The sequence below is a fragment of the Desulfobulbus sp. genome (genome assembly GCF_030824455.1).
In the GTDB taxonomy this organism is placed as follows: domain Bacteria; phylum Desulfobacterota; class Desulfobulbia; order Desulfobulbales; family Desulfobulbaceae; genus Desulfobulbus.
The window spans coordinates 1-57,671 of record NZ_JAVBXR010000117.1 but is presented as its reverse complement, the minus strand read 5'-3'; the positions used below and the strand labels follow the sequence as shown (position 1 = coordinate 57,671).

Here is a 57,671-nt window from a genome sequence, read left to right as displayed (position 1 = left end):
GCGAACTGCTCCGATGCCCGCAAAGCCTCTTCCGCTCTTTTCCGGTCGGAGATGTCGGTGACCGTCAGCAGCAGTTCCTCAAGGTGCGGCGACTGACCTTCCTCGGGGCGGTGACCAGGGGTGGCCCTCAGGCTGACATAACGAGTCGAAGTTGTCGCGTTGCCGATCCGGAGCTCAAGATACTTGTCGACTGGATTCTTGAAAAAAGCTTTGGCGCGAGCCAGGAAAATTGACCGATCCTCGCTGAGGAGAAACTCGTGAAATGGCTTGCCTAACATTTGCGGACGATCACGGTTGACCATCATCGCAAAGGTTGCATTGACCTGGATGATGATTCCGGAATAATCAAGCACGACATACCCCACGGGCGCGTGGTGATAGAGTTGCATATACTTGGCGCGGCTTTCTTCCAAGGCGCTCTGGGTGCTGCGTAATTCCTCGTTCTGCAGTTCCAGCTCAATTTGTTGCACCTGCAGTTCATGGACGATTTGATTGACATCATCCGTCGGCGCCATGCCGGAAGAATTCGGCGTCAACGACAGCAGAGCGTCGGCCCGCCTGCGCAGATCATCGAGGTGTTTTTTCTTATTCTTAGTCATGCGGTCAATTAATAGCCTGAAAAGACTAGTTTTATTTCTGGGTCGTGCAAATGAATGCCCCCCGAGCGGGGGGGCTCCGGGGCCACCTGGCCGTTATATCAGCGGCTGAAAAAACAACCGCCGGCCAATCGTCACTTTTGCTGTCGCGTCCGGCAACGGACCTCTTCTAAATGCAACCAGGGCCGGCAGGGGCGCTGAATAAACGGCAACGCTCGGTGATATCCTCAAACGTGGTGTAAACCTGATAGGGATCGGCCTCTCCCGGGTGAAACTGGGGCGTGGCGTTAACCAGTATCCAGCGGGGAGTTTCAAATTTCGGACTATGCACCCCCATGATAAACCCGAAAACCGGTTCGCCGGTTTGTAGAGCCACCATTGCGGGATGCTGTTCACCGGGCAGCAATTCCCCCTTTTCGTCAACCGCCCGCCAGCGGGGATCCATTGAGGTTACATTCTTTAGCTGATCGCCGGTCAACCCTAAAATGCGCTCAGCAGCAGGATTCGCGGAAATAATCCGGCCTGCACGATCCTGATAGATCACCCCTTGTGCCATGGTCTCGAAAAGATTGCGGTATTCGCGATCCCTGTTCTCGCGCTCCTGGCGCATCCTTTCGCGTTCGGTGATGTTTTCGTGGACTACCACCGCATGGATATTGCCATATCCCTTTAAACGTAACACCCGGCCGATAAACCATCGTTGTTCTTCATCGGAGTGGCAAGGATACTCCAGGCTGAACTGATCAATCCGGCCTTGCAAAACGTCGCGAATACCGGCGGCAAACGCTTGTGCCGTTTCGGCATCCGCACCCTCTGCCTGGTCGCAAATCGTCAAATAATTAGCGCCTTCATTACTATTGCCGCGAATGGGCGGATGAGCCGCAGCGAACATGCGCCAAGCTTCATTGACGGAGATAATCGTGCCCTCTTCATTGATTACGCAGACGTGGGAAGCCAGCGAGTTCATCACTGCCAGGGTGAATTGCTGTGATTCCAACAGGGCTTTCTGTGCCTTGACCCGTTCGGTGACATCTTCGAAACTCACGGCCAGGCGCTTGTCGGCAAGCAGAAAAGCACGGATCCTGAAAACCCCCGAGAAATGCTCGGACTGGTAATGGAACGCCTCCAGGTAGCAGGTTTTTCCTGTTTTCATAACTTCTGAAAACTGGCTTGAAAGGCCAAGTCGTCCAGCTTCGGGCCAAATCTCATCAAAAGCTTTTCCCGCCCATTCCGCTGCACGAATACCCGTTATCCTTTCCGCTTCAGGATTGGTGCTCTCAAGCACCAATTCGCCCCTGCTGTTTTCAGCGTAGATGAAGAGTCCTGACGGTATGAATTGACTGATATCCAGGGTGGTCTGCTGGCTGTCGGCCAGATGACGTTGGGTGGTTCTGGTTTCCGTGATGTCGACCAGGGTCAGCACCACACCCGAGTAGATCTTGGGGGCAATGGCATAGGGCAGAATACGAATCAGGTACCACTGGTTGTTAGCGGCGCCGACCTCTTGCTCAACCGGCCGATTGGTCGCCTGCACGGTCCGCACGGCCGCAAACGGATCAAAGTCGACCAACCGGTGGGCAATATGGGTGAGGGGACGGCCGATATCCTTTTCCATGATATGAAATACATTGGCGATTTCAGCTGAGAATTTCCTGATTTCCAGATCCTCGTCGAGCATCAGTGTGCCGATTTGGGAACTGGTAAGGAGGTTGTCCACATCGTTGTTCAACTCGGTCAGTTCGATGATTTTGTTCTGGTGCTCCGCATTGACCGTGTAGAGTTCCTCGTTGGTGCTCTGCAATTCTTCATTGGTGCTTTGCAGTTCCTCGTTGCTGGCGAGCAGCTCCTCGTTGGTCGCCTGGAGTTCTTCGTTGGAGGTTTCCAGCTCTTCTATGGTCGCCTGGAGGTTTTCCCGGGCGAATTGCAGTTCCTGCTCGAGATCTTTGATCCGCTGCTGGGCCTCCTCGCCGAGGTCATAGGCTGCCGTCGGCGCCTGATCGCTCGTCGACCGTTTAATCTCTTCCAAAAAGATAGTTGCCAAAGGATCCTGCCCTCTGATTTCAGGAAAGGGCAGGATGCGGATGCGGATGGTGACCTCTTCGTTTTTGCGCTGCAGCCGGGCGTTGGTGTAAACGATTTCCTCCCCAGTGCGAAACACCTTCTGGATGCCGGTGGCCAGGGGGATGGCCAGGTCCTTGGGCGCCAGCTTGGTGATCGTGAAATCCGTCGGTCCAGAAGGCAAGGAAAAATAGCCCTCGGTGTTGCCGATAAAATGGATGACCTCCATCCGTTCGTTGACGATAACCGAAAGCGGCAGATAATGGCGCGAGGCAACTTCCAGGTAATTTTTTATAATTCTGTTGCCTTCCGTATCGCCCCGTCGACGATCCCGTCCCCCGTAGGTGTAGGGCGCCGGGTAACTTCCGTCCCTTGCCGTCATCGCCACGTCCCGATGGAGCTGCTGCGATTTCCCTTTGGATTGGTAGATCTTGTGTTTCTGATGGAGCGGTTCGAAGCAATCGGTCATGTCGCCGATGGTTTCACTGGTCCCGAGGAAGAGCACACCCTGGGAATTCAGGGAAAAATTAAACATTTCAAAGGCTTTGCGTTGTAGCACCGGCTGTAGGTAAATTAATAGATTGCGGCAGGTCACTAGGTCGATATTGGTGAACGGTGGGTCCTTGATCAGGTTGTGCTGGGCAAAAACCACCATTTCCCGGAGATGCCGGGTCACTTGCAACTTGTCCGCCTTGTGGTAAAAATATTTTGCGGCCACTTTAGGGGATAAATCGCCGATGATGCTCTCCGGATACATGCCGGCGCCGGCGGTGATAATCGCGTCCCGATCAATATCGGTGGCAAATATCTTCACATCGCGACTGATCCCCAATTTTTCCATGACCTCTTTGGCGAGGATCGCAATGGTATAGGCCTCTTCTCCGGTGGAACAGCCCGCCACCCAAAAGCGTATCTCCCGGTTTTTCACCCGCAGGAACAGCTCAGGCAGCCATCGTTCCTCCAGTTCGGCCATTGCCTCGGGATCACGGAAGAAATTGGTGACCCCGATTAGCAGATCCCGATAGAGGGACATCACTTCGCCCGGATAATTTTTTAGGTAGCGAACATACTCCTCAAAATCCCCGATCTGGTTGACCGACATGCGCCGTTCAATCCTTCGGGTGATGGTGCTGGGTTTGTAATAGGTGAAATCCACCTTGGTTTTATCGCGCAATTCGGCAAAAAGGCGGGTCAGGCCGTCTGCATCCTTGAGCAGCGGGTCTGCATGCTTTTCGCCGGAAACGTACGGGTGCGCGACATAGGCCAGCAACTGAGCCGGCATTTCCTCGGGTGGAAGAATGAAATCGGCCACGCCGGTGGAGATCGCGGAGCGCGGCATGCCGTCGAATTTGGCGCTCTCCTCGGTCTGCACCATCACCATACCGCCAAATTCCTTGATGGCGCGAACCCCCCGGGTACCATCGCTGCCGGTGCCGGAAAGAATGATGGCGATGGTCCGTTCCGCCTGATCCTCGGCAAGCGAGCGCAGGAAAATGTCAATCGGCAGACTGATGCCCTGGTTGATTTCTTTGTCGTTAAGCAGCAGTTTGCCGTTGAAGATGGTCAGGTTCTTTTTCGGCGGAATGAGATAGACATTGCCGGCCAGCACCTCCATGCCTTCCTCGGCGCGATGCACCGGCATTTCGGTTTTTTTGGTGAGCAACTCGACCATCAGACTTTTGTAATCGGGGGAAAGATGCTGCACCACCACAAAGGCCAGGTTGTTCTTGGACGGCATGTTTTTGAAAAAGGTCTCGATTGCCTCCAGCCCTCCGGCAGAAGCGCCAATGCCGACAAAATGGGTGGGTGGGGCCGCAGATGTTTTCCTTCGTTTAGCAGGCATATCGACAACGCTCTTTCATAATGAGGAGGTGAGGCAACGGCCTCGTTCAGTCCGGCCTCACCCCAGGCCGAGGGCCGTTCGGGGCGTGGCGCCTTCGGATTGTTTGCAGTTTTTCCTTGAAGCAGGAGCCGGGCAAAATCGTAGGGAAAAAAGCCCGATCCGGCAAGTAAAATGTCGGCGGCCGTCCTCAGGGCGTTTTGAGCACCGTGCGAATCAGTACCGCCAGGTCGTTCTTGGTGATCGGTTTGAGGGCAAAGCCACGGATGCCGTGGGCCTTAGCCTTCTCCTCCGAGATGAGGGTGCTGTAACCGGTGCAGAGAATGATCGGGATATCGGGTCGTATCTGGATCATCCGGCGGGCCAGGTCCATTCCGGTCATGCCCGGCATGGTCTGGTCGGTGATCACCAGGTCGAATTGCTCGGGTTGATTGTGAAAGGTGGTCAGGGCCTCGAGGCTGCTGGTGCGCACCGTCACCCGGTAGCCGAGCCGTTCGAGGATGGTTTGGGTCATGGTGGTCAGGATTTCCTCGTCGTCGACGAACAGGATATGTTCGCTGCCGACCGGCGTCGGTTCGCTCTGGGCGCCTTCCACCACCGGCGCCGGGGGCGCCACGGGCAGGTGGACGCGGAACACCGATCCCTGGCCCGGCGCGCTGTCCAAGGTAATGAAGCCGCCATTGCCGGCGACGATGCCGTGGAGGATGGAAAGACCCATGCCGGTGCCCCTGCCGGTTTCCTTGGTGGTGAAGAAGGGATCGAAGATCCGTTCCCGGACGTCCGGGGCGATGCCGCAGCCGGTGTCGGCGACCGTGAGCTGGACATAGGCGCCTGCCTGCGCCTGCGGCTGGAGGCTGGCCTCCTCGGCATCGAGTTGGCGGGTGGCGAGGCCAAGAGTCAGTTGGCCGCCGGTCTCCTCCATGGCGTGATAGGCATTGGTGCACAAGTTCATCAGAATCTGGTGCAACTGGGTGGGGTCGATGTGCACCGGCCCGGCTTTGCTGTCGATCTGCTGCTCGATGGCAATGGTGGACGGCAGCGAGGGGCGAAGCATCTTGATTACCTCGCCGACGATGAGCGCCGGATAGAGAGTGACCGGCTCGGTCGCTGCCTGACGGCTGAAGGCAAGTATATGCTGCACCAGGTCTTTGGCCCGATGGCCTGCCTTGAGGATCTGTTCCAGGTCCTTGGCCACGCGGCTTTCAGGGGGAACGCTCTCCTTGGCCATGTCGGCATAGCCGATGACCGCGGCGAGGATGTTGTTGAAATCATGGGCGATGCCGCCGGCCAGGGTGCCGATGGCCTCCAGTTTCTGGGCCTGAATGAGCTGGGCCTGTAACTGCCGCGTCTCCGCCTCGGCGCGTTTACGGTCGGTGATGTCGTTGCCCACGCAGAGGATTTCGCTGACTTCGCCCTGGGCATTGTACAGTGGTCTGTTGGTCCACGAGACCCAGACGCGGCTGCCGTCCCGACGCATGTTTTCGTTTTCATTGGTCGCATAACGGGCGGGCCGGTGGCCAAGGTCAGCGATCATGCCCCGCAGATCCCTGCCGGTGAACTCGGTCTCGGGCACGATGGAGCCGATCACGCTTTTGCCGATCACCTCGTCGGCCTGGTAGCCAAAAAAGCGTTGGGCGTATTCGTTGAAAAAGAGCAACCTGCCCTCATTGTCCATGCGCAGGATGATGCTGTTGGCGTTTTCCACCAGTTCACGATAGCGGGCCTCGCTTTCCCGCAGCAACGCCTCGGCCCTCTTGCGCTCGGTGATGAATCGTGCCTGTTGCACATTTTGGTAGGCCGAGGCCGACAGATGATTGGCAAGCGTGAAAAGGGCCTGGCCGACCTTCTCGAACTGGTCGCGCGACATGGTCGGGACCTCGCGAAAAGCCTCGATGAACTGCTCCTCGTCGGAGCCGATCTCCCGGGCATAAACCCGCATCCGCTCCTCGGTCTGGGTTTGGTCGCGGACCTGGCCAATCAGCCAGCTGGCAATGTGTCGGCCGCCGACGGTAATGCCGGCGCCCGCGTCCCACAGGCCGCAACTCAGGCAGGGCTGCACGGTTGGGCCGTTGATGCAGGCCTGCCCGATCAGGCTATCGGAGCGGCGGCAGTTGCGCAGGCCAATGTCTGTCTTGCGGATAATGTCGGAGCAGAGGCGGCTGAAATTGCTGGGCCTGGTGATGGGCCGGCCGTCGGTGTGGGTGATGATCGAAGCCACGCCGGCGGCAGAGGCAAATGCATCCTGGATGCGCTGGAGTTGTTCCAGATTGAACAAGTCGTCAAAGGCTAGATCATCGGTGCTGTCCAGTGGCTGAACCAGGGCGATCATCCGTTTCTCCAGGGCGTCCTCGGCCCGTTTGCGCTCGCTGATGTCAGAGTGGTGCCAGAGACGGCCATGTTCCGCCTGCCCGATGGTGATGGGAATAAAGTCGCGCAGATAGGTTCGCGCCCCCTTGATGGCGATGGGTTCATTTTGTACCGGCTGCTGTTGGGCGACGAGCTCTCGGATGCGGTTTGCCATATTGTCGGGATCGGCAAACATCCCCTCCGTTTTGTGGATCAACTCCGAGGCGGACAGGCCGATGAGATCTTCCGGCCTTTGGTCAAGATCAAACAGGGTGCAGAAGGATGGGTTGACGAATTCAACCCGGTTCTCGCTGTTGATCAGCAGAATACCGGTGTGCAGACTGGAAAGAATGATCTGCACCCGCTCCAGGGTGGTGCGCAGTTGCTGCTCGGCCTGTTTGCGTTTAGTGATGTCGATCATCACGGTGAGGAAAGAGAACCGGCCATGGCTGCGGATCTGTTCCCCAGAAAAGAGACCGTGGCGCAGGGCGCCGTCCTTGCAGCGGATCTGCATCTCGATGTTGGTGATTCGCCCGTGTCGCCGCAACTGCTCCGCCGCCTGTTCTTGCTGTTCCGGGCAGGGAAAGAGATTGAGTTCACTCGCTGTCCGGCCAATGACCTCTGCCAGGGAATAGCCGGTGGTCTCCAGCCAAGCTTCGTTGACGTCGACAAAGCGCTGGTCGTCCGCCGTGCTGAGGGCCATGAGGGCGGGATTATGGCGGAACAACCGTTCAAAGCGCTGTTCCAATTCCTGCTCGTCGCTCAAATTCCGGCAGGTGGCATAGAGGCAGTCCGCTCCATCCCAGGAGCCGAACCAGGCCCGTGAAACCACAGGCACCAGGTCGCCGTTCTTGGCGCGGAGGGGCAGGCGGCAGTCACGGGAGTCCCCGCGCAACAGGGAGGAGAGGCACATCACCACCTCCCGGCGTTGCTCGGCGGGGTGGAGGTCGGCAATTGGCAACCCCTTGAGTTCATCGACGCTGTAGCTCAGGGTGTGGCAACACATCTCGTTGGCGGTCACAATTTTGCCGTCCAGGTCGGCGACCAGGACCATGTCGGTCATCGATGCAAAAAAATTGCGGAAATTGGTTTCGCTTTCCCGCAGGGCCGCCTCCGCCCGCAAGCGTTCAGTGATGTCGTGGCAGAATCCAACCACCCGTTGCGGGCCCACCTTGCACGCGGTGAGCGACATCCAACGGCGTTCCCCGTCTTTGGTGCGAAACGGCAGCTCGCCCTGAAACTGGCCCTGCTTGAGCACCGTCTGGAAGTGGCGTTCGGTTTCGGCCCGATCCTCCGCACAGTAGAGGTCGTGGATGGTCATGGTTAGCAACTCCTGCTCCGCGTAGCCGGTGATCCGGCAGGCGGACGGGTTGACCTGCACAAACCGTTTCTCGAGGTCGATGGCAAACACCCCGTAGGGGGTGGTGGTCAGATAGGTGCGATGGCGCTGCTCGCTCTCCTCCAGGCCCTGTTCCGCCAATTTCCGTTCGCTGATGTCCAGGGCAAAGCCGTCGATGACCAGATCGCCGTGGTGGGGACTGGCCTCATCTTCCGGGGCCAAACGGGCGTTGAGGGAAATCCACACCGGTTCGCCATTTATTTTCCGGGCCTGACAATCGAAGTGCCGGACGTTTCCCCGGGCCAGCAGGGCCTCGGTGAACTGCGTGCGGCGATGAGGATCGACATAGAATTGGCGGGCCAGATCGGTGAAGTGCGCCACTCCCTCCTCCGAGGAGGCGCAGCCGAGCATGCGCGCCATCTCCGGATTCATCGACAGGACCTTGCCGTCCAGGGTGGAGCGGAAGATGCCCAGGGGCGAATGCTCAAACAGGTTGCGATAGCGGGCCTCGCTCTGCGCCAGGGCTTCGCGGCTCTCTTTGAGCTGCCGGTCCAGGGCGTGCCGATGCAGGGCCATGGTCAGGGTCGCAGCCAGTTCGCGCTCCGGGACCGGTTTGATCAGATACCCGTAGGGCGCGGCAATCTTGGCCTGTTCCAACAGGCGATCCTGGGAAAAGCCGGTCAGGAAGACAATCGGAATATCCCGCGAGCGGGTGATGATTTCAGCGGTCTGGATGCCGTTGAGCGCGCCGGCCAGTTCGATGTCCATGAGCACCAGATCGGCCTGATGGGCGTCCAGGGCGGCGATCGCTTCCTCGCCGGTGGCCACCGGGCCAAGGACCGCGTATCCCAGACGGAGAACGGTGTTCTCAAGGTTGGCGGCGAGAATGCCGTCGTCTTCGACGATCAGCAGCGTGGCGTGGTTCATGGGCGCTTCCTTGTTTCAGGGGTGAAGTGCAGGGTCAGGGCCGTGCCGTCCCGCCCATCCAGGGTATAGCGGCCGCCGAGTTGATTCTGGCCCGGCATGCGGACCAGGGTAATGCCCTGGGTTCGGGTTTGGGTCCAATTCAGCTCCGGCGGCCGGCCGATCCCGTTTTCGGCGACCATCAGGGGGTAGCTGCCGTCGTCATGGCGGAGCAGCACCCGGATGAGGCAGACGGTGTTGCCAGGTCGAGGTTCGTCCTTGGGTCTCCACCTCCCAGATGGTCCCGCCCGTCAGCTACGGTGAACGGTAGCAGAAAGCTGTAAATGTCTCGGCCGGGAAGCTGCTCGACGGGGGTGCGCACCCGTCTGGCCAGGGCCTCGTTGGCCAGGATGACGGCGCCGTCGGGTCGCATCAGGAAGATCGCCTCGGGCGAGGCGTTGATGATGGCCAGCAGATCCTGCCGCGTCTGTCTGAGCTGGGCCAGCTGGTCGAGATTAGGCCGCATCGTCGCTGGTGTCCAACACTGTCCTGAGCAGGGCGGCCACCTCTTTTATGGAGAATGGTTTCATGACAAATCCTCTGATGCCGCAACTCCGGACCTGATCCTCGTCGACAAGCCTGCTATATCCGGTGCAGAGGATGATCGGCAGGTCGGGACGGAGGTGCAGTATCCGCCGGGCAAGTGCAAGGCCGGTCATGCCCGGCATGGTCTGATCGGTGATCAGCGCATCGAACCGGTTCGGATACCTCTGGAAATCGGCCAAGGCGTCGGCGCTGCTGGCGTGGACGGTCACCTCGTAGCCGAGCCGTTCGAGCATGGACTGGCCCATTTCGGCAAGGAGCTGTTCGTCGTCCACCAAGAGGATGTGCTCCCTGCCGGACGGGACCGGCTCGGCTGGCTGGTGTTCAAGGCTGGCCAGGTCGTTGATGGTCGGGATAAAGACTCGGAAGATCGAGCCCTTGCCCGCATCGCTCTCGCAGGTAATGAAGCCTCCGTATTCCGTGACGATGCCGTGGACAATGGAAAGGCCCAACCCGGTGCCCTGGCCGACTCCCTTGGTGGTGAAGTAAGGCTCAAAAATCCGGTCGCGGATTTCCGGCGCAATGCCCGGACCGGTGTCGGACACCGAGAGCATCACAAAATCTCCGGGCGCGATGCTTGGCTGCCGGCTGAGATCGGCTGCCGACAGGGTCACCTGCTCGATGGCGATTTCCAAGGCGCCGCCAGTCTGCTCCATGGCGTGGAAGGCGTTGGTGCAGAGATTCATGAGAATCTGGTGCATCTGGGTTGGATCGGCGAGAATGGCTCGGGTGGCGGCGGTTTTTTGTTGAATGGTGATGGTGGAAGGCAGGCTGGGGCGCAGCAGTGTGGACACTTCCTTGAGTATGCTGCCGGGATCGACCGGGATGCGTTCGCTTTTCCCCTCGCGGCTGAAGGCAAGGATCTGTTTGACCAGGGCCGCAGCCCGGCCGCCTGCTTCCAGAACTCGTTCCATGCCCTTGGCGGCCATTGAATTGCGCGGGCTGTCGTCTCTGGCCATCTCGGCATAGCCGAGAACCGCGCTGAGAATGTTGTTGAAATCATGGGCGATGCCGCCTGCCAAGGCGCCAATGGCCTCCATCTTCTGGGCATGGTTGAGCTGCGTCTGCAGCCGCCTCTGTTCTTCCTCCACCCGTTTACGCTCGGCAATATTCCACACGGTTTCCATCAGCAGGGAAGTCTGCAGCACATCGGTTTGATCGTACTCGGTCTCCTTGTTTGCCAGGCCGATGACACAGACAATCCGTTCTTCGCTGAATATCGGCGCCGTCATATATCTGCGCAGGGGAACGTGACCTTCCGGGTACCCCCGTTTTAATGGGTCGGCGGCCTGAAAATCGTTGACCACAATCGGACGGCGCTGTCGCACCGCTTCGCCCCAAATGCCTGTGCGCGCCAGGGCGTAGCAGGTTTTCGGATTGACGACGGCGCAGGCGGGCATGACCTCTTTGGACCATGAGTTGAGGCTGAATTGTTCCCGCTGCTCATCGTAATAGTAAATATAGCCGATGGTGCTGCCGGTCAGTTGAATGGCCTGTTCAAGGGCGTAATCCAGGAACTCCTGGGAGGTGTCGGTCGGGTGCTGCAGAATTTCCACCAGTTTCCGCAACCGTTCCTCATTGCGCCGGACCAGTTGTTCCGCCTGTTTGCGTTCGCTGATGTCGCGGAGGATACCGATTGGATGCCAGCCGTCCGTTTGGTGGTGGGCGGAAAGCGACAGCTCGATGGGAATTTCATGGCCCTGTTTATGACAGGCGGCAAGCTCAATGATGGCGTCGATTGCCTTGCCTTGCCCTGTCCGCTGAAATGCGGAGAATGCCTGTTGATAGATATGCAGGAAGCGTGGCGGCGCAAGGAGCCGGTGGAGATCCGCTCCCATGGCCTCCTCCTCTGTGTACCCGAACAGGGCTTCGGCGGCAGGGTTCCAGAAAGAGATGCGACCGGCGGGGTCCATCATCACGATGGCGTCCTTGGCCGAATTGGTGACGCCACGCAAACGGGCCTCGTTTTCTTGGAGGGAGGCTTCGGCCAGCCTGAGGTCGCTGATGTCCTCGAACAGGGTGGCGAACTGGCCGGGTGTCGGACTGAAGGCGTTGATCAAGAAATGTTTGCCCACCTCGGGCGAGTAGCTTTCAAAACGAACCGGCTGACCGGTCAGGGCCACCTGGCCATAGGTGCGTATCCAGTGCTCGTCGAGATCGGGAATAACGCTCCGGACCGTGCGTCCCACCACTTGGTCGGCCTTGAGGCCGGTCATGCGCGCAAAGGCGGGGTTGACCTCGAGAAAACGGTAGTCGACCGGTTGCCCCTGGTCATTGCAGAGTATCTCGTGTAAGGCAAAGGCGTTGAGCATTTCATGAAACAGCACGGCATATTGCCGCTCGGAGTGTCGCAGTGCCGTGATGTCGTCCAGGGTGAGCAGGGCGGCAGGCTTGTCGGAGATGCTCAGGGGGGTGATCTTGTAACGGATCCAGAACGGGGAGCCGTCTGGTTCGCGTGCAAACTGCGCCTCTCCTTCCAGGCTTTCTGTTGCCGTGGCGGCAAGGGTTGTTCGCAGATCCTTAAGGAGAGGACAAACGGGGCAGAGGGGAGAATGGCCGCGGCCTAGGGCCTCCTTGAGACGGTTGGCGCACCGGAAACAATCGCCGCACTTCCGTGGTCGCCCGGTGTTGGCGGCAAGGTCGAACAGCCGATGTGCGGGCGCATTGGTCAGGATGATCTCTTCCCGGTGGTTGAACACCAGCATGGCCACCGGCGAGGCGTCCAAAACGAACTGGAGGTTCAGTTCCGGGTTGGTCGGTGAGGGGCTGGTGTCTTGCATGGTGATGCTCCGGGAAAGGAAAAGCATTCAACTGGGGTTTCGCCTCAATTGTTGGTTCTTTGTACCACAGAGGGCAGGTCAGAAACAAGCGCAACCTGAGGCAAATTGCTTGTGTGACAGGCCTTTCAGGGAAACGGTGTCTGGCGTTTGTCTCGGCGAATAATGGCTCCGGCGCTGCCAAGTGAATGCAAAAAATAATGCGGCTTTGAGTGGTTTTTGAGGTGCAGGACGCGCGCCCATGCGCCTGAGCAAATGTAAGGGCCTGGAACAGGCGTTCCAGCAGTCTGCGGCGGCTTTGCGGTTAAGGTGTTTTCTGCTTTTTGGTCCTCAACGCGACAAGCGTGGCCACGCGGGAGAGCGTCCGGTCAAGCCTCTCCGGGAAGGCGTCGGCCACTGCAGGGCAGCCAGATAACTGCAAAGGAAGAGCGGCGGCAGGGAAAAAGGGCGGGAGGGCGGAATCCGGCGTCGGACTCCGCCCGGAGCGGGAAAACGGTCAGACCTTGAAGCGTTTGATGAGATCGTGCAGTTGCACGGCCAGTTGCGACAACCCCTGGGCGCTGGCCTGCACCTGGTCGCTGCCCTGTTCCACCTGGGTCGATTGCTCGTTGATGCCGGCGATGTCGCGGCTGATGTCGGCAATCACCACCGTGGTTTGGGCCACGTTCTCGTTGACCTCGGCGATGCCCTGCGATGCCTGGGAGATGTTGCTGGCAATCTCGCTGGAGGCGGCGGACTGCTCTTCCACGGCGGTGGCGATGCCGTTGATGACGTTGTTGATTTCGGCGATAACCGTTGAAATGCGTTCAATGTCCTCCACCGTGGTGGCGGTGGTGCTCTGCATTTCACCGATCTGATTTTTAATGTCCACCGTGGCCTCGGCGGTTTGCCGCGCCAGTTCTTTGATCTCGTTGGCGACAACCGCAAAGCCCTTGCCCGCGTCTCCGGCCCGCGCCGCCTCGATGGTGGCGTTGAGGGCCAACAGGTTGGTCTGGTCGGAAATTTCGGTGATGGTCTCGGTCACCCGGCCAATCTTGCGCGCCGACTCGCCCAGTATGGCCATTTTTTGCGTGGCCTGCTGCGATTGCTTGACCGCGCCTTCGGAAATGGAGCGCGCCTTTTCTGCATTCTGGGCAATCTCGTTGACTGTGGCGGTCATCTCCTCGGTCGACGAGGCCACCATGTTGACGTTGGCCGAGGATTGCTCCATGGCCGCCGACACCGATTGGACGTTAGTGCTCATTTCCTCGGTGGCCACCGAAACCGTGCCGGCCCGTGCCGAGGTGTCTTTGGCTGCGGACGACAACTGTTTGGAAACCGCCGCCAGATCGGTGGAGGAAGAGGTGAGCGTGTCGACCCCGCCAACGATCTCCCGGATCATGCCGCCCAGTTGCTCGACCATGCTGTTGAGCGACTTGGCCATCATGCCGATTTCATCCTTCTGCTGGATGTCGAGCTTGGTGGTGAAATTGCCTTTGGCCATCAGTTCGGCCAGGGCTGAGGCCTTGGCCACCGGCCCGGTGATCGAGCGGCTGATCAGGACGACAACGGTGAACAGTACAATCGCTGCGACCACAATGACGATGATGCCGTTGCGTCGCGCCGAACTGTACAGATCTGCGGCAGTTTTGTCGCCGGCGCTGGCCAATTTCATGTTGTAGGCCATGTGTTCTTCCAGCGACTTGCTCAATTTTTCCTGCGCCGGGAGGCCTTTTTCCCGCAGCACGAATCGGGCCTCTTCGGTCTTGTTGGCGCGGGACAGGGGAAGCATTTCCTGCTCGGCGCGGACAAAGTCGCTGAACAAGCCGCGCTCGGTGGCCAGCATCTGCCGGTCGGTGTCGTCAGAAATCAGTTTTTCATAATCAGCCAGCGCCTTTTCGGTATTTGCCTGCGCCTTGTTGATCAGGTCTTCCATCCTGGCCATGCCCGCCGCGTCGGTGTTCAGGATGTGGCGCAGAGTGGAGATGTAGAAATCCTTGCTGCCTTCAACGATGCGAAACATCACCTCCAAACTGGGGACGGTGTTGATGTTGCCGTAATTGGCCGCGTCGTACACCGTGCGCATCTGACTGATGAAAAAGCCGCCCAGTCCGCCCAGGGTCAGCGAAGCCAGCACTGCAACCATCAACAACTTTTGCCCGATTTTCAAATTAACGAACCAGTTCATACACGCTCCCCCTTGTGTTGTGTGTTGGCGCAAATCACGCCATGCTAAACCTTAAACCGCTTAACCAGTCCTTCCAGTTGCGTCGCCAGGGCCGACAACCCCTGGGCGCTGGCTTGGACTTGGCCGCTGCCGTTGTCCACCTGGGTCGATTGTTGGTTGATCAGGGCGATGTCGCGGGCGATGTCGCCGATAACCACCGTTGACTGGGCCACATTCTCGTTGACCTCGGCAATGCCCTGCGAGGCCTGGGAGATGTTGCCCGCGATCTCACTGGAGGCGGCGGATTGTTCTTCCACGGCGGTGGCGATGCCGTTGATGACGTTGTTGATTTCAACGATCACCTCGGAGATGCGCTCAATGTCCTCGACCGTGACGGCGGTGGTGCGCTGCATCTCGCTGATCTGGTTTTTAATGTCCACCGTGGCTTCGGCGGTCTGCCGCGCCAGTTCCTTGATCTCGTTGGCGACCACCGCAAAGCCTTTGCCGGCATCGCCTGCCCTGGCCGCCTCGATGGTGGCGTTGAGGGCCAGGAGGTTGGTTTGCTCGGAAATTTCAGTGATGGTCTCGGTTACCCGGCCGATCTTGCGGGCCGATTCGCCCAGTTCCGCCATTTTTTCACTGGTCTGGCGCGACTGCTTGACCGCGCCCTCGGAAATGGACCGCGCTTTTTCTGCGTTCTGGGCAATTTCGTTGACCGTGGCGGTCATCTCCTCGGTCGACGAGGCCACCATGTTGACGTTGGCCGTGGATTGCTCCATGGCTGCTGAAACCGACTGGAAATTGACGTTCATCTCCTCGGTGGCGGCGGCCACGGTTTCGGACCTGCTGGAGGTGTCGCGGGCGGCGGACGTGAGTTGTTGGGAGACGGCGGCCATGTCGGCGGAAGAGGCGGTCAGTTGGTTGACCCCGCCGACGATTTCCCGGATCATCGAGGCCAACTGCTCGATCATGGAATTGAGCGACTTGGCCATCAGGCCGATTTCATCCTGCTGATTGATGTCAAGTTTGGTGGTGAAATCGCCTTTGGCCATCAGTTCGGCCAGGGCCGAGGCCTTGCCCACTGGGGCGGTGATCGAGCGGATAATGACAATGGCCAGGACAATGCTCAGCACCAGGGCTGTTCCCAGCAGCACCGAGATGATGGTGGTTGCGGCAGAGGCTGCCTCGCCGGCCGCTGCGCCCAGTTTCTTGGCGAGGTTGGTTTGGAGGATGATCAACTCTTCCAGCGTATCCAAATAGGGCTTTTGCGTTTGGCGAATTTCGGAGAGCAGCATCTTCTTTGCCTGTTCGCTCTGCCCGGCCTTGACCAATTCCATGTAGGCCTCGGTGGATCGAACGTATTCCCCCCGCGCCTCTTTTATTTTATTGAAAAGCACAATGGCTTTTTCGTTGGTGATGGTCTTCTCCAACTCCGCCATGAGTTCTCCCACTTTTTTGCGGGCTTCGGCAATCCTTCGCATTTCATCGGCTTGATGGTCTTTGTTGTCGTCGATAATGATGTTTCGCAGGGAGCGGGCCAGGAGGTTGATGTTGTCGATAATGATGTTGAGCTGCTCAACCTTGACCATTCGGTTGTTGACCAGCTCGTCGATATCTTTGTCCAGGGATTTGATGTCCTTGATCGCGTAGCCGCCGACAATCATCATCAGCGCCAGAATAAGCCCAAAGGCCAAGCCCAATCGTGAACCGATTTTGAAATTTTTTAACATTGTGCATTGTCTCCTTGCTGCGAGTTGTAAGCCAGATAGGATCTGGCGTTTGGGGGTTGGTGAGAACGTATCTTGTTCTTGGTTCATTGACGCACAACGCGAAAACATTGTCAAATTGTTGTTAATTTTTGCAAGGGATTGTTTGTCCTGCGGTTCGGCAACGGGGTTGAATGGAACGAAGTTCGGCGTTTGGACGAAGCGTGTGGGTGCCGGGTAAAGAAGAGGGGAGCCGCTTGGGAGAAGGGGAGGCGGATTGTCGTTGTGTGTTGCCCGAAGGTTGAAAAAAACAAGCGCCCAGGTACAGTGGAGCCGGCTGAAGACCCTCCGCGCACCGGCTGGTGGGAGTGTTTAAAGCTGCGGACGAGGGGCGTTGCGAGAACGTTTTCGCCCGGTTGAACCGCTGGGCTTGTTGGCCGAGCACTGAATCATTGCAATCTGCATTCAGGTTGAGTTTGTTTCTGGTTGTCGTTTGGCCTGTGCCGGAGAAATCGCAAGGCGTCGCGCCGGCGTCAGAAGACGGGCCTCAGATCGCGGGCGTCACAAAAAGACGCCAGATTTTGCGGACCCGCGAAGCCAGCGCCTCAAAACCGCCAACTGCATGCAACGGCTCACAACTGCGTATAATTTCCCGTTAAGGAGTTTGCTGATGTTTATTGTTTCGTTGACCTACCTCAAGCCATTGCCCGAGGTCGACCGACTGCTGCCGGCCCATGTGGCGTATCTGGGCGAGCAGTTCGCGCGCGGGATCTTTGTTGCCTCTGGCCGTAAAATTCCGCGAACCGGAGGCGTCATTCTCGCCAGGGCGGAAAGCCGGGAGGCCTTGCTTGCCGTCCTCAAGCAGGATCCCTTTCATCGCCATGGCGTTGCCGAATACGAGATCACAGAGTTTGTCCCCAGTATGACGCTGCCCGAATATGCCGGGCTGAACGAAGCCTGAACGAATTGAGGAGACCTTGCCATGGAAAATTTTGTTGCCACCCTGGCCTATCTGCTCATTGGCATGGGGCTGCGCCGGGCGCCGGGCTTTCATCGGGACACCGGCCTGGTTCTCAACGCCTTTGTCATCCATATTTCCTTGCCGGCCATGATTCTGCTCAGGGTCCCGAAGTTGGCCTTCTCAAGCGATCTGCTGATCCTGGCCCTGATGCCCTGGGGGATGCTGGCGGTCTCCTGGGCGCTGGTTGTTGCCGCCTCACGTCTGTTTGCCTGGGATCGGCCCACCACCGGTTGCTTGCTCCTGCTGGCGCCTCTGGCCAACGCCTCGTTTTTCGGCATTCCCATGGTCCGAGCGTTTTTCGGCGATCACGCCATCCCCTATGCCCTGTTTTACGATCAATTCGGCTCGTTCCTGGCCCTGGCAACCTACGGTTCCCTGATCCTGGCCCTGTACGGCACGGGCGCCGCCAAGCCGACGATCACCACCGTGGTGAAAAAGATCGTCGTATTCCCGCCCTTTCTCGCTTTGCTCTGCGCCCTGCTGCTGCACGGCGTCACTTTTCCGGCCCTGGCGCAGCCGCTGCTGGAAACCCTGGCCGCGACCCTGGTTCCGGTGGTGATGATCGCGGTTGGTTTTCAACTGACCCTGCGACTGAGCCGGGCGGTGTTGGGGCAACTATCCGTGGGATTGGCAATCAAGCTGGTTGCTGCGCCGCTGACGGCCTTCTTAGCCTGCCGATTGCTGGGGCTTGAGGGCGAGACGGTGCAGGTGGCGATCCTGGAGGCCGGCATGCCGCCGATGGTGGCGGCCGGGGGCTTGGCCATCATGGTCAACCTGTCGCCGCAACTGGCCGCCGCCATGGTCGGGGTGGGCGTGCTGCTGAGCTTTGTCACCCTGCCGCTGCTCTATCAACTGTTGCAACTGTTGTGATGTTGTGCGGGGCGGCAATCTGGGCGAACCGCGCAGCGCGTCGGCCAACCCTTGAGTGCTGACTTTGGCTGCGATTGTCTCGCCGCCTGCCGCGTTTTTTTTGCTGCTCCGGCAAAACAGTGACAGTTTTCGTGATAAAAAAGCATAACAGATTGGGCAATGATTCCATTGCTCAAGCAAACGAGGCATGCTGCGCACAGCAAAACCCCGTTGTGCTCGTCGAAAACACACACTTCCCAAACCGTAGGCTGGTCTCCCGAGCGCTCATTCACGGCTTCAGAGCACTTTCTGCATCCAGACCACGTCCAGATCGTTGCCTTGTTTGACGCCAATTCGGGCAAATCGGCCACAGAGTTGAAATCCCTGCTTGCCGTGAAAGCTAAGGCTGATGGCATTGTCGGCGGCAATGGCGGCCAGCAGGTTATCGATCTGCCGCGCCTTGGCCAAGTTTTCCATTTCCGCCAGCAACAGCGCGCCCAACCCTTTGCCCATGTGCTCGGGGGCAAGAAAGGTGCTGATCTCCGCTGTGCGTCGAAAAACGGGCAGGGTGTGGTAGGGCCGCAGCAGGGAAAAGCCGGCCAGACGGCCGTTTGCCGTGGCCGCTTGCGCCGGGTGATCGCCAACCGCGCGCAGCAGCAGATCAAAAAACGCCGCACTGACCGGTTCTTCAAAGAAGGTTCCCCCGCCTTGGGCGACATGGACGTTGAAGATGTCGACCACTGCGCGTCGGTGGGCTTCCCTCAGGGGTTCCAGAGTGTACATTGTGCGCCTCTTAGAAAAAATGCCTGATGGAGCAGCAAATAACCGGGATTCCGGTCCAGAACAGAATGACCGCCGCAATCCAGAAGGCGATTTTAAGCGTCCCTGCCAGACGATTGTCAAAACGGGCGAACTGCCGTCGTCTTCCCGGCGAGGTTGCCGCCGCGCTGGAATCTTCGGGATGGAACAGGAAACAGAGGAAAAGGACGAAGACGGATCGGTCGGGTTTCTGCATGGTCGCTGCCTTGGTTGGTGGTTCACGGTTGCAGTACGCTACCTGATCCGGTAAAGAAATAACAGATGCAGAAGTTTTGATTTGTAACCATAACAGATGGGGCATGCATGGTGACCCAAGGAACAACCGTTTCCGCTGGTTTTCGCTATCAGCAGTTGGCCGCCGAGCTGGAAGAGAAAATCAGCAGCGGCCTGTACAAGGTGGGCGAACGTTTGCCCTCGCTGCGCGATCTGCACAATCGCACCGGCTTAAGCATCACCACCGTTGCCCAGGCCTATGTGGAGCTGGAGGCGCGCGGCATGGTCGAACCCAGGGAAAAGTCCGGCTATTTTGTTCGACCGCAGCTCCACAATTTGTTGCCGGCGCCGCAGATGGGGGAGCAGTCCGCCACCCGGCCGCGCAAGGTCACGGTCAATTCCTTGGCGGAATCGATTCTTTCGGTGATCCACGACCCGGAGATGCTGCCCTTTGGCGCTGCGCTGCCAGCCTGTCAATTGCTGCCGGTCGGTCAGCTGGCCGCCTCCGCCCGCACGGTTGCCGGTCGGTACTTTGCCGACGGCGGATTGAATTACGGACCGCCCGATGGGATAGCGGCGCTGAAACGTCAGATTGCCGCCCGCTCAATCGGCTTTGGCTCAGACGTCGACGCGGAGGGCGTCATTGTGACCAACGGCTGCATGGACGCCATCCAGCTCTGCCTGCGGGCCGTGGCCAGGCCGGGCGACATCGTGGTCACCGAATCGCCGACCTTTACCTGCTACCTGCAATTGATCGAGGAGTTGGGGCTGCTCGCCTTGGAAATCCCCACCGATCCGAGCACCGGCATTGATCTCAACCTGCTCGAGGAGGCTCTGTTTAACGGGGCCTGGCGGCGCAACCGGGTCGCGGCCTGTCTGCTGAATCCCTCCTTCCAGAATCCCTTGGGCTTTGAAATGCCGGTCCAGCGCAAGGCGGAGCTGGTTGACATGCTGGCGGCCCATGAAATTCCGCTGATCGAAGACGACATCTACGGCGAGCTGCATTTCGGGCCTGTGCGGCCGGCGCCGTTGAAGAGTTTCGACGCCAAGGGGTTGGTGCTCTACTGCTCTTCGTTCTCCAAGACCCTGGTTCCGGATTTTCGGGTGGGCTGGATTGTGCCCGGCCGCTTCCGGGAGCGGATCTTGCGATTGAAGTTCAATTCATCCATTGCCCAGAGCAAGCTGCAGCAGATGGTGGTTGCCGATTTTCTCGAAACCGGCAAGTATGATCGGCATCTCAGGAAGTTGCGGGTTGCGCTCAAAAATCAGGTGAGCAGCGCCACCCAGGCGATTGCCCGCTATTTTCCCGAGGGCACGAAACTGACCGCGCCCCACGGCGGATTTATTTTATGGGTGGAGTTGGCGGCCAACGTCGACGGCGTGGAGTTGTTTCATCTGGCCAAGGCGGAGAAGATTTTCGTGATTCCAGGGGCGATTTCCAGCGGCGCCGGACGGTTTAAAAACTGCGTCCGCATCAGTTGCGGAGCGCCCTGGAACGAACAGATGGAAGGCGGCATGCGCCGGTTGGGGCGGCTTGCGGCCATGTTGCAGGCGAGGTGAGGGAAGGGAGGTTGGGAAAACCCTTCTCCCCGCGGCGATGCGCCTTGAACGGGGAGAAGGGGAGAGGTTGGTGGGGATCAGAACGTGTAGGTCAGATTAAGTCCGCCAAAAACGGTGGTGTCGACGGTTTCGTCCGGCAGTGCGTCCTCGTCCATGGAGTCGGTGTAATTGATGTTCGCTCCTACGCCAAAGGCGTCGGTGACCATGTATTTTATCGATGCGGTCAGCATGTAGTTGAAGAAACCGCTGTCGGTCCCGCCGCCGTATGCTTCGGCAAAATCTTCGCCGGCGTAGCTGATCAATCCGCTCAATCCTAGGGTGGTCTTGTCGTTGATGCTGTAGCTGTAGCCGAGCCCTGCGGTCATGTAGAAATCGTCCACCTGATCGAAGTCGTAATAAATCTTGGTGGAGATGTTGAAGCCGTGACCGAGGTCGTATCCCAGGCCGAGGAACAGCTCTGTGGTGCTGCTGTCTGCGCCTTCCGCAGTCATGTCTGTGGTCGGGAAGATATAATGAATTACGCCGACGCTGGTGTCCACTGCGCCCAGCTTAAAGGCGTAGGAAGCGGTGAGGTCGATCTCTGAAAATTCGTTGTCGTCCACATTGCCGTTATAGTCGTCCACGTCGTAATTGCCCCAGACGTTGAAGGCAAATCCGTTGGCGGAGACGTCCATGCTCGGTTGGAGGACCAATCCGTCGTTGAAGGTCAGACCGCGCCAGACGTAGGCGCTGTTGACGTCGAGTGCGGCGACGGCGGTGGCTGCGTTTGCTTGGGTTGCTGCGCCGACGGCGGTCAGGGCGACCAAGGCGGTCATGGAAAATATCCGTTTCATGTTCTCTCCTTTGAAAATAAGAATCCAAATTTTGTCATAATTTCCTATCCCTGGCGGCTCGCGCGTCCATCGGGCATCGGAGGCAAGGGGGAATCCTTGAACAACAGGTCATGCGCTTGTGCCTTTCACTAAGCACTTGCGGCGCCATTTTTTGTACCGGTATTAAATTTTAAATTTTTAGTGCAATGTCAGTACGTTTTCGTTGCAACGCGGTTGCTGGATTTTCCGAGAAGGAAAAAATGTTACATTTTTATTATTATTTTGTTTTAAAATAGACAAAAATGAAAGTTTGGAGAGGCGGGATCGATTCGAGGCGGGGGGCACAGATGGGTGTATCCGGCGACGGCGTGTGACGCCGTCGCTGGATGGGGATTTACTGCTTCAGTTCGATGAACACTTCCACGTCCGGCCAGCGTTTGGCCACCGGTTGGATTGAGGGGCGGGCGATCACCTTGCAGAAGAGTTTGCTGTCGGTGGAAATGGATTCCAGGTAGATCGGGGTGGTCAGGACCTCGTCCGAGGCCCGTTCGTCTCTGCTGACCGGGGTGGTCACCAGCACGGTTTCCGGGGTTACGGTGATTTTTTTGATTTTGAGATTGCCCGGCAGCTTGCCGATGATCTGCGGGGTAATGGCCACGGTTTTTTCCACCACCGCAGCCAGGGTCAGCTTCAACTGCTGCGGAGCGGTGTCGAGCAGGGTGACGCCCTTGGGGAGACGCATGTTTTCACTGGTGATGATAATGGTTTGGCTGCCTTTAGCCATCCTGGACAGGTCGATCTTAACGCTCGGCGGATTGATCGCCAAATTGTCGATGTCGGATTTCGGCCCGGTGAGGTGGAGTTTGATTTCCGTGGCCTTGTCGCCCACCAGCACTAAATCCTCCGCTGGCGAGGTGTAGTCGATGTTCACCGGCAAAACGCGTTCCACCACCTCGCGTTGCGAGACGATCAGGGTCGACCAGAAGACCACGGCAATAATGAAGCTGGCGGCAATTTGCACCAGAGTGCGCTTGCGGATTTTAGGGGCATTGTCGCGGCGGAAAAAGCCCATTTCCTGCTGGTGTTCGACAATGGCTTTGGTGATGTCCTCGGTGTCGCGCGCCGGCCGCATCTCCGCGTTGGTGAAGATCGAAACCCGGCCGCGTTCCTCGGAGACAACCAGCGCCAGGGAGTCGGTCTGTTCGACCAGCCCCATGGCGGCGTGGTGGCGGGTGCCGAATTCTTCGGAAAGCCGTGTTGACTGGGACATGGGCAGACGGACGCCGAATTGGGTCAGTTTGCTGCCCTCAATGATCACCGCGCCGTCGTGACCTGGGGAATTGGGGTCGAAAATGCTGAGGATCAACGGCACGCTGGGCATGGCGTTGAGTTGATAGCCGCCGGATATTTTATCGGTGATCGGTTCCTTGCCGGGGAACACGAGAATGGCGCCGCAACGCTCCTGAGCCAGTTTGATCAGGCTCTCGGCGATCATCGATTGGAGTTGGGTGTCATGATCGCGGGGGCGATGCGGCGGAACCGACACCGCCTTTTCCAAAACCTTGCGAAGCTCCGGCTGAAAGATGACGATCAAACCAAGAACGGCCACATGGCTCAGGTTCTGGTAGATCCACTCGATGCCTCTGAGGTTCAGGGCATTGGCCAGAATGAACATGACCAGGGCCAACAATATACCGGCCATGATCTTCCAGGTGCCCAGGCGCAGCAGGGTTCGATAGAGGAAAAAGAGACCGGCGCTGATCAGCAGGATGTCGAGCACTGCCCGCCAGGAAAAAAATTCGTATGCCAGAGCAACGGAATGCCCCATGGATTGCTTCCTTGTGAAGGTTGTCGCGTGCGGTCGCGGCCGCCGTCTGTGCCGCGCGGTCGCCTTGGCGACGGTCCGGCAGTGATTGTAAGAATGATTATAACAAAAACCAACCGTTGTACGAAGATTATTTCCAGGCGGCGCTCTTGGGCGCATTGTGGTTGGCGATTGGGCGCAGAGAGCGTTGATGGTTTTTCCGGATGTTGTCGCTGTCGGTGTTTTTCTGTAAACTTGGACGGTTGCTTGGGGCGGAAAGGGTGTTGTGCAGTTGAATAAGCGCTGCGTCCTGTGGTCCCTTGACGAAAAGAACTTGATTTTTCATGGGGCGCGGGTAAAATGGGAGGTTATTAAAAATTGAATTTCTTTAGGAGATATCATTATGGCTCGTAATTGTGAGATTTGTGGCAAAGGCCCCGCTACCGGGAACAACGTCAGCCACGCCCATAACAAGACCCGTCGTCGCTGGTTGCCCAATTTGCAGAGAGTTCGCATGGCCACCCCCGGTGGCACTGTGCACGTCAACGCCTGCACCCGCTGCATCCGCTCGGGCGCTGTTGTCAAGCCTGCCTGAACCTGCCTTGTTAGTGATGTAAGGGCGAGTTGACTTGGTTCACTCGCCCTTTTTTTATGATGTTGCAGTGACGCGTTAAAGCCCGTGAGCACCGTGGAGTTGCCGATGAGCGAAGAGGAACAGATCCGTTTTTTGCCCTATGAAGAGGCGGTTCGAGTGGTGGCCGCCATTCAGGAAGAGGAAGACATCGATGATCCTGATCATCGCATCCTTACGGTCTACAGCCGTCAGGAAAAAGAGCTCTGCTGGTTTGACTTCGAGGAAGTTATGCGCGACGCCGGCATCAAGGAGAAAGACCCTGACGCCAAGGAAAAGGTCACCGAGTACGTCATGCGTCACCTTCCCGAGTGGGTGTTAGAGGACTGAGCGCCGCTCGCCTCCCGTTTCGTTTGCTTCCAGCATGCCTTCCGGCATGTCCGCAGGCTGTTCACCGCCCAGCACATATCCACCGTCCATTTTCAGGACCGTCCCGGTCATAAAATCGGCGTCCCGCACCAGGAAAAGCACGGCGCGCGCCACCTCTTCCGGCGTTCCTGTCCGGCGCAGCAGGGTGTGGTCGAGCAATTCCCGTTGCTGCGCTTCGGCGAGCAGCCCCCATCCCCGCGTGCCCGGCCCATGCCGCTGGTCGATCAATCCCAACATAATTTCATTGACCCGGATGGTTGGCGCTCCCAGCCGCGCCCAGGTTTCGGTCAGCGAGGAAACGCCTCGGTTGGCGGCGGCGTAGCCGTCGTTGAACAGCAGTCCCGCCGGGCCGGATCGGCCGATGAGGCCTGCGATGGATGAAACATTGACCACTGCGGCTTCCGGACTGCGGCGCAGCAGGGGCAGGGCTTGTTCAAAGACAATCCACTTGGCGTGCAGGGTGGTCTCCATTTCCAATTGCCACTGTTCGCGGTTGACCTCTCGGTGGTAGCCGCCGTGCAGGATGGGCATGCCCCCGCGCTCGATGTTGTTGATCAGGATGTCGAGTCCGCCGAGGCGCGCTTCAATAGCCGCCATCAGCCCGGCCGTTTCGTCCGGCTTGCGCAGATCGACCTGGATGATCAGGTTGTCGCCCGTTTCCCCGCCAAATTCCTGCGCCATCGCCGCAGCGGATTCCGGCCAATCAAACCAGGGCAGGGCCAGCCGCACGCCCTGATCGGCGAGCGTTCTGGCAATGGCCAGGCCAATGCCGCGCGAGGCCCCGAGCACCAGCGCCTTTTTTCCCGCAATATTCATCTTGTTTCCCCTCCGTGCGCGCACTATACTTTGTGAATTATTCCCAACTCCTTACACCAATCCTTAGGGTTCGACAATGAAGCAGAGCCTTTCCCGGGCATCGTCCCGGATCATTTTCAGTCTGTTGCTGTCCCTTCTTCTGTCCCCGGCGCCTGCCCTGGTGCGCGCCGAGGCCCCCATCGCCGCGCCGCTCGGCTGCCTCACCTCGGGCTGGCCCCACGACCAAAGCGATCTCAAGCCGGATCCGGCCCTGTCGTTTGGGCAGTTGGCCAATGGCCTGCGGTACGTGCTGATGGCCAACGCCGAGCCCAAGAACCGGGTGGCGCTGTATCTCAACGTTCAATCCGGTTCGCTTCACGAAACCGAATCCCAGCGCGGCGTGGCCCACTACCTTGAGCACATGCTGTTCAACGGCACCACCCACTATCCCCCCGGAACCTTGGTCGAATATTTTCAGAGCCTGGGCATGGGTTTTGGCGGCGACACCAACGCCCACACCAGTTTTGACGAAACCGTCTATAATCTGCTCCTGCCCGCCAACGATCCCAAGGCGGTTGCAGAGGGCTTCAAGGTGCTGGCCGATTACGCGCGCGGCGCCTTGCTGTTGGAACAGGAGGTGGAACGGGAGCGGGGAATCATCCTGGCCGAAAAACGCAGCCGCGATTCCGCAGCCTCCCGGGTGTCCAAACGACAGATGCAGTTTGATTTTGCTGGAACCTTGGCGGCGGAACGCGACCCCATCGGGACCGAGGAGGTGATCAAAGCGGCGGACAGCCGCCTGCTGCGCTCCTATTACGACGCCTGGTACCGGCCGGAAAATATGATTGTGGTGGTGGTCGGCGACGTCAACCCGCAGGAGGCCGAAAAGATGCTGCACAGCGCGTTTGCCGGCCTGCAGGGTGCGGAACAACGCGGCGAGTGTCCGGATTTGGGCAAGGTGCGGGAAACCGGGACCGATGTCCTGGTCCTGCCCGAACCCGAATTGGGCTACACCGGGCTGGCCCTGACCACGGTGTTCAACAGCGTGCCCGGCCCCGACACCCTGAACTGGGAAATCGAGCAACTCCGCCAGTATCTTGCGGCGGCCCTGTTGAGCAATCGGCTGGAACAATTGGAACAGCGGCCGAACAGTCCGTTGGCTCAGCCCAAGGCGCAGAACGGCGTCCTGTTGCGGCGTTTTGGCTACGCCACCCTGGCGGCCCGCACCGAAGCCGCCAACTGGCGGCAGGGGCTTGCGCTCCTGCAGGTCACCCTGGCCCAGGCTTTGCGAGACGGCTTCACTGAAACCGAATTGGCCAGGGGCAAGCGGGAGGTCGCGGCTCTGCTGGAAAAGGCGGCGCAAACCGCCTCGACCCGCGACAGTCGGCAGTTGGCTGAGGATATTGTCCGCAGATTGAACGATCAGCAAGTGCTGCTTTCTCCCGCCCAGGAGATGGCCCTGTATGGCCCGGCGCTTGAAAAAATGGAGCTGGCCGAGATCAACGCGACGCTCCGCAAGCTGTGGAGTCAACCGCGCCGGCTGGTGGAAGTGGTGGGCGTTGTTGCCCCGGAACTGGCCGGAGATCAGGCCAAAGATCAAGCCGAGATGCAGGTGCGGAAGGCCTGCCTTGAAACCGAAGGCCAATCCGTGCCGGCCTGGGTGGAAGAACAGCGCGCCCCCTTCCCGTACCTGAGCGTGCCGCCGGCAGTAAGCAAGGTTCCAGAACCGGCGCGTCATGCCGACATTGGCGTGACCAGCTATCAATTCCCAGGCGGGGTGCGTCTCAACGTCAAACCCACCGATTTCCAGGCCAAGCAGGTGCAGCTGTCGGTGCAGTTCGGCCGGGGCAAGCAGGCCGAACCAGCCGAAGGGATGGCCTTGCTTGCCGAGGCCGTGATCAGTCAAAGCGGGGTGGGCAAGCTGAGCCGGGAGCAGTTGGCCGAGGCCCTGGCCGGCGCCAACGTGGGGCTGGAGTTCAAGGTGGGGCCGGAGAGTTTTGCGTTTAGCGGCTCCAGCCTGAGCAATGAATTTGAACTGCTGCTGCAGTTGCTCTACCATCGCCTGCACGACCCGGCCTATCGCCCCGAGGCCTTTCGCCGCAGTCGGGAGAATATGCGCCGGATGTATGAGCAGTTGACCAGCTCGGTGGAAGGCGTGCAACAGGTGCGGGGCGAGCGGTTTCTCGCCGGTTCCAGCCCGGAATATGGGCTGGCCGAATGGGCGCAGGTTGAGACAATCGAGCTGGACCAGATACGCGACTGGCTGAACCCGGTTTTTGCGCAGGCGCCGCTTGAGATCAATGTGGTGGGCGATATTGATCCCCAGGAGGCCGCACGCCTGACGGCCAAATATTTTGGCGCCGAGCAGCGGCAACTGGAGCCGATCCTGGCCGGAAAACCGATTGTTTTTCCCGCCGGCGAGGAACGTCGCTTGCCCGTGGCCAGCTCGATTGACAAGGCGATGCTGACGGTTGCCTGGAAAACCAGCGATTTCTGGGACATCGGCCGCACCCGGCGGCTCAACCTGCTGGCGGCCATTCTCGACGATCGTCTGCGGGTCAAGATTCGCGAGGAGTTGGGGGCCGCCTATTCGCCCCAGGTGCTTAGCATGCCCAGTCGCGGCAACGAGGGCTTCGGATTGTTGAAAAGCAGTCTGATCGTTGCCCCGGAACAGGCCCTGAGCCTTGCCAAGGTGGTCAAGGAGGCGGCCGGCAGTCTGGGCGACCAAGGGGTGAGCGAGGACGAGTTGCACCGGGCCATGGAACCGACCCTGACTTCGATCAAGGACATTAAGCGCAACAACCGCTATTGGATGGAATCGGTGCTGAATCTGTCCGGCCGCCATCCGCAGCAACTGCAGTGGCCGCTGACCATCAGCGAAGGCTTTGCCGCGATCAAGGCCGAGGAATTGACCGCTTTGGCCCGGCAATATCTGCGGCCGGACCAGGCGGCCACGGTGATTGTCAGCCCCTCTGAAAAATAAACCGGGGCGTGGTCGCCGTTTACCCGGCCAACCAGACGGCGATGTTCTGGGCCTGCTTGAGGGTTTTGTCGGAGACGCCCTTGAGTTGGCCCTTGGCCAGATCGCGCCGGCGCCGGCCAATGACGATCGTGCCGCAGTGGTGCTGTTTGGCCTGCTTGAGGAGATCAGCGCCCACATCCAGGTGCATCTGGGCCGGCAGCTGGGTGATGCGATGGCGGGGGATGCCGCTGTCGGCCAGCAATTGGGCGTGGGCGTAAAAGAGAAAGTTGTCCAGGTCGAGGTGCTGATCGCACCAGGACTTGCCCCATTGGGCGTGAAAATCTTCGGCCGGCGACGGTTTCTGGCTGCCGAAGACCGAATTGGAGTGATACAGGCAGATCTCGGCGCTCGGGTGGCCCTTGAGCATAAAGGCGAGGTGATCCGCCGCCGTCAGCGAGGCGGGGTGACTCTGCACCGCAAGCAGGAAGCGGGAGGCGTTGACGTTGCCGTCGACGATCCACAGCGGGGCCCGGTGGCATTTTTCAATCAGATCGCTTGAGGTGCTGCCAAAAAACATATTGCCCACCGCCCCCAGGCCGCGACGGCCAATGAGAACGGCGTCGTAATTGCCGCGTTCCGCCTCGTCGCGGATGGCAGTGCTGACGCTTGAGGCGGTCTTGACCCGCGACTCGATCCGTTCCTTGGCAAAGCCGTTGCGCATCAACCGTTCTTCAGCCTCCTTGAGCTGCCGGCGGGCCAGCGCGGCGCGTTTTTCCGATCCCGGCGCCTGGGTGCGCAGCGGATCAACGTCGTACATCCACTCCTTGTCCGCCCCTCCCCCCGCAACAACGCTCAACAGATGGATGGACAGACCGCGATCCGCGCCAAAGAGATGCGCCAGATAATCAAGGCTGTTGGAGCTGTACACCGAACCGTCGATTGCAACAAGAATGGTTCTTTCCATCTGCGCCTCCTTGGCGTTTGTTCGAACGCTTCCTTTTTCAAGAGCGCTTGGAGCTGCCCGATTTACATCGTTAAAATGTAATACATGAAGGCGACAAAGGCTATGCTTAAGGCCCGGAAGCTCTGACTGAACAGGATCAGCTCCGCCGCCAGCACCGGCTTGAAGATGCCGGCATAGTAGGGGTATTGATGCCGGACGGCGCGGACCGGCGAGGAGAGAATATTGCCGATCAACAGGACCAGCACGATTTCCCGCCCGCTCATCGAACCGCTGGCCAGGAGCGAGCCGGCGGCCGCCAGCCCGGCGGTGAACTCGGCGGCCATCTGAAAGGTGAGGATCGACAGGGCCTGGGGCGTGAGCCACGACAGCCAGGCAAGATGTTGGCCCATGAATTGCTCGGCGGCGGTAAAAAACCCGGCCTCGGAGAGATAGTAGAAAAAGATGTAGATCGGCACGGTGTAACTGATGATTTTGCGGATGCGCCGTTTGAACCGTTTGATGGTATTGTTGAGGGCGGACCGAAAAGGATTGGCCGGATCTGCGGGCAGCGGGGCATATTCGATTTCGCTGTTGCCCGCCGGCAGCAGCATCCGTCCCACGCAGGCGATGAACAGGGTGCGCAGCACCGCCGCACTGATGGTCAGGCCGATATAGACAAAGGCCGCGCCCTTGATGATCGGAGCGGCAATGAAAAAGGTGGTCGGCAGGTGAAGGAAATTGCTGGGCAGGCTGTTGAACAGGTTGGCCAGGATCAATTCCTTGCGGCTCAATTTTTTATTGTCGTATCCTTCGGCGAGCATGGTGTTGGCGGCCATGCCGGAGAAAAAGCAGAGGGAAAACGAGGCCCCGGTGAGCGGCGAGAGACGCCCGAATCGGGTCAGCGGCCGGGCGACCACCGCCAGCTTGCGCGTCCAGTTGAGCGATTCGATGAACAGGGCGGCCAGCAGGCCAACGGCAAGATAGACGAGCAGGCGTAAGAGCGGCCAGCCGAGGTGGAGCCAGAGATGGGTCAGGGTCTCTTGTGTGATCATGGGCGGGCGGACGTAAAACGTTGATCGGGGGATAGTTCGATCACCCGCGCGAGCACGCTGCGGCCGCCAACCTATCCTTGCATGAGGCGGCACTATATACCAGATGGAAAAGAGAGCAAGGGGACACTGTGGTCAGGATCGTGACAACCGAGAAAATACCGCTGCTGCTGTGGGCGGATGCGCTGGACGACGAGGCCTTGGCGCAGGCGCGCAATCTGGCCAACCTGCCCTGCGCCTTTCACCATGTGGCGGTGATGGCCGACGCCCACGTGGGCTACGGCATGCCGATCGGCGGGGTTTTGGCCGCCGTGGACGCTGTTGTACCCAACGGGGTGGGGGTTGACATTGGCTGCGGCATGCGGGCGGTGCGCACCGGTCTGACCGAGATCGAACCTGCGGCGCTGAAAAAGATTTTGGCAGGTCTGCGCAAGGCCGTTCCCCTGGGGTTCAAACACCACGACAAGCCGCGACCGCTTCGGGTCCTGCCCGATCCTAGCTCCATGGATCGCATCGATCAGGAACTGCCGGTGGTGGCCGAGGAATTCGCCAGCGCCCGGCGGCAGCTCGGCACCCTGGGCGGCGGCAACCATTTTATCGAGCTCCAGCGGGGCAGCGACAACCGGATCTGGCTGATGGTCCATTCCGGCAGCAGAAATCTTGGATACAAGGTGGCCGGCCATTACAACGCCCTAGCCATGCAATTGGCCCGCAATCAGAAGGACGCGGTCCCCAAGGAACAGCAGTTGGCCATGTTGCCGGCGGCTTCGGAGGAGGGGCGGCGCTATCTGCGAGAGATGAACTACTGCGTGGCCTTTGCCCGCGCCAACCGGGGCGAGATGATGGCCGCGTTTCAGGAGATCGTGGCCGAGGTCGCCGGCTGCGATCAGTTTGGAGAGCCGCTTGATGTGGCCCACAACTATGCGGCTCGCGAAACCCATTTCGGCCAGGAGGTCTGGGTGCACCGCAAAGGAGCCACCCGCGCTTTGCTGGGCGAATACGGGATCATCCCCGGTTCCCAGGGCAGTTGCAGTTATATTGTCCGGGGGCTGGGCAATCCGCAGTCGTTCATGTCCTGTTCCCACGGCGCCGGGCGGGTGTTGGGCCGAAAAGAGGCTCAGCGGACGCTCAACCTGCGTGAGGAAATCGACAAGCTCAACGCCCGCCATGTCCTCCATTCGCTGCGCAACCGCAGCGATCTGGAGGAAGCGCCGGGGGCCTACAAGGATATCGGCAAGGTGATCGACAACCAGCGCGATTTGATCGAGGTGGTTGTCGAGTTGCAACCCCTGGCGGTGCTCAAGGGCTAGCCGCGTTGGCCTGTTTAGCGAAAGGCGAGCGCCGACAACGGCAGCAGGCTGTGGGCATACAATCCCTTAGGGTCGCCGCTGTGCAGCAGGAAATCGAATTGCTCGACAGCGGCGCGCTGCAGAGGAGCAGGCAGCAGTGGTGAGCGGACCATCCGGGCGACAAGGGCCTCAACCGGTTGGTCGGCCCGCTTGAAGCGTTCCAGGTAGTTTTTCGGCGCAAGCTCAATGAAAAAGCCGTTCTCCTCGGGTACCTTGGCCAGTCTGGCCGCTTCGGCAACCGCCTCTTCCAGGTTGCCCAGTTTGTCGACCAGCCCCAGTTGCAGCGCGGTCGCGCCGTCCCACACCCTTCCCTCGGCAATTTTTTCCACCTGCGCCGGGCTCATCTTCCGTCCCTTGGCGACGATTTCGATGAACCGCCGGTATCCTTGCTCAACTTCAGATTGGATGGCCGAGGCCTCCGCAGCGCTCATGGCGGTGGTCGGGTTGCCGAAATGGGCGATGTCGGTGGTGCCGACGCCGTCGCCGTGGACGCCGATCTTGGCCAGGGTTTGTTCCACCGTGGGGATGGCCCCGAAGATGCCGATCGATCCGGTGAGGGTGGTCGGCGCCGCCACAATGGCGTCGGCGTCGGCGGCCAGCCAATAGCCGCCGGAAGCAGTCATGGCGCCCATGGAAACAACCACGATTTTCCCTTCTTTTTTTGCCTGAACCAGCTCCTGGCGAATCAGTTCGGAGGCAAAGGCGCTGCCGCCGCCGGTGCTGATCCGCAGGACAATCGCCTTGACGCGCACGTCCTGCCGCGCCTTGCGGATGCGCTTGATCAGGTCGTCGGCGCCGATCTGACCGACAGCCCCTTCCCCAGGCAGAATGTTGCCCGAGGCGGTGATGATGCCGATCAGGTCTTTCTTGTTTTCAGCATCGGTGTACGAAGGAACAACTGTTTGCAGGTAGTCCTGGAAGCCGATGTGGTTGAAGCTTTTCTTGTCGGTCGATGTTCCGACCTGCTCCTTGAGCATCTGTTCCAATTCCTGATGCGTTTTCAAGCCGTCCACCAGGCCGGTGGCCAGGGCCAGTTGACCGCGGTCGCCGTCCACCGAGGCCAGTTGCGACACCATCTGGTTGACGTTGTCGGCAAACACCCCTGGATCGAGTTTGCGGCGCTGGACGACGTCGGCGCTGTAGGCCTTCCACAGGTTGCTCAGCCACAGACGGTTGGATTCCTTGTCCTCGGGCGACATGTCGTTGCGCAGAAAAGGTTCCACCGCCGATTTGAAGGTTCCCACTCGAAAGACGTGAAAATTGACCGCCAGTTTGTCGAGCATCTCTCGCATATACAGCCGAAACACCGAAAAACCGTGGACATTGACTGCCCCCATGGGGTGGAGGTAGATCTTGTCCGCCCTGGATGCCAGATAATACTGGGCCTGGTTGAAGGCGTCGCCCAGGGCAACGACCTGCTTGCCGGTCGTTTTGAAGTCGTCCAGGGCCGCGCCGATGGCCTGGATCTGATCAAGGCTGGCATTGCCCATGCGGTTGGTGTTGATCACCAGCATTTTGATCCGCGGGTCGTCGGCGGCGACCACAACCGCGTCAAGGACGTCCTGGAGAAAGGTTTCCTCATGCAGCGGCGTTCCGGACATCTCGCTCAACACCTTGGCAAGCGGGTCCATGGGCGAGCGCTCCTCGACAATGTCGCCCTCCGGCGCCAGCACCAGCGCGCTGCCGTTGGGCACTTGGACCTTGGGCGTATACAGGGCGGCGGCTAGGCCGAGGAGCAACACGCTGAGAAAAATAAGGTTGGTCAGCACCGTCAATCCGGTGCTGAGGAACTTCCATAGCCAGCGCAGGGGCAGGAAGAGAATCTGAAAAAATTGTTTCATGGTCTGTCTCGCAGCGGGAAAAGAGTGGAGGGGCGCATTGGCAATGCCGGGCAGAGGGCTGGAAGCGTTTGTTGAGCGCGAAGTGGCGCTAGGGCGCTAGGGCGCTGGGTCAGCGTTGCCCGACAGAGATGCATTGGAGAGAATACCGTATTCAGCCATGCCGGAGCAAGCGGAATGGGTTGCGCAGGTGAGTTTCCGGGAAGTTGCGGGAGGGTTTGGGAGTGTTGCGGGCGTCGGGGTTATTGGCCGCACCCGCTCCCGCCGGAGAAGGCTGGAGAGGGGGGAGGGTTGATTTCCATCTTGAGCGCCTGGGCCAGTTCGTGGAGGGAATAGGGTTTTTTGACGAACTGGCTGATGCCCAGATCCATGGCCCGGTTGATGTCGTCGGCGTTGGAATAGCCGCTGGTGATGATCGCCTTTTGACCGGGGACATGCCGCAGGATTTGTTCGTAGGTCTCGCAGCCGTTGATGCCCGGATCCATCAGCATGTCGAGGATCACCAGATCCACCGGCGTTTTTTTGACGTACTCCACCGCTTCTTCGCCGGAGGTGACCGTCAGCGGTTGGTAGCCCAGCCGGGCGAGGAGGCGGCTGGCGATTTCGCGTTGGCTCTTCTGATCGTCGACCACCAGCACCCGCTCGCCGTTGCCCTGGTATTGGTTGATGATCGGCGATTGCAGCGCCGGTTTGCAGGCTCCGAATTTATTGACCGGGAAATAGAGGGCAAACATTGAGCCGCCGCCGTTGCCGCTGACCACGTCGATGAAGCCGCCGTGGTCGTGCACGGTGTTCCACACCACGGCCAAGCCCAGGCCGGTGCCGCTACGGCCCATGACCTTTTTACTGTAAAAGGGGCTGAAAATCTGCTGAATGTCCAGAGGGGAGATGCCCGGGCCGTCGTCTTCCACCGAAATCATCACGTATTCGCCCGGATCAATAGTTTCGTATCCCTGGTGAGGCGCAGTAAGGCGAACGTTCTTGGTGGACAGGGTGATCTGGCCTTTGGTCTGGATGGCTTCCGCCGCGTTGTTGACCAAATTCATGATTGATTTGCTGAGGTGCATCACTGAGCAGCTGATGTTCTGCAGTTTGCCCTCCAGGTAGGAGGCGACCTTGACCTCCGGGTAGCGCTGGCAGATTTCCTTGAACTCCACCGAGTTGAGGTAGCCGCTGATCAGGGCGTTGACGTCCTGGACCTCTTTTTTGCAGGTCGCGCCCCGGGCCACGGTCAGCAGATCGTTGACCACCGCCGCCGCCCGTTTGCCCGCCTCGCGGACCATCATCAGTTCTTCCCGGTATTTGAAGTCCTCGCCCAGATCCATCAGCAGCAGTTCCGGGTAGGTGATGATGCCGGCCATGATGTTGTTGAGGTCATGGGCCACGGAACTAGCCATCAAACCAAGCGATTCCATGCGCTGGGCGTCGGCCAGCTTTTCCATCAGGGTTACTTTTTGCTTCAGGGCAATTTCGCTGTCGGTGACGTCGCGGATGGCGGCCACCTGCACCTGGCGGCCCTGGTAATCAATGTGTTTGACCCGAAATTCGACCGGAAAGGCGGAGCCGTCCTTTTTCACGCCCCGGGCCTCGAACGGGCCAATGGTTTCCGGGTCGGCGGGGTAATCCATGGCGCGGATGGTGTTGCGGTCCAGCAGCACGTCGAAAATCTGTTTGCCCAGCAGTTCGGTTTCGGTATAGCCAAACATTTTGCACAGTTGCGGGTTGGTCTGGAGCAACTCGCCCTGATCATAAATGATGATGCCCTCCCAGGTGGCCTGGGCCAATTGACGGAAACGTTTTTCGCTGTTGTGCAGATCGCGGGTGAGCTGCTTGTGCTGAATGCTGCGGGCCACGGTTCGCAACAACCGTTCCGGCGCGCAGGGCTTGCGCAGGTAATCGTAGACGCCCTGGCGCAACGATTCCACCGCGTTGTCGATGGTGGCGTTGCCGGTGAGGATGATGATCGCGGTGCCGGGATGCTCCTCGCGGATGCGGGCGGCAATCAGGTTGCCGCTGAAGTCGGGCAGGTTGATGTCGATCAGGGCGACCGAAAAGGTCTGTTGCTGCAGCAGGGCGAAAGCCGCTTCGCCGCAATTGGCCACCTGCACCTGATACCCTTCCGCTTTGAGCAAATAATCGAGGCTGGCGCTGAAACGAGCTTCATCATCAATGATGAGAACGGTGTGCATGGTGTGTATGGCCTGCATGATTTTAGAAGGAAGGGTAGGGGATGCGGTGCGGGTTGCGCATGCGTGAGACCGGGGGTGTTCATGAAAAAAGGTTGGTGGATTACGTTACCCGTCATTCAAGCGTGTTTGCTTTTAAATGTCCATGAAAAAAGTCAATTGTATAGGAGTGACAAGGGATTCAGGCCGGAAGCGTAAGGGTGAACACCGTGGCGCCGGGTTCTGTGGCGTAGGTCAGCGAGCCGCCCATCCGCTGCGCCAGATGGCGGGCTATGGGCAATCCTAAACCGCTGTGACGGCCGGTTTTGGTGGAAACGCCGGCCCGGAAGAGGGCGTCGCCCACGGCCGGGTCGACGCCCGGGCCATTGTCCTCCACGGATAGGACCACGGCGTCGCGGTCGCGGCGGGAGCGCACCGTGACCACGCCCTGCGAGGGGGCGGCGTCCAGGGCGTTGCCGAGCAGATTTTGCAGGATCTGGCGGAGACGATTGGCGTCGGTCTGCAGGGTCAGGGGCTCTTCGCAGGGGACATACGACAGGCTGAGGTTGCGGTCTTTGGGCTGCGAGGCCCGGAACAGGCTGACGATTTCTTCTAGCAGGGGATGGACGAGGAGGGGTTCCACCGCAAGTGGGTCGCGTTCCTGCGCCAGGTCCTCCAGGCCTTGGGTGATCTGGCTGATCCGCTCCAGCTCGTTGTCGATGACGGCGACTTCCGCCTGGATGGATTCGCCCTGCGCGCCCTTCCGCTCAAGGATGTGGAGGTAGTTGCGGAGAATGGCCAGCGGATTGTTGATTTCGTGGGCAATCTTGCGGGCCACCAGGGTGGCTGCGGCCAGCCGTTCGGCGGCGATGCGCTCCGCCTGTTCCGCCTTGCTTCTTTCCAGGTGCAGGGCCACGGCGGCGTGGTTGGCCAGCAGCTGCAGCGGCGTCGCCTGGGAGGTCAGGGTGCGGAATGATTTTTTCCACAGGCCGATCAGCAGCAACCCCTCGGTTTGGCCCCGATGGATCAGGGGCGCTGCGGCCATGCCCTCGGTTGCCAAAAGCCCCAGCAGTTGTGCATCAAAGAGATTGGGTGCGCCCTTGCCGGCAGGCTTTTCCACGAATGAATGGCGCAAACGCTGTTGCCGGAGGGCCTGGGCGGGCAGGCTGTCGGGGTGCTGTTCCGGCGCAAAGACCAAGCCGCCGGCGTCCCGTGCGAGGTTGTTGTCCTCTGAGGGGTGGGCGCGCAACTGACCGGTTGCGCCGTCGGGCAGCAGCAGCAGGCAGGTGTCTTCGTTGAACAGGATTTTCAGCCCCTGTTCCACCGCGCCGACGATCTGGTCGCGGTTTTCGGCGCGCAACAGGTTGTCGAGCAGGCCGCTCAGTTGGGAGATGTCGCGGATGCGGTTGATCAACCCCAGCGAGGTTTCTTTGTGGGCCGCCTCGCTTTCCGGTTCCTGATCGTGCGAGGTCTTGCCGTCGGGGGGAACGCGAATGCCCATCTGCTCGGCCAGCAGCGCAATTTCTTCGTCCAGGCCGGCAAAAAGCGACGCCACCTGGTCCGGGCTGAGTGCAAACAATTGAGCGGCTGCGTCCAGCCCTTCCTGGTTGCCGGAATCGCTGTGGCTGAGCAGGTCGGCCAGGCAGGCAATTTTGGTCAGCGGCAGGGCCTGCGCCACCTCCTCAAGGGGATGGTGGTGATAGCGGATGGCGTCGGCCAGCAGGGAAGGCAGCCGCCACTGCTCGCACAGCCAGGCCCCGGCCTGACAGTGGTTGACGTGCAGCTTCTCCTCTTCGAGAAAGGCGAGCCGGGCGTTGTGGCAGCGCACCCCCTTGAGCAAAAGCGGCGCGTAGGTCCCGGGAAAGGCTCTCCATAACAGCAGCTTGCCGATGTCGTGGAGCAATCCGGCCAGATAAGCCCCGGCCGGATCGGGATGGGCGACGGCAGCGGCAATGTTTCGGGCCAGCAGGGCGCTATGCAGGGAATGACGCCAAAAACGGTCGATGGCCAGCATGCCGTTGCTTTCCACCCGGCGGAAGACCTGCTGCACGGAGATGGAGATGGCCAGATTCCTGACCGCGTCCATGCCCAGATAGACCACGGCCTGCTCGATGTCGGCGATGGCCTTGCGCGCGCCAATAAACGCGGAATTGACCAGTTGCAGCACCTTGGCGCTGACGGCGGCGTCCTTGTCGATGATGCGGGCAATGACCTGGAGCTGGATTTCCGGATCGTGGCAACTGTCGATCAGTTGCACCAGCACCTGCGGCATGCTTGGCAGGTTGCCGGAGATTTTGAGATTGTAAAGAATTTGGTGCTGGCTGTTCATCGTTGGCTGGGGGAGGAAGAATTTTATCCAAGCATAACGGATGTTGCCTGTAGAGCAAAGCGTTTTGCAAAAATTCAGCGGCGCGCAATCGGCAGTTGTGGATTGTCGGCCGGGCGGTCAGGGCCTGGTTCCTCTCTCGAACCGGTTCGACGCAGAGAAAATTGCCTTGACCCCCTCCGGCGCGGTTGGGTAGTGTCTCGGCCATTGGTTGGTCCACGGTTCATTTTTCCCAAGGGGGCGCGGTTGTGAAGGTAAACGGACAGGCATATCGATCCATTTGGTTGGCGGCAGACGGCGTTGGGGTTGAAATTATTGATCAGACCCAGCTGCCCTTTCGCTTTGTGGTTGCTCGGCTCGACACCCTGGAAGAGGCGGCAACGGCGATCAGCCGGATGCTGGTTCGGGGCGCGCCGCTGATCGGGGCCACTGCGGCCTACGGAGTCTGCCTGGGGCTACGGAGCGGCGCCTCATCGGCCGCCCTGGAAGAGATGGCGGTTCGCCTGATCGCCTGCCGTCCGACCGCCGTCAATCTGCGCTGGGCGGTGGAGCGGATGCTGCGCGTGCTCCTGCCTTTGCCCGAGGAACAGCGTCTGCGCGCCGCCTACCAGGAGGCCGGCCGGATCTGCGAAGAGGACGTCGCCGCCAACGAGGCCATCGGCCGGCACGGCGCGGCCCTGATTGCCTCCTTGGCGGAGAAGAAAAAGCTAGGTGAGCCGGTCAACATCCTCACCCACTGCAACGCCGGCTGGTTGGCCACTGTGGACTGGGGCACGGCCCTGGCGCCGATTTTCAAGGCCGTGGAACAGGGGATTGCGGTCCATGTCTGGGTGGACGAGACCCGGCCCCGCAACCAGGGCGCGAGCCTCACCGCCTGGGAATTGGTGGCGGCTGGCGTACCGCACCACCTGATTGTCGACAACGCCGGCGGCCATCTTATGCAGCACGGCCTGGTCGACTGCTGCATCGTCGGCACTGACCGGACCACGGCCAGCGGCGACGTCTGCAACAAGATCGGCACCTATCTGAAGGCGCTCGCCGCCTTTGACAACCAAGTGCCGTTCTATGTGGCCCTGCCGGGCTCGACGGTGGACTGGAGCGTGGACAACGGGGTTGCGGAAATACCCATTGAGGAGCGGGGCCAGGAGGAGGTGCTGCGGCTGCAGGGCCAGGACGACGAGGGAACGCTGCGCGCCATCGCCATCGCCCCGGCTGCGACGCCGGCGGTCAACCCGGCCTTTGACGTCACCCCGGCCCGGTTGGTTTCCGGTTTGATCACCGAGCGGGGCGTCTGCCCGGCCAGTCGGCAGGGGTTGCTGGGCCTCTATCCGGAGCAGGGCAAATAATGGATTCCAATCTGCGCCTGCAACTGCTGGCCATTGCTCGGGCCATGAACAGCCAGGGGCTCAATCAGGGAACCTCCGGCAACGTCAGCGTGCGCGACGGCGAAGGGTATTGGATAACGCCCTCGGCCCTGGCCTATGATTTGTGCCAACCCGAAGATGTGGTGTGGATGGATGGAACCGGTCAGCCGCAGGGGCGTCGCCGGCCTTCGTCGGAGTGGCGGATGCACGGCGACGTCTACCGGCGCTATCCTCAGGCCGGCGCGGTTCTTCATGCCCACAGCCTCTACTGCGCCACCCTGGCCTGCCTGGAGCGCTCCATCCCGGCCTTTCACTACATGGTGGCCGTGGCCGGCGGCGATTCCATCCGCTGTGCCCCCTATGCCGTCTTTGGCTCCCAGGCCCTTTCGGACGCGGCAATCGAGGCCCTGCGCGACCGATCCGCCGCCCTGCTCGGCCATCACGGCATGATCTGCTTTGCCGCCGATCTTGATCAGGTTCTGGCCCTGGCGGTTGAGGTGGAAACCCTGGCCCGGATGTATCTCCAGGCCCTCCAGGTAACGGAACCGCCGGTGTTGCCGGCTGCGGAGATGGCCGAGGTGCTGCGTCGCTTCCAAGGGTACAAGGCCGTCTGAGCGTTCCCCTCGTCGGCTGAGACGCCGCCAGAATGGGCTGGTTCCTCGGCCTGAACCCTAGCGTGGCAATGTAGGGACAGTGTATTGAATTGCCGGACAGTTCCATCTCGTCTGCGCTCGATATGCGCGATGGTTCCCGCTCGCACCCAGCGTGAACCATCACACATCCGTTCCTGAAGACTCTCCGCTGAATGCTCCCCGTTTCCGAAGTCAATTCAGCCGAGATAGAGCAGGGCCCCAATCTGGTAGACCGCCACCGCCAGGATAAAGGCAAACAGGGTGTTAAAGGCCATCGAAAAAGCGGCCCACTTCCACGAGCCCGCCTCCTTGGCGATGCAGACCACGGTGACAAAGCAGGGGGCATAGAACATGATGAACACCATCACCGCCAGGGCCACCACCGGATTCCATTTGGGATCCTTGGCCAGCCGGTCGCTGAGCGAGGTCGAGGCGTCCGGGTCGACTGCGCCCAGCGAATAGGCGGTGCCGAGCGTTGAAATAATCACTTCCTTGGCGGCAAACCCGCCGATCAGGGCGATGTTGGTGCGCCAGTCAATGCCGGCGTAGCGGCTGACGCTCTCAAAGGCAATGCCGATCCGGCCGCCAAAGGAATGGCGCAATCCTTCCATGGCCTCGTCCGCCTTGATCTCCTGCAGCGCCTTGGACATCGCCTCCTCACCCGCAGCGGCGTGAAGCGTCTGCGCCTGTTGCCGCTGCTGCTCGAACTGGGCGACCCGGTCCTCGGGCAGTCCCGGATAGGTCATCATCGCCCAGATCAGCACCGAGATGCCAAGGATTACGGTGCCCGCTTTTTTCATATACTGCCAGGTCCGTTCCCAGGTGTGGATGAACAGGCCTTTGACGGTCGGGAACCGGTAGGGCGGCAATTCCATCACAAAGGGGGTGGAGGCCCCGCGAAGCACGGTCATGCGCAGAAATTTGGCCGCGCACAGGGCCACGATCCAGGCGGCCAGGGTGGCGAGAAACATGTAGCGGGCCTGATGAGCCGAGAAAAAAGCCCCGATCAGCAGGGTCAGCACCGGCAGCTTGGCGCCGCAGTTCATAAACGGCACGGTCAGCAGGGTGGCCAATCGCTCCTTGGGGGAGCGTAGGGTGCGGGTGGCCATGACGCCGGGCACGGCGCAGCCGCCGGCAATGCCGCCCGAAACGATGAACGGCATCACCGAGGAGCCGTGCAGGCCGAAAAAGTGAAAGATGCGATCCATCATGAAGGCGACCCTGGCCAGGTAGCCGGAATCCTCGAGCACCGCAATGCCGAAAAACATGAACATGATGATCGGCACAAAGCCGAGCACGCCGCCGACGCCGTCGACCACGCCTGAGGTTATCATCGATTTCAACGGTCCGTCGGGGAGCAGGGCGTCAATGCCCTGATTGATCAGGCCAAAAAAGCTGGCCAGCCATTCGACCAGCACCGTGCTGTAGCTGAAGGTGAAGGTGTAGAGCGCGAACAGAATCCCGGCCATGATCAGCGGCCCGAGAATTCGGTGGGTGACGATCTTGTCGATTTTGTCCGTGGCGTAGAGCCGGTCGGCGACGAATTTGCGCGTGACCACGCCCTGGTGGATGATCGACTTGATGTAGCCGTAGCGGTGATCGGCGATCACCGCCTCCGGATACACGCCCAGGGTGTCCTGGAGGTGCTGGACGACCTCGTCGCAACGCGCGGTCAGTCGCTGCGCGGCCTCCGGATGGGTGGCCAAGGCCTTTTGCACGATCTGCTCGTCGTTTTCCAGAAATTTGACCCCCAGCCAGCGCAGGGGGTAGACGGCGGTCAGTTCCGTGCATTGCTCGATGTCCGGAAGCATGTCGGAGAGCGCTTCGTCGATGTCCGAGCCGTAGCGGAGAAAGGCGGGCTGGGGGCGGTCTTGGGAGGCCGCCGTCGCCAGCACGGCGTCAAGGAGCTGGTCCACGCCCCGGCCGTTGCGGGCCACGATGGGAATCACCGGCACGCCGAGGCGGGCGCTCAGTTCCTTGGCGTCGATGGTGATGCCGCGTTTTTCAGCGGCGTCGACCATGTTGAGGGCAATCACCAGCGGCGCTCCCAATTCCAGGAATTGACAGCTGAGATAGAGATTGCGCTCCAGATTGGCGGCGTCGACCACGTCCACCACCACCTCGGGTTTTTCATTGATGATGAAATCACGGGCCACCAGTTCCTCAACCGAGTAGGCGGTCAGGGAATAGGCGCCGGGCAGATCGACCACGCGCAACCCCTGGCCTTGATGTAGGCAGCAGCCTTCCTTCTGTTCAACGGTGATGCCGGGATAATTGCCGACATGCTGACGGGCGCCGGTGAGATGATTGAACAGGGTGGTCTTGCCGGCGTTGGGGTTGCCGGCCAGGGCGATGGTCAGGGCTTTTTCCATGGGTTTGCTTCAGGGTATGGTTGAGGGGCGCAAAGGCTGGATGCAGGACAACGGAGGCGAACGCGGCAATTGACAACCGCGCGCGGGGCAAGGGGCTTCAAACGATCATGCGCGCCCTCCGGTTGGGCAACGAATCGAAACGCCTGCTAGCTCACGGTTTGTACATAGGGAGCGAAGGTTTGTATTTTGTCGCGTCAGGGTCAGGGACGCACCCGGAACACCCGCAACCGCAGGAAAGGTTTGCCGGGTGACGCATGGCCCGCCACAAGCGCCGGCCAATAAAAAAGGCTGCGCAGCCCACTGCAACGCCAACGAGAATATGCTGCATCGTGTTGCCTCCAGCAAAGGTTGCGGTGTCGATCGGCTCAGGCCGGGGTCACCAGGATGTTGGCGGCGGTGGGTGCATCCAGGCTGATGGTGCCGCCGTTGACTTTGATCATGCACTGCTGACCGCCCCCCTTGCACAGCAACTCCAACTCACAACCGGGAAGAAGCCCCATATTCGCCATCTTGGCGCAGGTGCGCCTGTCGCCGTTCACGGCGCACACCCGGAGACGGCTGTTGCAGCAGGTCTCAGGCAAGGGCGTGCCCTCCTGGACCATGCGATTGCCGCACCGCTTGCGCCGGTGACACAAGGTCTGGACGTCGCTGAGCAGGAGGCAAGATGTTTCTGATTGCTCTTTGGTCATAAATGCAAGCTGTGCCGGTTGCGAAGGATTGATTGCCTGCTGGCTTTGCCGCGACGGATTTGCGGCCGAGAAAAATGTTTCTCCCGTCAACAGCGGTCGGGCGCAACAGTCATTGTTAGTTATTCCAAACAATGGCCACTGTCAACAGCTTTGCCAAGACGCGGGCGTGTCGTTGGCGTTTTTTTATTTGGGCGAAGGGGGCTGCCTGCCGCGGATGCGGCGGCAAGGAACGATTGTCGCGATGAGCGGCCCGCAGAAGGGCGCGGCCCGGCGGCCTGCCCTCCTGTGGGTGCGCGTTTGGCTGGAGGCGCTGGTCAGGAGGCGACGTCCACCTCGATGAAATCCGCCTCGTTGTTGCGCAGGGTCAGGGTGCCGCCCATGATTCGGAGCGCGACCGGGTCGTTTAAGGGGGCGCGCTGTTTCACCGTGATTTCGGCGCCCGGCACCAGGCCCATTTCGCGGATGCGGTGACCAAGTTCGCCGCCCACCTTGACCGAGACAATGACGCCGGTCTGGTTGATCGCCATTTTTCGTAGGTTCATAAGCGCCATGGCGGCCCTCTATTCCGTTTCGTTGAGTTTGGCCCAGCTGTCGCGCAGGGTGACGATGCGGTTGAACACCGGCTTGTCCGGGCTGCTAGCCACCGCGTCGAGGCAGAAGTATCCCTGCCGCTCGAATTGAAACCGGTCCTCAATCGTTGCCCCGGCCAGTCCCGGCTCCAGCATGCATTCGGGCAGCGCGGTCAGCGAGGCGGGGTTGAGGAATTCCTTGAAATGCTTTTCCTTGTCCGCATCCGGATACTCGGCGGTGAACAGCCGATCATACAGCCGCACCTCAGCCCGCAGGGCGTGGGGAGCGGAAACCCAGTGGATGGTGCCCTTGACCTTGCGGCCGTCCGGAGCCGAACCGCCCTGGCTGGCCGGATCGTAAACGCAGCGCAGTTCCACCACCCGGCCCTGATCGTCTTTAATCGCCTCCTGGCAGGTGACGAGGTAGGCGTAGCGCAGCCGCACTTCCCGGCCCACGCTGAGGCGGAAGAATTTCTTGGGCGCGTCCTCCATGAAATCCGAGCGTTCGATATAAATTTCACGGGAGAACGGCACAATCCGCTCACCCATTTCTGGGTTCTGCGGATGATTCTGGGCCCGGATCTCCTCGGTCTGCCCTTCCGGATAGTTGGTGATCACGATCTTGAGCGGATCAAGCACGCCGAAAACCCGGGGGGCGTTGAGATTGAGATCGTCGCGCACCGCGTTTTCCAGCACGCCCATGTCAATCCAACTCTCCCGTTTGCCGATGCCGATGGTAGCGCAGAAGTTGCGGATCGAGGCCGGCGTGTATCCCCGGCGGCGCAGGCCCGAGATGGTCAACATCCGGGGGTCGTCCCAGCCCGAGACGTGGCCGTCCTGCACCAGCTGCAGCAGTTTGCGTTTGCTGGTGACCGTGTAGTTGATGTTGAGCCGGGCAAATTCGATCTGCCGGGGATGGTTGGGGGTGTGCAGGGTGTCCAGCACCCAGTCGTACAGGGCCCGGTTGTTTTCGAATTCCAGGGTGCAGAGGCTGTGGGTGATTTTTTCCTGCATGTCGGAGAGGCAGTGGGTGAAATCGTACATCGGGTAGATGCACCATTTGTCGCCGGTGCGGTGATGGCTGGCCTTGAGGATGCGGTAAATCACCGGGTCGCGCAGGACGATGTTGGGCGAGGCCATGTCGATTTTGGCCCGCAGCACGCAAGCGCCTTCCTCAAGTTGGCCGGCGCGCATCTGGGCGAAAAGGTCGAGATTCTCGGCCACGGTCCGGTTGCGGTACGGGCTCTCCTTGCCCGGTTCGGTCAGGGTGCCGCGGTATACGCGGGTCTCGTCGCCGCTTAGGTGGCACACGTAGGCCTTGCCCATTTTGATCAGTTCAACGGCAAAATCGTGGAGTTGATCAAAATAATCCGAGGCGTAGTAGAGGTGGTCGCCCCAGTCAAAGCCCAGCCAGCGCACGTCCCGTTTGATTGACTCTACATATTCGGTGGATTCCTTGCCCGGATTGGTGTCGTCGAAGCGCAGATGGCAGGTGGCGTTGTTTTCCACCGCGATCCCAAAATTGAGGCAGATCGACTTGGCGTGGCCGATGTGAAGAAAGCCGTTGGGTTCGGGGGGAAAGCGGGTGACGATGGTTTGGTGCTTTCCGGAGGCCAGATCCTCGGCAATGATCTGACGAATGAAATCAAGCGGTTTGCTTGCGGTTTCTTTTTCTGTGGTCATGAAAGTGGTGTCCCGTTGCAAAAGGTTAGGCTGCGGCGAACAGGCGATCAATGTGGCGAAGTCGCGCCACAACCCGTTCCTGGCCGAGAGCGACAACGACGTCAAACATCGAGGGGCCGGCCAACTGCCCGGTGAGCACGGTCCGCATGCCGTTGATCAGCGTGCCGGGCTTGACCGCAAGCTCATCAGCCAGTTCGCGGCAGACGCGCTCGCTTTCCAGGGCGCTGAAGTCGGTTAACGCGGCGAAACGCTCTGCCAGCAGAGGCAGCCAGTCGCGCAACTCCGGAAATTTGAGCACGTTTTTGGCCAGCGGTTTGGGATCGATGTCATAGCTGTCGGAAAAATAGGCGCGGCCAGCGGCGGTGAAATCCTTGAGAGTGTGGAATCGGTCGCGGATCATCCCCAGGGTGGCCAGAAACCAGTCGCGGCGGCTGGTTTCGTAGGCCGGTTCCCAGAGGTGTTCGGCCTCGAGTTCCCGCCGCACCAGCGCCCCAAGTTGTTCCAGGTCCATGGTGCGCAGGTAGTGCTCGTTGACGGCGATCAGCTTGGGGTCGGTGAAAAATTTGGGATCGCCCGGTTTGAAGTTGAACACCGAGTTGACCCGGCTCATGCGGGAAAGGCTGAAGGCCTCGATCAATTCGTCGCGGGAGAAAAATTCCTGATCCGTGCCGGGATTCCAGCCGAGCAGGCAAAGGAAATTGCACAGTGCCCAGGGGATGAAGCCCCGGTCCCGGTAAAACTGCACCGCCACGATCTCGCCGTGGCTGCGTTTGGAGATTTTGCGCTTCTGCAGATCCAGAGTCAGCGGCATGTGGGCAAACACCGGGAGTTTGGCGCCCAGGGCCTCGTAGAGCAGAACCTGGCGGGTGGTGTTGGTCATGTGGTCCTGACCGCGGATGATGTGGGTGATGCGGTCGCGGATGTCGTCAACCACATTGCACAGCAGATACAGCGGCTTGCCGTTGGAGCGGACAATGACAAAATCCTCAATCTCACTGTAGGCCCGCTCGATCCGGCCCAGGACCTCGTCGTCGTAAAACATCGTGCCCGGCCGTTCGGGGACCTTGAAGCGGATGACGGCGTCCAACCCTTGCGCTTCTTTTTCGCTAATCTGTTCAGCGCTCAAATGACGGCAGGTTCCGTCGTAACCGACCTCGCGTTTTTTCTCGGCCAGGGCGGTCTCGCGTTTTTTCTCGAGCTCTTCCTTGGTGCAAAAACACTTGTACGCATGTCCTGCGGCCAGCAGCCGGTTGGCGGCGGCAATGTGATCGGCGGCGAATTCGGTCTGGAAATACGGGCCTTCGTCCCAATCAATGCCAAGCCATTGCAAGCCGTCGATGATGCCGTCAATCGAGGCCTGGGTGGATCGTTCCTCGTCGGTGTCTTCAATGCGCAAGATCAGCTTGCCGTTGTGCTGTTTGGCGAAAAGCCAGTTAAACAACGCGGTTCTGGCGCCCCCGATGTGCAGGTAACCGGTGGGGCTGGGGGGAAAGCGAACGCGTACTTCTTCCATGGAGAACTCCTGTTGGTGACTCAGATTCTGTTTTTCGCGATTATGGTGCGGAAAACTGCAAATATATAGCGCCTAAAAGGTTTCACTTCAAGGGGAAGCTGCGCCGGTTTTCCCGATTGCCGGCGGTCGGCGGAAGTCGCGGCAGAGGAATTGATCGCCGCTACTTTAACATTGTAGGCGTCCGGGAATGCCGGTATATTCGCGCAACAGCATTTCGGCGGATTAAGCGACGAGTTGACTTGTCGGCCCGCAAGCCACAGGCGATGCTGTTTCAACCGAATCCTTTATGAGGCTTGTTTTCCCTGCGGCGCTCTTATGCGTCGGGGAGCGGCAGGCAATCGAACGGTGTGTGAAGAGTTATGAGCGAGAACCTTTCAAATTGCGATGAATGCCCGGATGGCCGGGTCAAGGATGCGTCCGGCAGATGCGTCATGCCCGAGGTCACCTTTGCCTCCTTTATTCTCTCGTTGAACACGTCCGCCCTCTATCACATGGGCGAACTGCCGCATCCGGAAACCGGGCAACGGATAGTCGACCGGGAGTTGGCCAAGCACACCATCGACACCCTGACTCTGCTTGCCGTCAAGACCAAAGGCAACCTTGACGCCAACGAAAACGAGTTGCTGACCCGCATTCTCTATGAATTGAAGATGCGGTTTGTCAAGCTGGCCTGAAACTTTAAGCGCGGAACAGGCAATGCGGCAAGATCGGCTGACGCTCAAGGCTCCGGCTAAAATCAATCTGTATCTCAAGGTAACGGGGCAACGAGCCGACGGCTACCACTGTCTTGAGACGCTGATGCAGAAGGTCGGCTTGTATGACGAGCTTGAGCTGCAGCCGTGCGCGGCGGGCATTCATTTGCAGTGCGCCGGCAAGGGCATTCCCCATGATCGGGGCAATTTGGTCTATCGGGCGGCAGAGGTGTTCCTGCAGGCGACCGAGGCGCGACGCAATGGTTCGGTTGGCGGCGTGAAGCTGGCCCTGACCAAGAGAATACCGGTCGCAGCCGGACTTGGCGGCGGCAGCAGCGATGCGGCCGCCACGCTGAAAGGGCTGAACCAGTTGTATGGTTGCGGGTGCGCCGATGAAGAATTGGCGGCCATGGGGTTGCGCCTTGGCGCGGACGTGCCGTTTTTTCTTGCTGACGCCCCGGCGGCCGTGGCCACGGGAATCGGCGAAATTCTTACACCGGTTTCGCCGTTGAGCGGGCACAGCGTTCTCCTGGTTAATCCGGGGTTTTCCGTCTCCACCCGGTGGGTTTATCAGACTTTTGCATTGACAAGACAGGAAAACGGAAGTAACCTAAAAAATTCGCAGGAAGATGTTGATGGGTCGCTGGCGACCGCATCGCGAAATGATCTTGAAGCTGTCACTGTTCGCAAATATCCCGAGATCGAGCGGTTGAAGGCTGAATTGTTGCAAAATGGGGCGGTTCGGGCGTTGATGTCCGGTTCCGGCCCAACGGTGTTTGGATTGTTTGCTGATCCCCGGCAGGCGGAAACGTGCTGGGCGGTTATGAATCGTCGTTTTGCCCACACCTATTTAGTTGATCCTGTCCAATGAAATTGAATGTCACTGTCCGTACAGTGTATCTGGCAATGTGCTGGGGCGTCGTCAAGCGGTAAGACACAAGGTTTTGATCCTTGCATTCGGGGGTTCGAATCCTCCCGCCCCAGCCACTCTGAGATGAGATGGTCGTCATGCCCAAAAATATGAAGATTTTCACCGGCAACGCCAATCCGGCCATTGCTCAAGAAATTTGTGAATACCTGGGTGCGCCGCTCGGCGCAGCTGAGGTGAAGCAGTTCTCGGACGGTGAAATTTCTGTCGAGATCGGCGAAAATGTTCGCGGCGCCGATGTGTTTGTAGTGCAGCCCACCTGCACCCCGGTCAATCATCACCTCATGGAGTTGTTGATCATGATCGATGCGTTGCGGCGGGCTTCTGCGCGAAGAATTACCGCGGTTCTACCTTATTACGGGTATGCCCGCCAGGACCGCAAGGTGCGGCCCCGTGTGCCGATAACCGCCAAGGCGGTTGCCGAAATGCTCATGGTGGTTGGGACCCGCAGGGTGCTTTGCATGGATTTGCACGCCGGACAGATTCAGGGGTTTTTCAATATCCCGGTTGATCATCTCTACGCAGCCCCCATTATCTTGAAGTATATCCGGGAGAGCTTTACCGACGTGGTGATGGTTTCTCCCGACGCCGGCGGAGTGGAGCGCACCCGTGCCTTTGCCAAGCGGCTGAACGCGGGGTTGGCGATTATCGACAAGCGTCGCGAACGGGCCAACGAATGCGAAGCGGTGCATGTCATTGGCGATGTTGCCGGGAAAACGGCCATCCTGCTGGACGATATTGTCGACACCGCCGGCACGCTGTGCGGCGGCGCAGAAATACTGAAAAAAGTCGGCGCCAAAGAAGTGCACGCCTGTTGCTCGCACGGCGTTTTGTCTGGGCCGGCCATTGAGCGCATCGGGCGATCCTGCTTGAAATCGCTTTTGGTGACGAATTCCATACCGCTGAAAGAAGAAGCCAGGCAGTGTGATAAAATAACAGTGCTGTCGGTGGGGGAATTGCTGGGGGAGGCTATCAGCAGAATCCACAATGAAGATTCCGTCAGTTATCTGTTTGTTTAATTTTATAAATGACAACGAATTGTTATAGATCCCAGAGTAAGGGGGGAGGGCGTTTATGCTTCAAGTAAATATCGAGTCTACAGTGCGTACGGTTTTTGGAAAAGGGCCGATGCGGCAGTTGCGGATGCGCGACGTCACGCCTGCTAATTTGTATAGCGGCGGAGTCGCATCCGTGTCCCTCCAGTTTGAGACAGCTAAGCTCTATAAGAGTCTCTTGTTTATCCACGGTCGCAATGCTGTTCTGAGCCTCAAGATTGAGGGCGATAGCAAGGGCGAGCGCCATGTGCTTGTTCAGGAGATCCAAAAGGCGCCTATCAACGGCAGTCTGCTGCATGTCGACTTCTTGGAGATTGATCTTGCCAAACCTGCCGCTTTTACCGTTCCGATTGAATACGTCGGCACTGCAAAAGGCGTGGACCTCGGCGGCGAGCTGCAGGTGTTCAAGGACACCGTGCGGTTGCGCGGTTGCCCGTTGGATATCCCCGATGTGATCAAGGTTGACATCACGCCGCTCGAGCAAGGGCAGGCTGGTCTCACCTACGGCGATCTTCCGGTTCCCGCAAACGTTGAAATGCTCGAAAAGGCCGCCACCACCTGCGTTGCGGTCTATTGAGCAACACTTCTCCGCACTAGGGTTTTCCACGTTTTAATCATGCAGAGATCGAGCCGAAACTAGTTTTCGGCTCGATCTGTTTCTTGGCTTTTCTCTATTCATGGCGGATTCCAAATTTCTGCTCGTCGGTCTTGGCAATCCCGGACCGGATTACCACCTTTCCAGGCACAATATAGGTTTTTATTTCCTCGATCATCTCGCCCTTGCTGCGCAGGTGCGGATTGACACCCCGAAAATGCAGGGGTTGTTCCACCAGGGACGCGCCTACGGCAGTCAGGTGCTGTATCTCAAACCGCAGACGTATATGAATCGCTCCGGCGAATGCGTCAGGAGTTTTCTCGATTATTTCAAGATTCCGATGGAACACCTGTTGGTGTTGCACGACGACATCGATCTTGGGCCTGGGCGCATCAAGGTGGTGAGTAAGGGCGGGGCTGGCGGTCATAATGGCGTGCGCTCTGTGGCTCAGCATCTCGGCACACTGGAATTTGCGCGGCTGAAGATCGGCGTGGGACGGCCAGAAGTGGACGCCCAGGGGCAAGGGCAACCGGTGGATCGATTTGTGCTTTCGCGGATGAGTGAAGACGAGTTGGGGTTGTTTGAACAGCGTAACACGTTCGTTGCAGAGGCGGTCGAGTTGTTCGTCCGTGAAGGAATCGGGCGGTGCATGAATCAGATCAACGGCAGATGACGCCGCTCCAAGCGACTCCGCCGGTGTTTCTCCCTCTTGCTGGTTTGTGCGTGGGGCGATAGCTGCCAGATATCAATCAGGGTTTTTACCTGCCCAATCTTTCTCGGTCTCTTCGACCATGCAACCTTTGCCAATAATTAAAAAATATGCTACTATAGCATTTTAAGAATACGCTGATTTTTCCAAGTCTGATCAGTGTACGTCTATCCTAGTTTGTGGAGGTCCATGTGTTTTCAGAAGGTGATATGGCTGTGTATCCGGCCCACGGCGTAGGACTCATTGAGGCCATAGAAACGCAAACCATCGGCGGTGTTGATCAAAGTTTTTATGTGATGAAAATTCTCGACAACGACATGACCATCATGATCCCGACGGCCACCAGCGCAAATGTTGGCTTGCGGGCCATTATCTCTGGCGAAGAGGTCGCAAAGGTCATTGAGATTTTGCAAGAGCGCGACATTATCATCACCGCTCAGACTTGGAATCGCCGGTACCGAGAGTATATGGAAAAAATCAAAACCGGCTCTGTGTTCGAAGTGGCGGTGGTGTTGCGCGATCTTTTTCTGCTGAAAGAAGACAAGGACCTTTCCTATGGTGAAAGGAAGATGTTGGACACCGCCAAAAGTTTGCTTGTTAAAGAACTGTCGCTTGCCAAACAGATGGAAGAGGCGATGATTGAGCAACAGATCGAAAAGTTGTTCTGTTAAATACATCCGCTGCGGGTGATTGATGGCAGGTTTGGCGGAGAATGGCTGGGTGGCTTTGGAACATCCGCCGCAGGTCGCATCGGAGGCTGGGTTTGCAGCGTCGCCTGCCGAAGCCGGACAGCGGCTCGACCACGCTCTTGTTCATCAATATCCTGAACATTCCCGTTCCTCACTGCATAAGCTCATCGAGGCCGGTCATGTGCGCGTCGACGGAAAGACCGTCAAAGCTGGCCATCGCCTGCGGGCGGGCGACTTGGTCAGCGTTTCGTGGCCGCCGGCGCCGCCCAGGGATTTGGTCCCGGAGCAGATCGATTTTCCTGTCCTTTTTGAGGACGAACACCTGCTGGTGATCAGCAAACCGCCCGGTTTGGTTGTTCACCCTGCCTGCGGCCACTCCTCCGGCACCTTGGCGCATGGATTGCTGTACAGGCATCAAGACCTCCCTTCCTCCGCCAGCAGTCGCCCTGGCATTGTTCATCGTTTGGACAAAGATACTTCGGGGGTGATGCTTGTTGCAAAAACTGAGCAGGCCCTGTGCGCACTCATGGCCGACTTCAAAGACAGGAAAATTCAGAAAACCTATCACGCGCTCTTGCTCCATGCCCCCCGAGAGCGCGACGGTCGGGTGGTCGCGCCTATTGGCAGGCATCCGATTGATCGGAAAAAGATGGCCATTCGTCCCCTTCATGGTCGATATGCGGCGACCCATTGGCATATTCTTGAATATTTCGCCAATGGCTGGTGCTTTGCGGAAATCGGCATCGAAACCGGAAGAACGCATCAAATTCGGGTGCACATGGCGTCGGTGAAGGCGCCTGTGGTTGGTGACGCCTTGTACGGAGGAGCTACAGGCCGTCATGCTCCGTTGCAGCCTCTCCGTCAGCTGCTGCATGCGAGTTCGCTCAAACTGCACCACCCGTCAACCGGCGCGGAGCTCTGTTTTACCGCCCCTCTTTGGGGTGATATGCAAACCATGCTTGATGCGTTGCGGAGCGCCGAATCTTGACGCCCTTCTTGCTTGGCGTTACTGGCGGCATCGGGTCGGGTAAAAGCTGCGTCAGTCGCCTGCTGGCGAGTTACTGTCTGGCGCCGCTTGTTGACGTGGATCAGTGTTGCCGGCGACTGCTTGAGATTGATCAGCCCGGTTGGCTGGCCCTCCGCGCAGCCTTTGGCGACGTTTTTTTGCAGGCTAACGGCGCGGTTGATCGGACTGCTTTGCGGGAACGACTTTTTAGCGAACCGCAGTTCCGTTGTCAGGTTGACAGGCTGTTGCACCCCTTGGCCCGCGAGGCGATGCGCCGCGCGGCGGCAAGTTGCCAGGAATCGTTGGTTTTGATTGAAATTCCCTTGCTGTACGAGGCGGGGTGGCAAAGCGAGGTCGATGCGGTGCTAGTGGTGTATGCGCGCCGCGGCGCCCAGTGTTGCAGGATCATGCGACGAGACGGGGTTTCCCGACGAAAAGCGGCGCAGGCCATAGCGGCGCAAATGAACCTTGGCGACAAAGCCGAGATGGCCGACTATGTCATCGACAACAGCGATTCCTGGGCCTGTGTTCGGCAACGGGTTGTAGGGCTGGGAAATGAGCTTTCCGAACGGTTTGCGGGGTAATTGGGGCGAGAAAGTGCTTGACAGTCGAACGTGAAACAAATATCTAACAGGTAACGTCTCAACAGATCGATTTCTATCCATCGGTTTCTTGTTCTGATATTTCACGCAACGTATATATAATTTGACCAAAATCCAGGAACGACGTGTCGACCTGAGAGGTCAAATCTACAGGAATCTGAGTTTCATTGGGTTTTTGCTCCCTTTGTATCCAGTTAGCCGCTGTACAATACTATAAAACACTCCTTTTTCTCTCAATAGAGCTATCTTGGCGCGAAAAGCGCGGACATGTTGGCGTCGGACTCTATCGCGCCGCTCTTTCCACTTCGAAGAAAAATCCAATTTATTGCAGCTGACGGTTGTCAGCGGTTTTTATCGTACTGACCTCCTGGAGGAATGACCGGTCAATGAATCCAACTGAGTTGAAGAATAAAAAAATTAAAGAACTCGTCAGCCTTGCCGCCTCTCTCAATATTGAGGGGTATAGCAATATGACCAAGCAGGAGCTGATCTTCGCCATCCTCAAGGAGCAGGCGGATGAAGACGGCAAGTTGCGAGGCAGTGGGGTGCTTGAAATCCTTCAGGATGGATTCGGTTTTCTCCGGGCTCCGGACTACAATTATCTCCCAGGGCCGGACGACATCTATGTGTCGCCGTCCCAAATTCGCCGATTGAATCTGCGTACTGGCGACAGTGTTGAAGGCGAGGTGCGGGCGCCTAAGGACAACGAGCGCTATTTCGCCCTGCTCAAGGTCGACACCATCAATTATGAATTGCCGGAAGCGGCCAAGAACAAAACCGCTTTTATCAATCTGACGCCGCTCCATCCCGAGGAGTTGATCAATCTTGAGACCACCCCGGACAACCTCTCCATGCGGGTGCTCAACATTGCCGCGCCGCTGGGCAAAGGGCAGCGCGGATTGATTGTCGCGCCGCCGCGCACCGGCAAGACGGTGCTGATGCAGAAAATCGCCAACTCGATCGTCGCCAATCACAAAGAGATCATTCTGATTGTCTTGTTGATTGACGAGCGGCCGGAAGAGGTCACCGACATGCGCCGGAACGTCGACGCCGAGGTGGTCAGCTCAACCTTCGACGAACCGCCGCAACGTCACATTCAGGTGGCGGAAATGGTAATCCAGAAGGCGCAACGGTTGGTGGAGCACAAGAAGGACGTGGTTATCCTGCTGGACTCGATCACCCGTTTGGCCCGTGCGTACAACACGGTCACCCCGGCTTCGGGCAAAATACTCTCCGGCGGCGTCGAGGCCAACGCCCTGCACCGGCCCAAACGGTTTTTCGGCGCAGCCCGTAACCTCGAAGAGGGCGGCAGTTTGACCATCCTGGCCACGGCCCTGATTGACACCGGCAGCCGTATGGACGAGGTTATCTTCGAGGAGTTCAAGGGCACCGGCAATATGGAGATTGTCCTGGATCGGAAAATGGCCAATCGGCGCATTTATCCGGCCATCGACATTCAGAAGTCCGGAACCCGCAAGGAAGACCTGCTGTTGCCTCCGGAGGATCTCAATCGAATTTGGATTCTGCGCAAGCTGCTGTCTTCAATGAATCCTGCCGACGCCATGGATTTTCTTTTGGATAAAATGGGACAAACCAAGACCAACCAGGAGTTTTTTGCCTCGATGAACCGGTAGGATACGTTTTTCCTTCCAAGAAACGATGGAAAAAGATATAAAGTAAACTTTTTTGTGCAAATTTCATTGCGGGAAAAATTTTCAGAAGGAGTAGGACCATGAAACCAGACACCCATCCAGAATATCATCAAATCAAAGCAATGTGCGCTTGCGGCAATGAGATCGAACTCGGTTCGGTAAACCGCGAGATGCGCGTTGAAATCTGTTCCGCTTGCCATCCGTTTTTTACCGGCAAGCAGAAATTGGTCGACACTGCCGGCCGTATTGAAAAATTCAAGAAAAAATACGCCGGCTATCAGGGAACAAACAAAAAGTAACCTGCCTGTCCCACTTTTTTCATTATCCCTCCTGACCACGGGCGTGGCCGCATGTCGTACTTCCTGTCTCGCGACGTCTGCGGGCAGATGCCGGCAACTCGGCGCCTGTGGTCAAGGGGGATTTTCTTTTTTTGAGCCGTGCTGGGCATGTTTGAGAATCTGCGCGATATAGATGAAAAACTGAAGGCGTTGGAGCGGCAACTCTCCGACCCCCAGTTGGTCAGCGATCAGAAACGCTATCGGGATGTGGTCCGCGAGCACGCCAACGTGTCCAAGGTCGCTGAGTTGTACGCCGCTTACACGTCGGTCCGCCTGCAGATTGTGGAAAATCAGGAACTGCTCCGTACCGAACAGGACGATCCTGACCTGGTCGAACTTGCCAAGGCCGAGCTGGAAGAGCTTGCCCTACGGCAAACCGAGTTGGAAAAAGCCATCCGCATTCGCCTGTTGCCCAAAGATCCCAATGATGAAAAGAATATTTTTCTTGAAATCAGGGCCGGAACCGGCGGCGACGAAGCGGCCCTGTTCGTGGCCGATCTCTTTCGCATGTACAGCAGATACGCAGAGACCCAGGGCTGGAAGGTGGAGGTGATGAGTTCGAATCCCATCGGCATCGGCGGGTTCAAGGAGATCATTGCCTTGATCAGCGGCGCTCAGGTCTACTCCCGGCTGAAATATGAATCCGGGGTGCACCGCGTGCAGCGCGTGCCCGACACCGAAACCCAGGGCCGCATTCACACTTCGGCGGTCACGGTCGCCATCATCCCCGAGGCCGAAGAGGTTGATCTGCACATCGAGCCCCATGAACTCAAGTTCGACGTGTATCGCTCCTCCGGCCCCGGCGGCCAATCGGTCAACACCACCGATTCCGCCGTTCGGGTGACCCATCTGCCCACCGGCTTGGTGGTGACCTGTCAGGACGAAAAATCCCAGCACAAAAATAAGGCCAAGGCGCTGCAAGTGCTGCGGGCCCGGTTGCTGGACAAACTGGAGCAGGAACGGCACGACCGGATTTCCGAGGATCGGAAAAGTCAGGTTGGTTCGGGCGACCGCAGTGAGCGAATCCGCACCTACAATTATCCTCAGGGACGGATTACCGATCACCGGATCAATCTCACCATCTACCGCCTGGAACAGGTGGTGTCTGGTATGCTCGACGACGTCATTTTGCCGATTATCACCCATTATCAAACCGAAGCGCTTAAATCCACCCAGTAGCAGCTTTGGCCCTGTCCGCAAGCGATGCGCATTGATGAACTTCTGACTGTTGCAACTCGGCAACTGGAACAAGCGGGCGTCGACAACCCGGCCCTTGACGCCCGACTCCTGTTGCAGCATCTGAGCGCGATGACCAGAAGCGAGTTGGTGCTGCACGGCGACAGGGCTGTGGATTCTTCCCTGCTCAACCAGTATTGCCAACTTGTCGAACAACGCGGCCAACGTATTCCCCTGCAGCATCTGATCGGCTCGCAGGAGTTCTGGTCGCTGGATTTCATCGTCTCGCCCGCGGTGTTGATACCCCGTCCTGAAACGGAATTTTTGCTGGAACAGGCGTTGACGATCTGTGTAGGCAGCCGTATTGAACACGCCCTCGACATGTGCACCGGCAGCGGGGTGATTGCGGTCGTGCTGGCGCGGGAGCTTGCCTGCCCGGTGACGGCGGTTGATCTTTCCGAGGCCGCCTTGGCGGTTGCGGCGACCAATGTCGCCTGCCATAATGTTGCGGACCGAGTTGATCTGGTGTGCAGCGATCTGTTTGCGGGCCTGAATCCTCGGCAGCAATACGACCTGATCGTCAGTAACCCCCCGTATGTTGTGGACGGGGAAATTGAAGGCCTGGAGCCGGAAGTCGCCAGGTTTGAACCGCGACTGGCTCTCTCGGGCGGTACAGGCGGTCTGGACTGCATTGCGCGCATAGCCGTTGCCGCTGAATCGTTTCTGCGGCCCGGCGGCTGGCTTTTTTTAGAGATCGGCGCTGATCAGAAAGAAGCAGTCCGCGCCCTGCTCGCCGCGCCGGAGCGCCGGTATGGCGACGTGGCGGTGCTCGATGACTGGGCCGGCCGAGCGCGAGTCGCCCAGGCGCGTTACACGCCGGTCGTTTGACCGGTCGATTCCCCGCAGCATACCCTTACCAATTATTTTTTACAGAGATATGGATAAACTGATCATCGAAGGCGGCCTTCCACTGTATGGCACAGTCGGCATCAGCGGCGCGAAAAATGCGGCGCTGCCCCTGTTGGCCGCGACCCTGCTCGCTCCCGGCGTACACACCCTGCATAATGTTCCTGATCTCCGCGACACCAGAACCATGCTCAAGCTGCTTGAGATTCTTGGCGCGCACTGGGAGCGGGCAGGACAGACCGTCCGCATCAACAGCGATTGTCTGACCGGGGTCGAGGCGCCCTATGAACTGGTGAAGACCATGCGCGCCTCGGTCCTTGTTCTGGGGCCGTTGTTGGCCCGTTCCGGCTTTGCCCGCGTTTCGTTGCCCGGCGGTTGCGCAATCGGCGCCCGGCCGATCAACTACCATCTCAAGGGATTTGAGAAGTTGGGGGCGATTTCACGGCTTGAACAGGGCTATGTCGAGGCTGTGGTCGAAGGACGGATGCGGGGCGGGGCGGTCTATTTCGACATCCCGTCGGTGACTGGAACGGAAAATGTGCTGATGGCCTCGGTGGTCGCCCAAGGCGACACCATCATTGAAAATGCGGCCAAGGAGCCTGAGGTCGGCAACCTGGTGGACATGCTCGTCGCCATGGGCGCCGAGATCGAGGGCCGGGACACGGATCGCTTGATCGTTCAT

At 59.1% G+C, this 57,671-nt stretch carries 45 protein-coding genes, 1 tRNA gene and 1 pseudogene (1 of these 47 running past the window's edge); 23 read left to right on the top strand and 24 right to left on the bottom strand.

Annotated elements, in window-relative coordinates; translation table 11 throughout:
- The 8 genes from RCH93_RS15525 to RCH93_RS15490 form a co-directional block, all read right to left on the bottom strand.
- Positions 1–599: the 5' end (the start) of a PAS domain-containing sensor histidine kinase gene (locus RCH93_RS15525; protein ID WP_306549333.1), read on the bottom strand. The gene continues 1,129 nt to the left of window position 1, outside the view; the window shows 599 of its 1,728 coding nt (coding positions 1–599); it begins with the start codon at positions 597–599; its stop codon lies beyond the left edge, outside the window.
- Between the two features lie 166 nt (positions 600–765).
- Complete coding sequence (locus RCH93_RS15520) at positions 766–4,497, bottom strand: chemotaxis protein CheB (protein WP_306549332.1); 3,732 nt, start codon at positions 4,495–4,497, stop codon at positions 766–768.
- A 187-nt stretch (positions 4,498–4,684) separates the two neighbouring features.
- Positions 4,685–9,106 carry a PAS domain S-box protein gene (locus RCH93_RS15515; RefSeq protein WP_306549331.1) on the bottom strand — a complete coding sequence of 1,474 codons (4,422 nt, stop codon included), beginning with the start codon at positions 9,104–9,106 and terminating at the stop codon, positions 4,685–4,687.
- Positions 9,103–9,285, bottom strand: coding sequence for a hypothetical protein (locus RCH93_RS15510; protein ID WP_306549330.1), 183 nt, complete (start codon positions 9,283–9,285; stop codon positions 9,103–9,105). The genes RCH93_RS15515 and RCH93_RS15510 overlap by 4 nt, the downstream gene beginning before the upstream one ends.
- On the bottom strand, positions 9,285–9,608 hold the full coding sequence (locus RCH93_RS15505) for a PAS domain-containing protein (RefSeq protein WP_306549329.1): 324 nt from the start codon (positions 9,606–9,608) through the stop codon (positions 9,285–9,287). The genes RCH93_RS15510 and RCH93_RS15505 overlap by 1 nt, the downstream gene beginning before the upstream one ends.
- Positions 9,598–12,465 (bottom strand): PAS domain S-box protein, encoded by a 2,868-nt coding sequence (locus tag RCH93_RS15500; RefSeq protein ID WP_306549328.1) that lies wholly within the window; start codon positions 12,463–12,465, stop codon positions 9,598–9,600. Before RCH93_RS15500 ends, RCH93_RS15505 begins: the two co-directional genes overlap by 11 nt.
- Before the next feature lie 493 nt (positions 12,466–12,958).
- Positions 12,959–14,629 (bottom strand): methyl-accepting chemotaxis protein, encoded by a 1,671-nt coding sequence (locus RCH93_RS15495; RefSeq protein ID WP_306549327.1) that lies wholly within the window; start codon positions 14,627–14,629, stop codon positions 12,959–12,961.
- Between the two features lie 44 nt (positions 14,630–14,673).
- Entirely contained in the window at positions 14,674–16,338 is a 1,665-nt protein-coding gene (locus RCH93_RS15490) for a methyl-accepting chemotaxis protein (protein WP_306549326.1), read from the bottom strand.
- A 646-nt stretch (positions 16,339–16,984) separates the two neighbouring features.
- Here RCH93_RS15490 and RCH93_RS15485 point away from each other — a divergent pair.
- Both RCH93_RS15485 and RCH93_RS15480 read left to right on the top strand, forming a co-directional pair.
- Positions 16,985–17,275: a YciI family protein gene (locus RCH93_RS15485; RefSeq protein ID WP_306549325.1), complete on the top strand. Its 291-nt coding sequence runs from the start codon at positions 16,985–16,987 to the stop codon at positions 17,273–17,275.
- Positions 17,276–17,296: 21 nt separating this feature from the next.
- Positions 17,297–18,205 (top strand): AEC family transporter, encoded by a 909-nt coding sequence (locus RCH93_RS15480; protein WP_306549324.1) that lies wholly within the window; start codon positions 17,297–17,299, stop codon positions 18,203–18,205.
- A 276-nt stretch (positions 18,206–18,481) separates the two neighbouring features.
- Here the strand turns inward: RCH93_RS15480 and RCH93_RS15475 are convergent, their stop codons facing one another.
- A complete protein-coding gene (locus RCH93_RS15475) occupies positions 18,482–18,967 on the bottom strand; it encodes a GNAT family N-acetyltransferase (protein ID WP_306549323.1) in 486 nt (161 codons plus the stop codon).
- 10 nt (positions 18,968–18,977) lie between these two features.
- The gene (locus tag RCH93_RS15470; RefSeq protein WP_306549322.1) at positions 18,978–19,199 is read right to left on the bottom strand and encodes a hypothetical protein; all 222 of its coding nucleotides are present in this window, start codon (positions 19,197–19,199) and stop codon (positions 18,978–18,980) included.
- A 107-nt stretch (positions 19,200–19,306) separates the two neighbouring features.
- Between RCH93_RS15470 and RCH93_RS15465 the strand changes: the two genes are divergently transcribed.
- Entirely contained in the window at positions 19,307–20,776 is a 1,470-nt protein-coding gene (locus RCH93_RS15465; RefSeq protein WP_306549321.1) for a PLP-dependent aminotransferase family protein, read from the top strand.
- A gap of 77 nt (positions 20,777–20,853) precedes the next feature.
- Here the strand turns inward: RCH93_RS15465 and RCH93_RS15460 are convergent, their stop codons facing one another.
- The gene (locus RCH93_RS15460) at positions 20,854–21,609 is read right to left on the bottom strand and encodes an MltA-interacting MipA family protein (protein WP_306549320.1); all 756 of its coding nucleotides are present in this window, start codon (positions 21,607–21,609) and stop codon (positions 20,854–20,856) included.
- 373 nt (positions 21,610–21,982) lie between these two features.
- Positions 21,983–23,416: a diadenylate cyclase gene (locus tag RCH93_RS15455; protein WP_306549319.1), complete on the bottom strand. Its 1,434-nt coding sequence runs from the start codon at positions 23,414–23,416 to the stop codon at positions 21,983–21,985.
- A 379-nt stretch (positions 23,417–23,795) separates the two neighbouring features.
- On the opposite strand from RCH93_RS15455, the gene rpmB reads away from it, so the two are divergent.
- Together rpmB and RCH93_RS15445 are read left to right on the top strand one after the other, a co-directional pair.
- Positions 23,796–23,987, top strand: a complete 192-nt coding sequence (gene rpmB / locus RCH93_RS15450) for a 50S ribosomal protein L28 (RefSeq protein ID WP_306549318.1) — start codon at positions 23,796–23,798, stop codon at positions 23,985–23,987.
- 105 nt (positions 23,988–24,092) lie between these two features.
- Positions 24,093–24,353 carry a hypothetical protein gene (locus RCH93_RS15445; RefSeq protein WP_306549317.1) on the top strand — a complete coding sequence of 87 codons (261 nt, stop codon included), beginning with the start codon at positions 24,093–24,095 and terminating at the stop codon, positions 24,351–24,353.
- Here RCH93_RS15445 and RCH93_RS15440 read toward each other — a convergent pair.
- Positions 24,342–25,208 (bottom strand): SDR family NAD(P)-dependent oxidoreductase, encoded by an 867-nt coding sequence (locus RCH93_RS15440; protein ID WP_306549316.1) that lies wholly within the window; start codon positions 25,206–25,208, stop codon positions 24,342–24,344. The genes RCH93_RS15445 and RCH93_RS15440 overlap by 12 nt on opposite strands.
- Positions 25,209–25,284: 76 nt before the next feature.
- Here RCH93_RS15440 and RCH93_RS15435 point away from each other — a divergent pair, with 76 nt between their 5' ends.
- Complete coding sequence (locus RCH93_RS15435; protein ID WP_306549315.1) at positions 25,285–28,170, top strand: pitrilysin family protein; 2,886 nt, start codon at positions 25,285–25,287, stop codon at positions 28,168–28,170.
- Between the two features lie 19 nt (positions 28,171–28,189).
- Here RCH93_RS15435 and RCH93_RS15430 read toward each other — a convergent pair whose 3' ends face one another.
- Entirely contained in the window at positions 28,190–29,113 is a 924-nt protein-coding gene (locus RCH93_RS15430; RefSeq protein WP_306549314.1) for a universal stress protein, read from the bottom strand.
- Between the two features lie 62 nt (positions 29,114–29,175).
- On the bottom strand, positions 29,176–30,144 hold the full coding sequence (locus RCH93_RS15425) for a hypothetical protein (protein ID WP_306549313.1): 969 nt from the start codon (positions 30,142–30,144) through the stop codon (positions 29,176–29,178).
- 128 nt (positions 30,145–30,272) lie between these two features.
- Here RCH93_RS15425 and RCH93_RS15420 point away from each other — a divergent pair, with 128 nt between their 5' ends.
- Entirely contained in the window at positions 30,273–31,451 is a 1,179-nt protein-coding gene (locus RCH93_RS15420; protein WP_306549312.1) for an RtcB family protein, read from the top strand.
- Between the two features lie 14 nt (positions 31,452–31,465).
- Here RCH93_RS15420 and sppA read toward each other — a convergent pair whose 3' ends face one another.
- The 3 genes from sppA to RCH93_RS15405 form a co-directional block, all read right to left on the bottom strand.
- Positions 31,466–33,331 (bottom strand): signal peptide peptidase SppA, encoded by a 1,866-nt coding sequence (gene sppA / locus RCH93_RS15415; protein WP_306549311.1) that lies wholly within the window; start codon positions 33,329–33,331, stop codon positions 31,466–31,468.
- A gap of 239 nt (positions 33,332–33,570) precedes the next feature.
- Complete coding sequence (locus RCH93_RS15410; RefSeq protein WP_306549310.1) at positions 33,571–35,517, bottom strand: response regulator; 1,947 nt, start codon at positions 35,515–35,517, stop codon at positions 33,571–33,573.
- A gap of 178 nt (positions 35,518–35,695) precedes the next feature.
- Positions 35,696–37,822 carry an HDOD domain-containing protein gene (locus RCH93_RS15405; RefSeq protein ID WP_306549309.1) on the bottom strand — a complete coding sequence of 709 codons (2,127 nt, stop codon included), beginning with the start codon at positions 37,820–37,822 and terminating at the stop codon, positions 35,696–35,698.
- Positions 37,823–38,067: 245 nt separating this feature from the next.
- On the opposite strand from RCH93_RS15405, the gene mtnA reads away from it, so the two are divergent.
- Positions 38,068–39,165: an S-methyl-5-thioribose-1-phosphate isomerase gene (gene mtnA / locus RCH93_RS15400; protein WP_306549308.1), complete on the top strand. Its 1,098-nt coding sequence runs from the start codon at positions 38,068–38,070 to the stop codon at positions 39,163–39,165.
- The gene (locus tag RCH93_RS15395) at positions 39,165–39,797 is read left to right on the top strand and encodes a class II aldolase/adducin family protein (protein WP_306549307.1); all 633 of its coding nucleotides are present in this window, start codon (positions 39,165–39,167) and stop codon (positions 39,795–39,797) included. Before mtnA ends, RCH93_RS15395 begins: the two co-directional genes overlap by 1 nt.
- A gap of 215 nt (positions 39,798–40,012) precedes the next feature.
- Here RCH93_RS15395 and feoB read toward each other — a convergent pair whose 3' ends face one another.
- The 6 genes from feoB to gltX all read right to left on the bottom strand — a co-directional run bounded on the left by feoB (position 40,013) and on the right by gltX (position 46,641).
- Positions 40,013–42,187: a ferrous iron transport protein B gene (gene feoB, locus RCH93_RS15390; protein WP_306549306.1), complete on the bottom strand. Its 2,175-nt coding sequence runs from the start codon at positions 42,185–42,187 to the stop codon at positions 40,013–40,015.
- A 151-nt stretch (positions 42,188–42,338) separates the two neighbouring features.
- Positions 42,339–42,515 (bottom strand): FeoB-associated Cys-rich membrane protein, encoded by a 177-nt coding sequence (locus tag RCH93_RS17950; protein WP_373693307.1) that lies wholly within the window; start codon positions 42,513–42,515, stop codon positions 42,339–42,341.
- Positions 42,516–42,552: 37 nt separating this feature from the next.
- Complete coding sequence (locus RCH93_RS15385) at positions 42,553–42,876, bottom strand: ferrous iron transport protein A (protein ID WP_306549305.1); 324 nt, start codon at positions 42,874–42,876, stop codon at positions 42,553–42,555.
- 314 nt (positions 42,877–43,190) lie between these two features.
- Positions 43,191–43,427 (bottom strand): FeoA family protein, encoded by a 237-nt coding sequence (locus RCH93_RS15380; RefSeq protein ID WP_306549304.1) that lies wholly within the window; start codon positions 43,425–43,427, stop codon positions 43,191–43,193.
- 9 nt (positions 43,428–43,436) lie between these two features.
- Positions 43,437–45,128 (bottom strand): glutamine--tRNA ligase/YqeY domain fusion protein, encoded by a 1,692-nt coding sequence (locus tag RCH93_RS15375; RefSeq protein WP_306549303.1) that lies wholly within the window; start codon positions 45,126–45,128, stop codon positions 43,437–43,439.
- A 25-nt stretch (positions 45,129–45,153) separates the two neighbouring features.
- Complete coding sequence (gene gltX, locus RCH93_RS15370) at positions 45,154–46,641, bottom strand: glutamate--tRNA ligase (RefSeq protein ID WP_306549302.1); 1,488 nt, start codon at positions 46,639–46,641, stop codon at positions 45,154–45,156.
- 359 nt (positions 46,642–47,000) lie between these two features.
- On the opposite strand from gltX, the gene RCH93_RS15365 reads away from it, so the two are divergent.
- The 14 genes and pseudogenes from RCH93_RS15365 to RCH93_RS15300 form a co-directional block, all read left to right on the top strand.
- The gene (locus RCH93_RS15365) at positions 47,001–47,315 is read left to right on the top strand and encodes a DUF1844 domain-containing protein (protein ID WP_306549301.1); all 315 of its coding nucleotides are present in this window, start codon (positions 47,001–47,003) and stop codon (positions 47,313–47,315) included.
- Positions 47,316–47,337: 22 nt separating this feature from the next.
- Entirely contained in the window at positions 47,338–48,204 is an 867-nt protein-coding gene (ispE, locus tag RCH93_RS15360) for a 4-(cytidine 5'-diphospho)-2-C-methyl-D-erythritol kinase (protein ID WP_306549300.1), read from the top strand.
- Between the two features lie 41 nt (positions 48,205–48,245).
- Positions 48,246–48,320: transfer RNA gene (locus RCH93_RS15355), tRNA-Gln, on the top strand.
- Between the two features lie 21 nt (positions 48,321–48,341).
- Complete coding sequence (locus tag RCH93_RS15350; RefSeq protein ID WP_306549299.1) at positions 48,342–49,280, top strand: ribose-phosphate pyrophosphokinase; 939 nt, start codon at positions 48,342–48,344, stop codon at positions 49,278–49,280.
- A 55-nt stretch (positions 49,281–49,335) separates the two neighbouring features.
- The gene (locus RCH93_RS15345) at positions 49,336–49,893 is read left to right on the top strand and encodes a 50S ribosomal protein L25 (protein ID WP_306549298.1); all 558 of its coding nucleotides are present in this window, start codon (positions 49,336–49,338) and stop codon (positions 49,891–49,893) included.
- 100 nt (positions 49,894–49,993) lie between these two features.
- Entirely contained in the window at positions 49,994–50,584 is a 591-nt protein-coding gene (gene pth, locus RCH93_RS15340; RefSeq protein ID WP_306549297.1) for an aminoacyl-tRNA hydrolase, read from the top strand.
- Positions 50,585–50,811: 227 nt separating this feature from the next.
- A complete protein-coding gene (locus tag RCH93_RS15335) occupies positions 50,812–51,291 on the top strand; it encodes a CarD family transcriptional regulator (RefSeq protein ID WP_306549296.1) in 480 nt (159 codons plus the stop codon).
- A gap of 22 nt (positions 51,292–51,313) precedes the next feature.
- On the top strand, positions 51,314–52,297 hold the full coding sequence (locus RCH93_RS15330) for an RluA family pseudouridine synthase (RefSeq protein ID WP_306549295.1): 984 nt from the start codon (positions 51,314–51,316) through the stop codon (positions 52,295–52,297).
- On the top strand, positions 52,294–52,899 hold the full coding sequence (gene coaE / locus RCH93_RS15325; protein ID WP_306549294.1) for a dephospho-CoA kinase: 606 nt from the start codon (positions 52,294–52,296) through the stop codon (positions 52,897–52,899). Before RCH93_RS15330 ends, coaE begins: the two co-directional genes overlap by 4 nt.
- A 404-nt stretch (positions 52,900–53,303) precedes the next feature.
- Positions 53,304–54,551 carry a transcription termination factor Rho gene (gene rho / locus RCH93_RS15320; protein ID WP_306549293.1) on the top strand — a complete coding sequence of 416 codons (1,248 nt, stop codon included), beginning with the start codon at positions 53,304–53,306 and terminating at the stop codon, positions 54,549–54,551.
- A 98-nt stretch (positions 54,552–54,649) separates the two neighbouring features.
- The gene (rpmE, locus tag RCH93_RS15315) at positions 54,650–54,868 is read left to right on the top strand and encodes a 50S ribosomal protein L31 (protein WP_306549292.1); all 219 of its coding nucleotides are present in this window, start codon (positions 54,650–54,652) and stop codon (positions 54,866–54,868) included.
- A 147-nt stretch (positions 54,869–55,015) separates the two neighbouring features.
- A complete protein-coding gene (gene prfA, locus RCH93_RS15310; RefSeq protein ID WP_373693306.1) occupies positions 55,016–56,086 on the top strand; it encodes a peptide chain release factor 1 in 1,071 nt (356 codons plus the stop codon).
- Positions 56,087–56,110: 24 nt separating this feature from the next.
- A complete protein-coding gene (gene prmC / locus RCH93_RS15305; RefSeq protein ID WP_306549290.1) occupies positions 56,111–56,971 on the top strand; it encodes a peptide chain release factor N(5)-glutamine methyltransferase in 861 nt (286 codons plus the stop codon).
- Positions 56,972–57,020: 49 nt separating this feature from the next.
- Positions 57,021–57,671, top strand: a pseudogene (locus tag RCH93_RS15300) (UDP-N-acetylglucosamine 1-carboxyvinyltransferase); the annotation flags it as partial.

Coding starts and splice junctions, on each gene's coding strand:
- RCH93_RS15520 (WP_306549332.1), bottom strand. CDS start 4,497: ATGCCTGCTAAACGAAGGAAAACATCTGCGGCCCCACCCACCCATTTT.
- RCH93_RS15515 (WP_306549331.1), bottom strand. CDS start 9,106: ATGAACCACGCCACGCTGCTGATCGTCGAAGACGACGGCATTCTCGCC.
- RCH93_RS15510 (WP_306549330.1), bottom strand. CDS start 9,285: ATGGTCGCCGAAAACGGGATCGGCCGGCCGCCGGAGCTGAATTGGACC.
- RCH93_RS15505 (WP_306549329.1), bottom strand. CDS start 9,608: ATGCGGCCTAATCTCGACCAGCTGGCCCAGCTCAGACAGACGCGGCAG.
- RCH93_RS15500 (WP_306549328.1), bottom strand. CDS start 12,465: ATGCAAGACACCAGCCCCTCACCGACCAACCCGGAACTGAACCTCCAG.
- RCH93_RS15495 (WP_306549327.1), bottom strand. CDS start 14,629: ATGAACTGGTTCGTTAATTTGAAAATCGGGCAAAAGTTGTTGATGGTT.
- RCH93_RS15490 (WP_306549326.1), bottom strand. CDS start 16,338: ATGTTAAAAAATTTCAAAATCGGTTCACGATTGGGCTTGGCCTTTGGG.
- RCH93_RS15485 (WP_306549325.1), top strand. CDS start 16,985: ATGTTTATTGTTTCGTTGACCTACCTCAAGCCATTGCCCGAGGTCGAC.
- RCH93_RS15480 (WP_306549324.1), top strand. CDS start 17,297: ATGGAAAATTTTGTTGCCACCCTGGCCTATCTGCTCATTGGCATGGGG.
- RCH93_RS15475 (WP_306549323.1), bottom strand. CDS start 18,967: ATGTACACTCTGGAACCCCTGAGGGAAGCCCACCGACGCGCAGTGGTC.
- RCH93_RS15470 (WP_306549322.1), bottom strand. CDS start 19,199: ATGCAGAAACCCGACCGATCCGTCTTCGTCCTTTTCCTCTGTTTCCTG.
- RCH93_RS15465 (WP_306549321.1), top strand. CDS start 19,307: ATGGTGACCCAAGGAACAACCGTTTCCGCTGGTTTTCGCTATCAGCAG.
- RCH93_RS15460 (WP_306549320.1), bottom strand. CDS start 21,609: ATGAAACGGATATTTTCCATGACCGCCTTGGTCGCCCTGACCGCCGTC.
- RCH93_RS15455 (WP_306549319.1), bottom strand. CDS start 23,416: ATGGGGCATTCCGTTGCTCTGGCATACGAATTTTTTTCCTGGCGGGCA.
- rpmB (WP_306549318.1), top strand. CDS start 23,796: ATGGCTCGTAATTGTGAGATTTGTGGCAAAGGCCCCGCTACCGGGAAC.
- RCH93_RS15445 (WP_306549317.1), top strand. CDS start 24,093: ATGAGCGAAGAGGAACAGATCCGTTTTTTGCCCTATGAAGAGGCGGTT.
- RCH93_RS15440 (WP_306549316.1), bottom strand. CDS start 25,208: ATGAATATTGCGGGAAAAAAGGCGCTGGTGCTCGGGGCCTCGCGCGGC.
- RCH93_RS15435 (WP_306549315.1), top strand. CDS start 25,285: ATGAAGCAGAGCCTTTCCCGGGCATCGTCCCGGATCATTTTCAGTCTG.
- RCH93_RS15430 (WP_306549314.1), bottom strand. CDS start 29,113: ATGGAAAGAACCATTCTTGTTGCAATCGACGGTTCGGTGTACAGCTCC.
- RCH93_RS15425 (WP_306549313.1), bottom strand. CDS start 30,144: ATGATCACACAAGAGACCCTGACCCATCTCTGGCTCCACCTCGGCTGG.
- sppA (WP_306549311.1), bottom strand. CDS start 33,331: ATGAAACAATTTTTTCAGATTCTCTTCCTGCCCCTGCGCTGGCTATGG.
- RCH93_RS15410 (WP_306549310.1), bottom strand. CDS start 35,517: ATGCACACCGTTCTCATCATTGATGATGAAGCTCGTTTCAGCGCCAGC.
- RCH93_RS15405 (WP_306549309.1), bottom strand. CDS start 37,822: ATGAACAGCCAGCACCAAATTCTTTACAATCTCAAAATCTCCGGCAAC.
- RCH93_RS15395 (WP_306549307.1), top strand. CDS start 39,165: ATGGATTCCAATCTGCGCCTGCAACTGCTGGCCATTGCTCGGGCCATG.
- feoB (WP_306549306.1), bottom strand. CDS start 42,187: ATGGAAAAAGCCCTGACCATCGCCCTGGCCGGCAACCCCAACGCCGGC.
- RCH93_RS17950 (WP_373693307.1), bottom strand. CDS start 42,515: ATGCAGCATATTCTCGTTGGCGTTGCAGTGGGCTGCGCAGCCTTTTTT.
- RCH93_RS15385 (WP_306549305.1), bottom strand. CDS start 42,876: ATGACCAAAGAGCAATCAGAAACATCTTGCCTCCTGCTCAGCGACGTC.
- RCH93_RS15380 (WP_306549304.1), bottom strand. CDS start 43,427: ATGGCGCTTATGAACCTACGAAAAATGGCGATCAACCAGACCGGCGTC.
- RCH93_RS15375 (WP_306549303.1), bottom strand. CDS start 45,128: ATGACCACAGAAAAAGAAACCGCAAGCAAACCGCTTGATTTCATTCGT.
- gltX (WP_306549302.1), bottom strand. CDS start 46,641: ATGGAAGAAGTACGCGTTCGCTTTCCCCCCAGCCCCACCGGTTACCTG.
- RCH93_RS15365 (WP_306549301.1), top strand. CDS start 47,001: ATGAGCGAGAACCTTTCAAATTGCGATGAATGCCCGGATGGCCGGGTC.
- ispE (WP_306549300.1), top strand. CDS start 47,338: ATGCGGCAAGATCGGCTGACGCTCAAGGCTCCGGCTAAAATCAATCTG.
- RCH93_RS15350 (WP_306549299.1), top strand. CDS start 48,342: ATGCCCAAAAATATGAAGATTTTCACCGGCAACGCCAATCCGGCCATT.
- RCH93_RS15345 (WP_306549298.1), top strand. CDS start 49,336: ATGCTTCAAGTAAATATCGAGTCTACAGTGCGTACGGTTTTTGGAAAA.
- pth (WP_306549297.1), top strand. CDS start 49,994: ATGGCGGATTCCAAATTTCTGCTCGTCGGTCTTGGCAATCCCGGACCG.
- RCH93_RS15330 (WP_306549295.1), top strand. CDS start 51,314: ATGGCAGGTTTGGCGGAGAATGGCTGGGTGGCTTTGGAACATCCGCCG.
- rho (WP_306549293.1), top strand. CDS start 53,304: ATGAATCCAACTGAGTTGAAGAATAAAAAAATTAAAGAACTCGTCAGC.
- rpmE (WP_306549292.1), top strand. CDS start 54,650: ATGAAACCAGACACCCATCCAGAATATCATCAAATCAAAGCAATGTGC.
- prfA (WP_373693306.1), top strand. CDS start 55,016: ATGTTTGAGAATCTGCGCGATATAGATGAAAAACTGAAGGCGTTGGAG.
- prmC (WP_306549290.1), top strand. CDS start 56,111: ATGCGCATTGATGAACTTCTGACTGTTGCAACTCGGCAACTGGAACAA.